Genomic DNA, 57,671 nt, shown 5'->3' with positions numbered 1-57,671 from the left:
GTGCGAGCTAAGGAAAAATTTGCCCCCTTCACGCTATAAATGTTCTCCATGACGTTTCGTCTCTTTTGTTTATCTAAATGAGCAAGAACAAAAGCTGAGGACTCTGTGAAGGATGTTCCGATACCCTCAATCGTCTGCTTCAAAATCTCAGGATATACAAGAACTATCGTCCCTTCTGCCTTTCCTTTTGTGAAAACGACATTTTCCTGTAAAGCAAGTTTCTCTCCGGCAGACGAGGTTAACAAGATTTCGGTAGTGGAATAGATCCCATAATAGGTGTTTGTTGCATCTCCCCATAACGCATAGAGATTAAGGAATAAGATCAGGATTATAATCGGGTATATTTGAGTTAACAACTTTCTTTCAGACATCTGAATATCCTTAAACTGAAAATTTAGGATTCCTTGTTCTCAAGAACTTTTTTATGACGTTCCTCAAGCTCTGCTCGGATCTGATAGACTCTCTCTTCGGTAAGGGGATACTTGGCTATAATCCAGATAGCTATTGCAGAAGTTATGATTGGTATTCCAACGTCGAAAACTCTCAAGAGAAAGAGAGTTCGTTCTTCCTGACCAGCTCCTAAGGCGAGATTAAATCCTGAGACCTTGAGTAGTACTCCCGTAAGAAGTCCAGCCAAAGACATTCCTATCTTCACCATCCACCAATAGATCGCTCCAAATTGACCTTCTCGTCTCTTGTGAGTCTTCAACTCGTCATAATCACAGACATCAGAGATCATTGCCCCCATCAAAGTGAAGAGGGATCCTGAACCAAAAGCTACAAGTGGTGCAGCAAAAAGCAGCCAATAGGGGTAAATCGGATTGTAGCCAAACCACTTAAGAGCATATCCTATAATAGAAATGGATATTGTAATCAAAAATGTTTTTCGCTTTCCTATTCTGGTAGCTATCCAACCGGTAAGTTGGATAACTCCCAAAGTAGCGATGGAAGTAAGCATTCCATACCAGCCAAGCAATTTTCCAGCACTGCCATCATTACCATTGAATAAATAATAGATCATCACATAAATCGCGAACGAAGTACCCAACTGAAAGCCATTAAACACTAAAAATGTAGCAGCACATAGCTTAACAAAGGGTTTACATTTAAAGGTGGTTCCAATCCCCTTGAAAAATTCGCTTAAGTTTTTCCACAATCCTTTGGCAACTTTCTGCACAGGTTCCAGAACCTGTGTTTCTCTTAGGAAAATTGCCGGAATGACCCCAAGACTTGCCACGATTATACCAACAAATATTGCCAGTGTACGCGCTCCATGTACTGTGTCCCGGAATAGTGCACTGGACATAATCGCATAAAACCAGGGAACCCCTAACCAGGCTAACTGACCTGCTGTATTTGCAAAAGTATGTAGTCTTGTTCGCTCATGATAATCGGGAGTCATTTCATAACCGAAAGCGACAAAGGGAGTAGCATAGATTGTATAAGTAAGAAAGAAAAGGATTGACATGACAAGGAAGTAAACAAAATATTTAATAAAGAAGTCTTCACTTTTTCTCATCTTGAAAGAACTTAAGACAGCAGTACCGGTGTCATCCATTCCAGTAAGATTGATTCTGATACTTTCTATCGACTGAATATCAAGAAAACCGTTTCCGTGCTGTTCAAGATTTGGATCAAGCTGTTGAAAGTCCGCAATATTGAATTTATATAAGTTACCTTTACCCTCTTCTGAATCCTCGAGAGAAAGTTCAAGATAATAAGACTCAGGAAACTCCACGACATCTGACTCGGCTTCTTTAATAACGATCTGTAACGATTCATAAGCAGGAAACTTTACATTCATCTCGAACTGGGGAAAACCATCAAGATCTGTAGAAAATCCAATTTCATTTGTTGTCGATAATAGCTCTGGACCATAAAGTACATAGGATACATCTTTTTTTCCTGTGTCGTAGTTGATTGAAAGCCCACCATTATCATCTATAATCGCATCCTGGGTTTCCAAATTTATGGTTTGATGATGCATGATCGGGTTTTTACCTAATATATTAATGTAACCGGAGGGAACCTGCCACATCACAGCAAAGATCAAACCTGCCAATAGAGCACCAATAAAAATGAAAGGTCTTCGCCGACCCCATTTGCTACGAGTGTTGTCTGAAATATATCCCACAAGTGGGTCAGATATAGCGTCAAAAATGCGGGGAATTGAACCAATGAGGCCTACTAACAAAACGTCCATGCCCAGTCCGAGATTGAGAATTACAACCATAGCTGGAAGAGCTGCTGCCTGCAGATTGTTTACGAACATTCCTACAGCATAGGCAGATTTTTGTTTTAGAGAGATCCTATCTTCGGGTCTTGTCTTATAGTGTATATTTTTTTTCATCTTTGATACCTCATTTTGCTAAGTAGATATTATCAAAATATAGGGTTCCGACAATGTAGTCATTATTGCTGGTGTAAGGGTTCCACAAACCGAGATATTTCACAGAGGTCAAATCTACTGTTGAAAAATGACTCATTGGAATTTCGTATCGAGACCAGTTACCAAAAACCACAGGTTTATATAATGCCAGATCAACCTCTTTGCTTCCTCCTGTGTTATCTTCAAACTTAATACCAAAATATGCCAAATTGGGCATATTAGAACTATCAATATTGATCACAAAAGTGGAATATGATGAAATGTCTTGAGCTCCAAAGTCAAATGCAATCCCACCCCAGCCGGCACCAAGATCGGTAAAGTTAACCGAAAGTACATAAATCCCATCTGCTGGTTTTACTGCAGTACTTTGTTCGTTTGGTTCCGCTGAATTTCCACTCCAATCAGCACTATTAATGATCTGGCTATAGACAAGCATAGGATCAGTATGGGTTTCCGAATAAATACCAATAGTTTCCAGGTTACTACCACTAGTAATATTCGCAGTATCAGTTCTTAATAATCCATTGCTATCAATGTAAGATGCAGTTATAAAACCACCCTCAGTAATAGTAATGGTATCCGTATCGTCATCAGTAAGACCAAAATTAAGTGTTCCCTGACCAATACCATTGCTACCAAGATTTATCATAAGACTAATCGTATCAGTTCCATTTGTAATATCTACAGATACATTTTCACCACTAGCTGCAATATCATCCACAATAATTGTGGCATTAGTCGCATCTACAGAATAACTGTTCTGATCAAAATATATACTACTTGCAGAAGTTCCTCCGTCATCCCAATAAATATCATCGATAGCAAACTGGCACTGAACACCATTCTCTTCCAATATGATAAATACATAATCAAGAACTTCTAAATCGGTATTTCCTCTGATCTCTTCAACGGGTATCACAGCTTGTCCCCATTCACCATCTCGTACCAAACCGAATGCTGTTTGATGGGCTGGGAATAATACGTAGCTTTCAACCCCCAGAGCATCATTTAAACCTATCTTGAAACTTACATTAGGCGGCATCTTGATCATAAACTTTATATTACCTTCGGTAAAATTGGAAAGGTCAAGTGGTGAATTTGATTTTATGCCGGCTCCAAACCAGCCTTGTCCGGTAGTAGACCAAGATATAACATACTGCCCTTCATAGGGTGGAATCGATCCAGTAGTAAGAGTATTTTCCCAAACATAAATCTCGGCATTAACGCCAATCTCCAGAGCATCATCTACGGGCGTTTCTTCAGTAAAGATACCAAAAGTTTTAATCGGAATCAGAGATTCTTCACTTTGATAAACTCGGACCCAATCGACATACATTTTCTCTGGCCAATTGGTGGTGAAATCCGGAGCCCCCCCCAAAGTGCCACCAACTGCTACGTTGAAGATTATAAAGAACTCTTTAAGAAATTCATCCATAGTACTCGGTTCTATTACCTTCACAAAATAAACGATATTATCGATCTTACCAACAATTCTCCGATTATCCCATTCAATTTCGTAAATGTGATAGTCGGCTGATAAGGGTTCTTTCAACTGTTTTGTTTGGGTATAGTGTTTATAAGATTCTGTTGATTCGTCCCACCAGTGGATTGCACACATGGTCGTTTTATTATTATGTAGCAATGTACTAATTTCCATGATGTCGATTTCACCACAATGTGGCCAACCAACAAAGTCAAAATTCTTCCCTAACATCCAGAAAGCAGGCCATATACCTGTTCCTGTGGGAACTTTGATTCGAGCTTGAATCTTTCCAAACTTGAAAGAAAATTTGTTCTTGGTGTTGATTCGGGCAGAGGTGATGGAACCATCACGTTTACCGGGAACAGAATAATTTAAAGAATCCCAGACTGCTGAAATCACTAGATTGCCATCTTCTACCCTAACATTTTCCGGAGAATTTGTATATTGCTGCCATTCATCATTACCCCATCCGTTATCTCCGTAACCAAGGTCATAATTCCAATTGTTTTCGTCCGGAATAGACGAAGTCTGATTGAACTCGTCTTGCCAAACCAACACATAATTTACGGGATCAGAAGGATCTGCTACAGGGTCAGGAGCTGCTATCTTGTCACAACCAAAGATGAAAAATACTATTATCGCTCCTAGGAACAAATTAAGTGTTTTAATTGCCATTTAAACCATCCTTTCTATTAACTTGATAATCAAATCAAACAACAACTAAACTATTATTGCTATATAGCATTTTTTTGTATGCTGCTTTTTTATGTCAAGCTTTTTCCTCTTTTTTTGCATATATCATTCAGTAAAAAAACCTATAAGCTCTCGATAAAAGTTTCTTGACGACTATATGCAATTATTTTTTAAGGAATACATTATATTATAGCTATGCGTAATCAAAAGCGCACTCAAGAAATAAAACATAAATTGGATTGCTATATATAACAGAAAGGAGCTATAGAATATTTATGAGCAAGAAATTATATAAATATATCCAGATCAAAGATAAAATCAAGGAGAACATCAGTAACGGTTCAATTGTCAACAAGTTGCCAGGTGAGAGGGTTTTGGCAGAGAGACTCGACGTTTCCTACATGACAGTTCGCAAAGCAGTATCAGAATTAGTAGAGGAAGGGATTCTCTACAAATTGGCCACTAAGGGAACTTTTGTTAGCTACAAGAAGACAAATTCCAAAGTGACCAACAACATTGGCTTTTTTCTTGATAAAGAGATAAAGGATGGTATTTCTAGCCCGTATTATTCTCTAGTCTTCAAATCACTGGAGGAAGAAGTTCGCAAAAATGGTTATAATCTTCTGCTGCTATCTAATTTTGATGATCTGAACCCCATTAAAAAGCTTAAAAAAATTGATGGAGTAATAATTTGTTGTTTTCCTCGGATCGAGGAGAAAATCCAGGAAATAAAGCGATATTTACCTATTGTCTTACTTGATAATATTGCTGCTGACAAGTCTATCCCTTCAGTAACTATAGATAATTTTAACAGCTGCAAAATTTCCACTGAATATCTCCTTGAATTAGGGCACAGGCGTATTGGTTTCATTTCTGGGCTGCTGAATTCTGATGTTTGCAAAGACCGCCTACTTGGCTACAAAAGTGCTCTGAATAAATTTGGACTTAAATTGGATACCTCGCTAATCTTTAAAGGTGATTATTCATACGAATCGGGAGAAAGAGGTGGTAAATATTTTCTACGACTTCCCCAGCACCCTACAGCAATTTTGTGTGCTAATGATTCGATGGCTATTGGTGCGATGAAAGTAGTTCAGGAAAGTGGACTTAACGTACCAAAAAATATCAGTTTCATCGGCTTTGACGATATTCTAGTGGTTTCCAAGGTTTTCCCAGCTCTCACTACTAACGCAGCTCCCATCAAGGAAATGACTAAGAAAGCTTTGGAAATATTACTCTCGGAAATAAGAGGAGAAAACAAGGATTATCTGCATGTGATTATGGAAGCTAAATTAATAAAAAGAGAGTCATGTACTCCCTTGAAGGGTAGTTAATTCTACCACTCACCCAATCAGCAGAACATACTATCTTTAGCTGAAAATCGTAATCATAAACACATATTATACACATTGTTCCGGTTTCTATTCAAGTGAACAGGAGTAAAGAAGATTTGTTTACATCTTTTGAGATCACAAATTTGGCTAACCAAACTAGACTTCTTATTGAACATCGAAAGTGAAAAATCTTGACATGAAATCGACTAATGGCAAATTGCTCTATAGCAGTTACAGATTCATTTAGCTAATATATATAAAAATTAGGAGAATAATATGATTAATTCCCTTGTTGTGAAGAAACCTAATCTATTGATAGGTTTCATAGCATTGATTTTGTTGTTTGGAGCATCCGCGAAGTGCTTGGCTGAAGAACCACAGAAAGTAACCACCCATAGAGACGAGCATGGTTGGAAAATTCAGGTTAATGATGAGGATTTTTTCGTAAAGGGGATAGTTTGGGCATATACCCCAATCGGTGAGAATTATTCCTACAACCTTTGGGGTAATACGGATGAATTCATAATGAAGGTTCTAGATTATGAGTGTAGTCTAATGAAGCAGGCGGGTATCAACACAATCCGTAGTTTTGGGATAATCCCACCACGTTGGATAGAGTATATCTACCACAATTACGGTATAATGACGATCGTAAACCATCTCATGGGCAGATATGGTTATAACGTTGGTGGGATTTGGATTCCCCAGACTAATTATGCTGACCCACTTACGCGGGAAACTTTGAAAAAAGATATTCTTGAACTAATAGACGAGTATAAAGATGTATCAGGCGTACTTATTTTTGCTCTGGGAAATGAAAGCAACTACGGACTCGAATGGTCTAGTTTTGAGATTGAAAATTTACCTGTAGGAGAGCAGCAAAGAGAAAAAGCTAAATATCTTTACAGTCTGTTTGAAGATATTATAAAAGAAGCCAAGAAGATAGCCCCCAATCATCTTTTTACTATTGTCAACGGTGATATTCAGTATCTGGATTTAATAATAGAGAAATGCCAATCAATTGATCTTATAGGTGTAAATGCCTACCGTGGTATAAGCTTTACAGACATGTGGTCGACGGTTGACAGAGAATTAGGGCTACCTATATTGCTTACAGAATTTGGCAGTGATGCCTTTAATGCCTTGGAATACAGAGAGGATCAGGCAGCTCAAGCCCACATCGTAAAAGGCAACTGGCAGGAAATTTACAATAAGAGTTATGGCCATGGTGAAGAAGGAAACGCTGTAGGAGGAACTCTATTTGAGTGGCGTGACGAATGGTGGAAGTACAAACAGGAAGTAAATCTGGATGTACAGGACAAAAATGCTTCCTGGAGTAATGGTGGTTATGCTTTTGATTATGTCGAAGGTTTTAACAATATGAACGAAGAATGGTTTGGTATTTGCCGTCTGGGGTATCCGAATGATGATGGAGTTTCCATAGCTATACCAAGAATGGCTTATGATGTTATGACACATATTTGGAACATTGATCCCTATACCGTTGATACAAATGAGATGAATGCAAAGTTTGCTTCTATTGATATGGATTTCTTACAACTAATGGCAGACATGCGACTCATGCAAACCGATTTTCACGATACCTTTGCATTCCGTATGACTGGAGGAAGCTTGCGGGGTGACCTCGTTTTTAATGGTAGATCAGCAGAATTGGATGCTTACGGCAAAAACGGATTAAACTTCTCTCATGGCGAAATGCTGTTTCTTGATTTTGAATTTAATCCCATTAGAAGTATTGAAGGTAATTTCACACTGAATATACTCGGTAACGTTGTTGATAAACAGCTCGAAGAATATTACGGTAAACGTGGCCAAACCTACGTAACAGTTGTCTCTGAGCTTAATGAGAACGGGTTACTAGTCAACACTACCAGAGAGATCAATGATGTTGAGCGTGTGGAGATATACAATTTTCTGGCTTCTTATAGAACTGAACAGTTTGATCTAACTACTTTCTATCATGTTCCTCGTTATCATTGGGGATATGAAGGTGATTTTTTTGGCTTGTTGTACGAGGCAACCGATATGGAAGGCATGGATATCTGGAATGCTAAAGCTCCATATGGAATTGAATTCCAGGGAAAGAAATTTATGCCGGGATTAACTCTTTTGGTTGGACCCGAACTCTATTGGGGAGCAAACCCCAAGGCCATTCTCAAATATGACTTTGGCAGTCATAAATACAAATACTCCCTGATTCATGCCGAAGACTTTGTCCAAGCTAAAGCTTCAGCAACAGCTACGGAAGCGACTAGTCGAGCAACCCGTCAGACATCCCTGACCATGGAAGCAAATATCTTACCCCTAACCAAACTGGAGATTGGCTATTTATTCTCTGGTAGTGAAAAACTCGATGAAGAATATTTCTATTATGAGAAAGGCGAGATCTATCAGGATAAGATACAATTTTTTGATACTCAAGCTATCAAAGCAAAGTTAACAACTTATGTCTGGAAAGGTACCAAGATTGATGCCTCCGTTCATTATGCTGGACTGGTAGCTGATGGAGGTAATCCCTTACGGGAATTTAATACTACCATGCCATATTCAGCTTTGGGGAATAAACTTGAATTTGAAAGCGGTTTGTTAGTTCCTATCGGCAATATTTGGTTGATGCCACGCCTTCTTTACAGGCAAAACCTAATTGATGCCAATCCCTACATTGAACCCCAAATTGACGGAACATATCTTTTCCCAGGGCTAACTCCACGTAATAGAGACAAAGACCCCTTTGCTGTACTAGATAATCGGGAAGTACTCTCTGGAGAATTCTTCGTGACATATGATCCCACTCCAGCCAGCTTTTTCTACGCCTGGGACAGCGATAGACGGGAAGATGCAAGACTCGCTTTCAGTATTGGAGCAAATATCTCCCGTTACAGCACTGAAACTGATGCCCATCTATTCTACTATCAGGAAGGTGAGACCAACGCTCCCTTTGCCAGCGGTATGCCGGCTGAGGATGTCTGGTTAGTTAGAGGTAGATTTATTTTAAATCCCAATCCCAATCTGAAAATTATCACCAACCTGGAAGGAGGCAAACAGCAAGCTTCAGGCAGTCCGGAAGGAACTTCTCCGAATTATATTTCCTTGGCTACAGATTTTGTTATCTCCCAAAAACACTATCTCTCCACCTATGCTAAAAAAGATGCCTGGGGGCCATTAGATTGGTATCGTCAGTTCAATATTACCTTCCCTTACCAGTTTATGTTTGATTATTCAGTGCTAATCGATAATTTACTCAACAAGGATACTTCCAGTAGAATTGGTTTCAGATCCTTACTGAGAACCCTTGATGAAAACTCACCCGTAAACGCAAACTCTGATGTTATAAATGACTACGAGTTTCAGACGGGCTTCTATTTCAGATATACTTTTTAAAAGGAGATACTCATGAAAACTAGATCCTTACTAATCATCCTAGCTCTCTTACTGATACTGACTACTGCTTGTGAACACAAATCCGGTAACATTGTGAATCTAATTGATCTACCTACAGACTATATTCTGAACCTATACGGGGTTAATGAAGGCATCCATCCGGACAGATCTGTTCTGATGAATCCAGAAAATCCCTTCGCTAATGCTAGTGTCGGCATGGAAAATATCTGGGAACTGAATGATCAGTGTCCTTCTGCCAAAGCAAGATTCTATTTGTGGGCAACCATTCTCGCCAATTCACCTACAGGCGAATATCAGTTTTTCACCGCCAAATCACTTCATGAACTTTACACTGTTGGTGGTAGCGAGAATGCTAAAACTCAAGCCAAAAAGGCCTATCGTGCTACCTTAGATCATTTTTTTGATTCCGTGACTTGGTGGCGGGCTGAATGGATAATTGAAGAAACTTATTACGCCGTTTTGCTCAGAAATATGGTTGGAAAGAACTTATACGACCCCTCTGATATGAATTTACTCCCCCTTTATAGTGATCCGGTACTGGCACTGGCAGACCTAAGTGAATGGGGATACGTCTATAATATTGAAACAGGAACGGTATCAAGGAAAAACTAAATAAAAAACAATTATTATGTAAATTCGAGTTTCGGGATATACTAAAGAGTAAAGGATTTGAATCATAAGTTTGAATTCCCAGTCAAGTCCTAAATGTTGATGTAAATTCCAACACTATATAAATACTTTACTATCTATATATAGACCTTTTTTCATATCTTACTTTGTCTTGTTTATTGGTAAATGAAGAAAACAAAAGCGTATTGAGAAATCATAGCATCTAACTTATTGGATTAGAAAAGTTTTTACAATTAAGATTCAATAACACAAATGTCTAATGCAGCAACTCCTCCAATGGCGTAACCTACTATTAAGGTAAACTTACATAACTATTAATAGCAGATCTATGGTTCATCCGGGAAATAATTTGGCCATAGTTGCTAACATTATAAAAACAATAAGAGTTAATAAAAAATCAAGAAGCTTTAGTGAGTGACCGGTATAAAACATATGATTAGTCAGATATTATAGATAGAACATAAAAAAATTGACACTCCGTTGAAGCATAACAAAGAAGAAATATGTTACGAGTGAACTGTTACGGATGAGGAGCAAACTAAAGATTGGAATAGCTGAAAGAATGAAGGATTGAGAGAGTATGGATTTTCAGAAGTTTTTAGCGGAATTTGATCTGGAGCTGATCCTGAGTAATTATTTCGGAACTTGGCGAAAGTTTCGTGATTTTCAGAGTCGGGCAGGGAGAAGAGAATACTTTACCTTTTTAATCATAAACTTCATTATTCATTATTTGCTCAAATATCTGGGTAATTACACCGAAATTGCTATGATATACGGTGTAACCAAATTTGACCTACTATTTGAAGTCTTCATTCTGCTCCTTTCTCTGGCTGTTACTGTTCGCCGCCTGCATGATACAGGGAATAGCGGATGGTTCATAATAGTTCCTCTATATAATTTTTTGCTGATGTTTAGGGAAGGGGATAAAGGTAAAAACGAATTCGGTGAAGTACCGGAAAATTAAATACTCTTAAGTTATCCCAGAAAGTAAAATAGCTGTATTATGTCAGGAAGTGAGAGAATCATTCAAGCGATCAAACAAATCGGTTATGGGCAGGTTACGAGTTATGGTCAGATCGCAGAAATGGCAGGCATACCAAGAGGAGCTAGATTGGTTGCCCGTATTCTGCATGCCTGTTCAGAGAAGCATGATCTCCCTTGGTGGCGTATTGTCAGCTCTACCGGAGAGATAGCCCTCAAAGATCAAGCGGGAAGAAAATTACAGAGAGAATTGTTGATCAAGGAGGGTGTCAAATTCAAGATGAAGTGGATTGTTGAAGGTTTAGGGAAAAAGTAGAGATAATTTTATATTCCTCCTGTTTAACCTTAAGGAGTACACGAGTCGGATAGGGCCGACTCGTAGAGCACCTAATGTTAAAAAAGAGTTCTTAGCTATTTAATTATTAGTGGCATAAGTAGGAGAAGAAAATCCTTTGGAAGTAAAACAAGAAATTAATCACGGATATACAAAGATGTCCCAGAGGAAGGGGAAAAACCGACAGAGAGAGGAATTGAAAGAAGTAAGTATTAGATAGTATTTAGTAGGTAGAAAAATTCGGAGGAAGGATAGCAAGTAATTAAATCAAATGAAAAACAGTTTCTTTTGAATGCTATTAACACTTTTTATTTTGACAATCGAGCTTCGATTGAGTTTATTTGCCGAAAGGAGAAATATAGAAAATGAAGGAAGATAACCAAACTGATCTGATCTATACTTTGGCTGACAGACCACCCGTTAGTGATTCGATCTTTGCCGCATTTCAGCATCTGCTGGCGATCTTTGTCGGTATAATTACACCGACCTTAGTGATCGGCGGCATTTTGGGTTTGGGTACTGAAATACCTTATCTGATCAGCATGTCGCTCATAGTTTCCGGTGTAGCAACTTTCATACAAATCAAGCGTATCGGTCCTATTGGCTCGGGACTTCTGAGTATTCAAGGCACAAGCTTTGCCTTTCTGGGAGCTATTCTCGGTGCTGGTATGCTGATCAAAAGCAGCGGTGGCAGTTCGCAAGAAATTCTTGGTGTAATTTTTGGGATGTGTTTTCTGGGTGCTTTTATCGAGATGATCTTAAGCAGATTCCTGCATCATCTCAAGAAGATAATCACTCCCACAGTCACAGGAATAGTTGTTTCCTTGATCGGACTGAGTTTGATCAGGGTAGGACTAACCGATATGGCAGGGGGACAGTGGTTGTTGGATAACAAACCGGAACTCTTTGGTAATTTTGCGAACTTAGGATTGGCATTTTTGGTTCTTATAATCATCGTTGTCCTTAATCGAAGCCGTAATCAATTTCTGCGCATGAGTTCTATTGTGATCGGATTGATCGCCGGATATATTGTTTCTCTCTTTCTGGGTATTGTCGATCTGAGCAGCTTAAAAGATCTTCCTGCTGTCAGCATCCCCATACCGTTCAAATACGGTTTTGGATTTCGCTGGGAAGCTTTTATACCCATTGCCTTGGTCTATCTTATTACTACGATAGAATCGATCGGTGACCTGACAGCAACTTCCATGGTCTCCCACGAGCCAATTCAGGGTGAATTGTATATCAAAAGGATCAAGGGTGGAGTATTGGGAGACGGCTTCAATTCTGCACTGGCAGCGATGTTCAATACATTTCCCAATACTACTTTTAGTCAGAATAATGGTGTCATTCAGCTTACGGGTGTTGCCAGTCGCTATGTGGGGATGTATATTGCCGGTATTCTGGTTCTTTTGGGTCTATTTCCTGTGATCGGAGGAGTGTTTCAGCAGATGCCGAAGCCGGTGCTGGGGGGAGCTACGATCATCATGTTTGGAACAGTAGCAGCAGCAGGCATCAAGATCATCGCTTCACAAAAGATCGATCGTCGTGCCATGATGATCATCGCTATTTCATTTGCTCTGGGATTGGGTGTACAGCTTGTGCCGCAGGTTTTGAACCATTTTCCGGAAACTTTGAAGAATATCTTCTCCTCGCCCGTCACTACCGGTGGCTTGACGGCGATCATAACCAATCTTGCTTTGCCTGATGGGGTAAAGAAGTAGTTGGAATAAAGGGGATTCTTTTTTATTCTGAGTCGGTGCTGAGATCTCTCCATTTCGCAAGAGTCACTTGCGTGACTCTTTCTTCAGTCGAGATGACAAGTGAAGGTTGTTCAGTCATGATGACATAAAAGAGTGGATATTAAGTCAAGATGACAAACACGATGGAAAAAAGAGGTATGCCCTGTCTTATGATCCATACTTGACAGGTATTCATTCTTCAAGATAAATCTTGCCAGAAATAGAGGTATCAAATTTAATGAAAAAAAATCTAAGGAAGGAATATAATGTCTAGAATATGCGATGTATGCGGAAAATCGTCACAGGTTGGTAACCACCGCAGCCATGCTTTAAATGCTACAAAGAGACGATTTCACCCGAATTTACAGAAGGTACGCGTTAAAGATGGTGACAAAGTTAAAACCATCAAAGTTTGTACCTCCTGTCTGAAGGCGAATAAAGTCACTAAAGCTGTTTAAGCTTAGTTATCTTGATAAAATCTCTCTGATCTTGAACCAGCTGCTTGAAACCATAACAGATTAGTGATTTAATCTACTAATCAAGGAGATAGTATGGGCAAAATGATGAAAGAATTCAAAGATTTTGCGATGAGAGGCAATGTTATTGACATGGCGGTCGGTATTGTTATCGGTGCTGCTTTCGGTAAAATTGTTGCTTCTTTTGTTAGTGATGTTTTGATGCCGCCAATTGGTGTTCTCATAGGTGGTGTTGACTTTTCTGAACTGTTTATCATTATCAAGCATGCAGTTGGAGACACTCCACCTGTTGTTATCTCCTATGGTGTATTCATTAAAGCAGTCGTTGACTTTGTCATTATTGCTTTCGCGATTTTTATTGTTATAAAAGCAATGAATTCAGCCAAGAAGAAACAAGAAGAAGCTCCTGCACCTCCACCTGAACCGCCGAAAGAAGAAGTCCTTCTGACTGAGATCAGAGACCTGCTTAAAGAAAGAAAATAAAACAACTCTCTTAAAAAGCAAATGCTCATAATTAATCCAGAAATAAAAAAAGAGACTGTCGAGTTAAGCACCCAAGTGCTTAAAATACTGAAATGGCTAACCGGCAACATATAACTAACAATGCTTGTTAAGTTCTTTATTGATCAGTATCGATTTGGTTCTATAGTAATAAATAACATTGAGTATTATGCTGATTTGATCATAACACCACAAAAGATCATTACCGATTGGTGGCGTAAGGAGAGTCATATTCTCTTGTTAGAAGATCTACAGGAAATTGATTGGAACAATATATTGTCTGTTTTCATCGGAACCGGCACTTCAGGATTAATGCAGGTCGATCTTCTACTGCAAGAATTTCTGGAAAAGAAAAACATTCCCTTCATCATTAAACCGACACAGATAGCTGTGAAAGAGTATAATCGTCTTATAAACGGAATGAAAATAGGGATTTTTCACCTAACTTGTTGATGATCATTTAATTGGGGAGGTAGAAAGATGGAACTGGTTATTGAAAAGATCAAAGTTGAGGAAGATCATAACATCATACTCGGACAGTCCCACTTTATCAAGACAGTAGAAGACCTCTACGAAGCAATGACGAATTCGGTGCCGGGTATCAAATTCGGGCTTGCTTTCAGTGAAGCATCCGGTCCCTGTTTGATACGTAAAGATGGTACCGATAGTGAATTGATAGAATTAGCGGTTGAAAATCTTCTCCGTTTGAAAGCCGGACATACTTTTTTGATCATCATCAAGAACGCCTTCCCCATCAATGTTATCCCTGCCATCAAAGATTGCCGGGAAGTGGTCAATATCTTCTGTGCAACGGCTAATCCGGTAGAAGTGATCTTGGCGGAGACCGAACAAGGACGTGGTGTTTTAGGGGTAATAGATGGTTATTCACCCCAAGGTGTAGAGTTAGATTCCGATATCTCAACGCGAAAGAGATTCCTGCTCGATATCGGCTATAAGAGATAATGCGGACTTTTCTGGCTCTGGAACTGCCTGAAGAGTTCAAAAAAGAAATAGCAGAAGTAATACAAAAGCTTCAGGATATCTGCCCACACGGCATTAAGTGGGTCGAAAAGAATAAGTTACATATAACCCTGCAATTTATCGGAGATACAGAACCACGAGCCATCAAAGAACTGTCTGACAGCTTTGCAACTATTCTGGCTGAGCTCAAACCATTTCCTATTTTCAAGCCGCTGATTGAGATAATACCCCCCAAAAATACCCGCTTGGTTTGGATAAAATGTGATTTTAGCAGTTCTCAAATAAATGATGTGGTCGGAAAAATCCGTTTTTATCTAAAAAAGAGAGGGTTTGAGATTGACAAAAAACCGTTCAGATTGCATATTACTCTCGGTAGAGTGAAGAGATTCATTCCTTTGACTATTACTGAAAGTTTGACAAATATAGCAATAAATAACAAGCAATGGACAGTTAGTGAGGCAACTTTTTATGAGAGTCGTTTACATTCTACGGGTCCCGAGTATAAAAAAATAGCAACATATAATCTTATGGAGGAATAATGAGTGATAAACAAAAAGATGCAGCCCTAAAAACTGCTTTAGGACAATTAGAAAAGAAATATGGAGCAGGCACGATCATGCGACTCGGTGATAAGCCGAAACAAAAAGCAGATGTAATACCAACCGGAGCAATAAACTTAGATGCTGCTCTTGGCATAGGGGGCATACCAAAGGGGAGAATTACCGAAATATACGGAGCAGAAGCTTCTGGGAAAACAACTCTAGCCCTCCATATAGCAGCTCAAACTCAGAAACAGAATGGGATCATTGCTTTTATCGATGCCGAGCATGCTCTCGACCCTGTGTATGCAAAAAAGATCGGAGTTAATACCGATGAAATGCTAATCTCTCAACCTGATGGTGGAGAACAGTCATTGGAGATAGTAGAAACTCTGGTTCGCAGCAATGCGGTTGACCTGATCATTCTTGACTCGGTAGCAGCTCTGGTAACTCGTCAGGAGATAGAGGGTGAGATGGGTGACAGTCATGTCGGTTTACAGGCAAGATTGATGTCACAGGCACTGAGAAAACTGACAGCTATTGTCAGTAAGTCCAATACTGCCGTAATCTTCATTAATCAAACAAGAATGAAGATTGGAGTTCCGGCCTATATGAATCCGGAGACTACAACCGGTGGTGTGGCGCTGAAATTCTACTCTTCTGTCCGTCTCGAGGTGAGAAACGCCGGAGCTATCAAAGATGCCTCGGGTGGTACGGTTGATATTATAGGTAACATCATCCGGGTAAAGGTTGTGAAGAACAAATTTGCCCCCCCCTTTAAGACCGTAGAATTCCCCCTTATTTACGGAAAAGGGATTTCTCATGAAGATATTCTGATCAATCTGGCTGTGGATAAGGATATTATTAAAAAGAGCGGCTCTTGGTTCTCTTATGGAGATCAAAAGATCGGTCAGGGAACGGATAGGGTCAAGGCGTTTCTAGCTGAAAATCCCGAAATTCGTGATGCGATCGAAGCAGAGGTCAAGAGTATCTATTTCCCGTCAGAGGTAGAGGAAAAGCCGAAGGAAGAATAGTAAGTCCATTGGAAGCAAAGCAAGGGTAGATTATAAACCACTGAGACACTGAGAACACAGAGGATTAAGAGAAAAATATTGAGACGTCCCAACGGAAGGATAACAAGAAGGAAATAGAACGCGGATTTGATAGAAAAATAAGATTAAACGGATGAAAAAAATATGTAGGGGCGACCACCGGTCGCCCTTTTGTAGCAAAAACTTGAGGTTATAAAGCAATCATGCCAAGATTTAAACAGGTTAACAAACGACAGCAGAAATACCTCAAGATCATCTATCTGTTAACTGAGAATGGAGAAGAGAATAGGAAAGAGAAAGGTAGCTTTGAATCACTCTCCGATAAATATCAGATAGAGACTTTAGATAATCCTTATCATATCCCTGAAAATGCTCAACTCTGGGGCGTTCTCCCCTCTAAGGTTATAACTAATTACAGTTTGGCAAACGAGTTTATCCTCGATAAAGATAGAGCTGCTGAATTAAAAAATGAGATCTCAAATTATGCTTGGGAAAGACTTCTTAAATATCTCAGCTTTAGGGAGAGATCAATTGATGAATGCCGCAACTATCTGAAAAACCTACCAGTTAGCAATGATTTGATAAAATCATTAATTCAGAGAGCTCTTGAAAAGAAATTTTTGAATGAAGAACGATTTGCCGAACTGCTGACTCAATCTTACATCAGCAGACGAAAAAGCAAAACCGAACTAAAGACCTCTCTGATAAGCAAAAGGATTCCTCCGGAAATGATTGAAAAAGTGCTACAAGAAAACTACAATGAGGAAGATAAAAAAGAGATCCTGCAATATCATATCGAGAAAGGGATCAGAAAATATCCTGATAAAAATTCTGCCAAAGATTATCAAAAATGTATTGCTTATTTGATGAGAAAAGGATTTCATTATGGAGATTTTCGGGACGATCTATTGAAATACTACCACAACATAGAAGATGACTAAATAGATAAAAAGGATGGATTATGAAAGTGAAGAAGAGAGTTGCTGATGTTATTGAAGTGCTGGAGGATTTTGCCCCACCAAAATTAGCATATAGCTGGGATAATGTAGGGTTATTGATTGGTGAAAGAGATTCAGAGATATCCAAGGTTCTAGTCTGCCTTGATGTTACACCATCAGTTGTTGAGCATGCTATAAAAAACAATTTCTCTCTCATCATAGCTCATCATCCACTTATTTTTAATCCCCTGAAAAATGTAACTGATCCTTTGATCTTGAAACTGATAAGAAACAATGTTTCTGTTTATGTGATGCATACTAATCTTGATCTGGTTAAAAATGGTGTGAGTAAAGCTCTGGCAGATCGGCTGGGACTCCAAAACCTAAAATTCATCGAACAGGATACAGAAACATATCATATTGCACTCTACGTCCCACCTGAAGATGTTTCTATAGTAGCCGATGCTGTACATCGGGCAGGAGCAGGCATCATTGGAAATTATAGTCATTGTCTGAACAGCTATCAGGTCAAAGGGCAATTCAAGCCGCTGGAGGGTAGTGATCCGGCATTGGGTACTTATAATAAACTGGAGAAACTGGAAGAAACGAAACTGGAATTCTTTGTTGCTAAGCCTTTACTCGACAGAGTATTAAATGCGATTCATACGGCTCATCCCTATGAAACTCCTGCCTATGCTATTTATCCCCAGCAACAGAGCAGTCTCAATTATGGACTTGGTATTATTGGGGAATTAGCAAATCCTCTCTCCCTGAAAGAGTTAGTTATACTGGTAAAAGAGAAATTAGTAGCACCCTTCGTCAAACTCTGGTTAGCTAATGAATCACCAGATAAAGAAGTTAGTAAAATAGCCGTTTGCGGCGGTAGTGGCAGTAGTTTAATTGAAAAAGCAGCAAATATAGCAGATGTCTATATTTCGGCTGATTTTACCTATCATAAGATATTAGAGAGCAAGATCCCTCTCATTGATGCAGGTCATTTTTATACTGAATATCCGATATTGAATGTTCTGAAAGAACTGCTCCAACCGCTCAATCTGGATATCGAAGTATTAGATATCACAAAAGCTGATATAGGAAAGCTTGTCTGTATCTAAAAAAATTGAAATAGCAAGTCCATTGGAAGCGAAGCATGGATTTAACCACGGAACCGAGGAAATTGCTTCTTCGTGGCTGCTTCCAAGCTCAGTGAAGCCATCCACAGAGGACACGAAGAAAAGATTGAGATGCCCCAGCGCAAAAGGGAAGCAAGTCCGCCGGAAGCAAAGCAAGCATCAGCCATTAATACACACTAATGCTACCACTGATGAACACAGATGAAAATGTTTCCTTGATTTAACTAACTTTTAATCCTCATTCACGTTAAGCGAATCAGTGCTTTTTATAAGAAATTGAAAATTTCCGTCTCTGAAATCGACTTCTACATCCGAATTTTCAGCAATTCTATTCTCTAATATCTCCAAAGCAAATTTGTTCTCTAACTCTCTTTGGATCACTCGTTTTAATGGTCTAGCACCAAACTGCGGATCGTAGCCATCTTCAGCTAATTTATCTAATGCTCTATCAGTAAGAGTAAAGCTGATTTTTTTATCCAGTAACCTGCTTTGCAGATAAGATATCTGGATCTTAACAATATCCCGGATCTGTTCTTTGCTGAGTCGATGAAAAACAATAATGTCATCCAATCTGTTTAGAAATTCCGGTTTGAAGTATTGCTGAAGAACTTCCATCAATTTATTGTGCAAACTCTCTTCATCCTCGTCACTCTGTTCGTAGATCATCTGAGAACCGATATTGGAAGTAAGTATGATCACTGTATTCTTGAAATCAACAGTCCTTCCTTTACCGTCGGTTAATCTTCCATCATCAAGGATCTGTAAGAGTACACTAAAGACATCACTGTGTGCCTTCTCTATCTCATCAAAGAGAATGACACTGTAAGGTCTGCGGCGAACAGCTTCTGTGAGATAACCACCCTCTTCATATCCAACATAACCTGGAGGTGCTCCTATCAATCTAGCTACCGAATGTCTCTCCATAAACTCTGACATGTCGATGCGGATCAGTGCCTTTTCCGTGTCGAAGAGAAAGGCAGCTAACGATTTAGCCAGCTCTGTCTTCCCCACACCAGTTGGTCCGAGAAAAAGAAATGATCCGATCGGCTTTTCACTGTCAGCCAATCCACTACGAGATCTACGAATAGCATTGGCTACCGCTTCAAGAGCTTCTCGTTGTCCAACAACTCTTTTAGCAATGACTTCTTCCATAGTGATAAGTTTCTGCATTTCACTTTGCAGGAGCTTAGAGACTGGAATATGCGTCCATTTAGCAACTACCTCTGCAATCATCTCTTCGTCTACTTGCTCCTTTAGTAGCTGCTGTTCAGGCGGTATCTCTTTCATCTTGGCTTTCCAAGAATCCAGATCTTTTTGCTTTTGAGTTAATGTACCATACTTTAACTCGGCTACCTTGCCAAGATTACCCTCTCGTTCTGCTTGTTCTGCCTCTGCTTTTAATCTGTCTATCGCTTCTGAAATTGAGCTGATTTGTTTTAATATTTCCTTTTCTCTTTCCCAAAGTAATGTCAAACGCTTCTCTTCTTCACGAAGTTCTGACATCTCTCGTTTTAGACGTTCTAATCGCTCTTTTGACAAGGAATCTTTTTCTTTTTGTACTGATAATTTCTCTATCTCCAATTGGCGTATCTTGCGTTTGATCTCATCAATCTCAACAGGCATGGAATCAATCTCCATTTTAAGATTAGCACAAGATTCGTCGATCAGATCTATTGCCTTGTCGGGAAGAAATCTGTCAGAGATATAACGATTAGAAAGCACAGCAGCAGCTACTAAAGCTCCGTCTGTTATCTGTACTCCGTGATGAACTTCATATTTCTCTTTTATACCTCTTAAGATGGATATCGTATCTTCTACTGAGGGTTCGGAGATCAATATCGGTTGAAATCTTCGCTCTAAGGCAGCATCTTTCTCGATATATTTACGATACTCATTCATTGTTGTTGCTCCAATACAATGAAGAGTACCACGTGCTAATGCCGGCTTGAGCATATTTGAGGCATCTACTGCACCTTCAGCTGCTCCAGCACCGACAACTGTGTGAATCTCATCGATAAAGAGTATTATCTTGCCACCAGCTGCTTCAACCTCTTTCAATACTGCCTTTAATCGCTCTTCAAATTCACCCCTAAACTTAGCACCGGCTACTAAAGCAGCCATATCGAGCTCTATCAGTTCTTTGCCTTTGAGATTTTCCGGAACATCCTGATCTATGATACGTCTAGCCAGCCCTTCGGCTATGGCTGTTTTACCAACACCAGGATCTCCTATCAAGAGAGGGTTATTTTTCCTGCGTCTGGATAATATCTGAATAGTTCGCCTGATCTCTTCATCTCTACCTATAACCGGGTCCAATTTACCCTGAACTGCCAAACTGGTAAGATTACGGGCATATTTCTGTAATGCCTGATACTTACCTTCAGGATTTTGATCTGTTACCCTTTGAGTACCTCGTATCTCCTTTAAAGACAATAAGATCTTGTCTTTTGTTATGCGATGCTGATTAAGGACCTTATTGCAACTCTTCCCCTTATCTATTATGCCCAATAAGAGATGCTCTAAACTGATATAGTCGTCCTGAAAACCCTTCTGCTCTATCTCTGCTTGCTTTAATACAGAGTTCAATTCGTTGGAAAGATATACCTGACCTACTCCACTAATCGTGGGCAATATACTTAATTCTTCTGATACATCTACCTTCATCTGTTCAACATTGACATCTATCTTCTTGAGTATGGGAACAATAAAACTATCTTCCTGGACCAGTAATGCTGATAACAAATGCAAAGACAACAATTCCTGTTGTTCATGCTCTTCTGCAATAGTACGTGCTACTTCCAGAGCTTCTTGTGATTTTATCGTTAACTTATTGAAGTTCATTTTTACTGCCTCCTGAAAACCATCTAATCTAATGACAATTTACATGAGAAAGCCAAAAAGTCAATAAAAAAATAGCAGTCATTAAAACTGACTGCTAATATCTTGTATTCCGTTTATGGCAAAAAACGATAACCTTATATTGGACAATTAGTTAGACATATATTTTTTCATCGGTATGTAGATATCGAAAAGGACTCCGCCCTCTTTAAGATTTTGGGCATACATATCTCCGTTATGATCTTTTATTACTTTGTGACAGATAGCTAACCCAAGACCAGTGCCAGACTTTTTACCGTAGGTAGCAAAAGGTTCAAATATCTGGTTAAGTACTTGCTGCGGTATTTCCGGTCCATCATTATAAATTGAGATGTGTAGTTGATCTTTAACAATTTCAGCGTTAATATCAATCTTGCCCTTTCTTTCACCGATGGCTTCGATACCGTTTTTGAAGATGTTAAAAATAGTATGATGTATTTTCATTGAATCGAAAAAGACTCTCTGTTTGACATTGTTTACCAAAGTCAGTTTGACTTTGCTGACTTCTGCAAGTGGATTCAACTCATCCAGCATTTCATTAAAAAACTGTTCGAGATCTATTTCTGATATCTTGAGATCTGATTTCTCTCCCCGGGCGAACTCCAGAATCTCTCTCACCATTTCATCTAATATTCTAACTTGTTTGATGATCTTTTTAGTAAAGGGAGCTACTTGTTCAAATAGTTTTTCAATTACTTCAGCAGTTAGTACTATTATAGTAATCGGTGTTTTAATATCGTGGACAATTTTACTGGCTGCAGCACCAATGGCGGCGAGTTTTTTATCCTTTATGACAGTATCCCACATCTTAATGTATCTGTCGTTCGTATCCCTTAATCTTCTGGACATGGTTTTCACTATGCTGAATAGTACTGTTGGATGATCTTTACAAATAGCCAGAAAATCATCTTTATCTATTTTTAGTAACGAGGCATCATCAGTAACGGTAACTGTTCCGGAGCGAGGTTCATCATCAATCAATGCTAATTCACCGAAATATTCATAAGGTTTAAAAAAGATCAATTCTCCTGATGCTTCATCATCGATATTGATTCTTTTTGTTAGGGAGACTCTTCCGGACTTTAGAACGTAGAAACAATCTCCGGGTTCATTCTCTTTGAATATAACAGTCCCTTTAGAAAGATTAATTTCTTTAAATTTATCCGCTATCTCGGAGATAGCTTTTTCATTAAGAGAAGCCAAGAAGTCTATTTGCCTTATTATCTCAAGATTAGTCATATACAATGCTCCTAATGTAATGATTACTTATATAAATTCTATTGAGAAAATGTCAAATAAAACTTGCAGTAATTAGGCAATATCCTTGTCTATGTATAAGGGTAATTGTATGATTAAAAGAGATTTTGAGAATATTGTTGATGAATTTGGTCCTAAGTTGTACGGATATTTAATTCGTTTTCTCAATAATCGGGATGACGCCGAAGATGTCTTACAGAGTGTATTTATTGCTTTTTACAACCATATACACCATATCGATCCACAAAAATACTCTGCATACCTTTTTCGTGCTGCACATAACAGTGCGATCAACTATAAAAGAAAGAGAGATCGTTATATTCGTCTAGATGATACTATCTTAGAAGAACAGGACAGAGAATCTGGACAGAGTTCTACTATCAATGAAGGTAAAAAAAATATACAATCAGCTCTATCAAAACTGAAAGCAAAAGAAATATTAGCAATTGAATTACAGTTCTATCAAGGGAAAGGATATGAAGAGATCGCTAAAATAATGGGGATAACTGTTAAAGCTGTCGATTCTCTTCTTGTAAGAGCAAAAAGAAAATTACGGAAATTTTTGCAGGATTCTCGTTAATTATGTGTCATATTTAGTGAGGTTTATGATGAAAGGTAAAATTAAATGTAAGAAAGTTATTCAAATACTTAATGCTTTCATTGATAATGAGTTATCAAGAGAAGATAAAATGCTGGTGGCGGAACATCTTTTATCTTGTAAGTCGTGTCGGAAAGAATATGATTCATTGAATAGAATTAATGAATTGTTGTTTGATTTTACAACTGAGCCATTACCTTCAACACTGAGACTTAAACTACTTAGTATTCCACAAAAAGAGATTAAAAAAACATTCAGAACCAACTTGCTTCGCAGATATATCTCTATACCGGCAGCTGCTGCAATATTACTAACTCTTGTTTCTGCTATAACTCTCGGTCTGCTTTATCAAAATTCTAACATTGGTACTCAATCACTATATAATGATTATCAGATAGCTCAACAATCTTTTTACACTATATGGGAGGGTATTACTTATGAATAGTAAATGGAAAGATATCATCCTCTTTTGCTCTCTTTTATTTAATGTTATCTTAGCAGGATTTATTCTTTATCATGTTATTGCAAGACCTTTGCCGAGACAGATAACACCAAGAATTCCAATAAATAGAGAACATCTAAGAGAAAAGCATCGAGAAATAAATTTAAGACGCACTGAATTCTTTGAATATAAACAACGCTTTATGGAAGCTTTGGCAGCACCTGATTTTAATGAATCCGAAATGAGTATTTTACTTGATGAATTATTGGAAAAACAGAATGAGATGGAGCATGCCATCTGTACAAATCTGATTGAAATAAGAAAAAATATGAACGCGGAACAAGCAGAGAGATTTTTTAGAGAATTTCCACATCAAAAAATACATAATGAATTTCATAGACCAAAAAGGAGGTAACTAATATGAAAAGAATAGCTGTTATATTCATAATACTTCTTATAGGAGTTTTCTTAATCGCACAGGAAAATCCTACAAGAATGCAGCATATGAGAGAACAAAGAGTAACCGAAGAGCGACAAAAACCCGATGTTGGAAGGATGCAACATGAAATGGGATTAGGTGTATTAAATCGACTTAATTTATCCGAACAACAAAGAGAACAAGTACGGACCTTCCAACATACCCATCAATTAGAAATGATTGATTTACGGGCTGAGATCACAAAACTGCGTTTACAAATTAGACAAGCTATGCAAGATAACGATTTTCGCAATGCTATCAGATTAAATGATCAACTGTATCAAAAAGAGGGTGAAATGGCTCGCAAAGGAATCGAACTACGCGAAAAGATACATCAGGTATTAACCCCTGAGCAAAGAGAACAGATGAAACAAATGCCCCGCACACATGGTGAAGGCGGGAACTGTGAAGACTGTGATTGTCGTGATTAAAGGTTAATTCTCAATAACCATACGAAATATTGTATTAAGAGCCGTATTCATTGGTAAATACGGCTCTGTTTTTTTATCCAAATCCAGCACTACCCATAAGTTAAAAATTTTAAGTAACAAGGAGAAGAAAAAAATATTGACGGTAGAATCTCATTTTTTATCAATATCCTATCAAGAATCTAAAGGACAATTATGAATGGAATAGAAAAAGTTCTATATCTACTAGAAGATACGCTCTTCTCCAGGATTCTCTACTCTGTTATTGTTATACTCATTTTATGGCTATTTAACAGAATAATTGTTAGTATTGTTGATAAGAGAATAACCGATGTTAAAAGCAGATATAGCTGGAAGAAAACTATCTCTTATATCTTTGTTTTTCTTGGTTTTATTCTTGTTGGACGACTTTGGTTTGAAGGGATTCAATCGCTGGCAACATTCTTGGGGTTACTCTCGGCTGGTTTAGCCATTGCCTTGAAAGACTTAGTTGCTAACTTTGCCGGTTGGATCTTTATTGTTTGGAGAAAACCGTTTCAAGTAGGTAATCGAATACAAATAGGTGAAAATGCTGGAGATGTAATTGATCTGCGTCCTTTTCAATTTACTATTTTAGAAATCGGAAACTGGGTGAAGGCTGATCAGAGTACAGGCAGAATGATACACATACCGAATGGTCTTATCTTTGCTCAACCTTTATGTAATTATGATCATGGTTTCAAATATATTTGGCATGAAATCCCGGTGCTGATAACTTTCGAAAGTGCCTGGAAAAAAGCTAAAAATATAATGCAGAAAATTGCTGACGACAATGCCTTACAATTGTCCTCAGAAGCAGAAGAAGAGATAAAGAAGACAGCCCGTAAATTTCTAATCTTTTATAATGTATTAACCCCCAAAGTATATACCTCTGTTGAAGATAGTGGTGTTTTACTCACGATCCGATATCTCACTGAGATAAGAAAAAGAAGAGGAACTTCGGAAGCAATTTGGGAAGACATACTTCAAGAATTCGCTAAACACGATGATATCAATCTTGCTTATCCCACTATAAGAAGGGTTGATAAATAATCCAAAGAATTTAGAAAACAAGAAAGGCTATAATAATAGATTTTAGAGGTATTTATCATGAGAACTATGGTGTTTGTAATACTAATCATTCTTATCCTGTTAATTTTATTCACATTGCTACGGCAAAAAACAATTTCTAATGGAAACGATGAATTAGTCATAGCTACCACTATCTATCCTTATGAAATACTCGTTAGACAGATTGTGGGAGATAAAGCAACTGTTAGTAGCCTAATGCCTCCGGATGCCTCTCCACATGTCTATTCACCTACTCCCAGTGATATGAAGTTTTTGGAAAGAGCAGATTTAGTTGTTTCTAACGGATTAAATTTAGAAGCACATCTCGTTAATTATCTTAAGAGTTTAAGAGAGAGACATATTTCTGTTGACCATTTTTTAACAGATCTTCTCGAAATGAGCCATACAGATCTTTCCGAGGATAATTATTTGCATTCCCATGATCATGAACATCACCATCATAACTACAATCCTCATATCTGGTTAGATCCAATATTTCTGATTAGAATATCAGAAGGTTTAACTGAAATTTTTGCTGAATTAGATCCGGAAAATACAAATTATTACAGAGAGAACTTAAACGAACTTCATATGGAACTCTATCAGTTAGATAACATTATTTCTGAAGATAGTATGAGGTTAGGCAATTTAAACATCATTAATTTTCATGATGCATTTTATTATTTCAATAGGAGATATGGAATAAATACTGTTGGGGTTGTAGTTAGATCTCCCGGACATGAACCAACACCGAGAGAATTGACAACTCTCGGAGAGAAAATTAGAGAACATCAGATAAATTTAATTACATTAGAACCTCAATTAAATCCCAAAGCAGCAGAAATTTTAGCAAAACAGTATGATCTAAAAATTGAAATACTAGACCCCCTCGGTAGCTTTTATGAAGCAAAAAGTATATCAGAATTGCTAATGACAAATTGGAATACTTTGAAACGACATTTTGCCGATTATGATAGAGATTAGAAACCTTAACTATCAAGTCAATAATAAGATCATTCTGAAAGATATCAACCTTTTTCTAAAGAAAGGGGAATTCATAGCAATACTTGGTCCGAACGGAGCCGGGAAATCTACTCTGGTAAAAATCATCATAGCATTAATCAATGATTATCGAGGAACTGTATTAATAGAAGGTTCTCCTAATAGGCAATGGATGAAGAAGAATAGAATAGGGTATTTACCACAGGGAGAAAAACTCGATGCCGACTTCCCAGCTACTGCTTTAGACATTGTCCTTATGGGATATGCAGGGACAAAAGGTCTTTTTCGATCTTTTAGTTCTTCCGACAAGGAGAGAGCTTATCATTATTTAGAGATTGTTGGATTGGTCGGTAAAGAGTTGCAATACATCGGTTCACTATCAGGAGGTGAATTTCAAAGAGTATTACTGGCAAGAGCCCTCATGTCAGAAAGCGAAATCTTCTTTTTAGATGAGCCGGAAGCTAGCTTAGACACTGAATCTGTCAAGGGTTTCTTTCAACTCTTAAATGATATAAATCAACAGGGAAAGACAATCATTGTCGTCTCACATGATTTAAATATCCTGACCCAACATACCAGCTTTCTTATTTGTCTGAATAAAACTCTGCATTTCCATGATAAAACAGAACTTCTTAGTGCAGAAACTATTAAGAAGACTTATGGCGAAGCAGTTAAATTAGTGGATAAAATCTATTAAGTAAAGGAATCGGGTCTGATGGAATTGGCAGATTTTTTTCAGTATCGTTTTCTTTTACATGCTTTGATTGGAGCTATTCTATCTGCAGCAGCTACTTCCCAGTTATCTGTATTCTTAACTCTTAAGAAAGTCTCTTTTTTAGGAGAAGCATTCTCTCACATGGCTTTTGCAGGTATTGCATTAGCTCTGCTTATTGGCACTGATCTAACTATTACTGCTATAGGTTTTGTTATTTTAATAGCTATTCTGATTGGTTTGTTTTCAAAATACTATTACTATCAAGAAACTAACATCATCACGATTTTTCTTTCTGTTTCAATGGCTATTGGCATAATACTCATTAGTTTGAACAAGAACTATACTGTTGATCTAACCAGCTATCTATTTGGAAACATAATACTTATAACAACTAGAGACTTATGTTTTCTTGCTATTCTATTGGGTGTTAATGCCATCTTCATTTATCTCTTCTTCAAAGAACTTTTTTACATGACTTATAATTATTCAGTTGCCCGTATTTATGGCATTTCTGTCGATATTGCCTATTATCTATTTATCATACTATTGGCTGTAAATATTGTGATATCAGTAAAAATCGTCGGTGTAATCTTAATTACAGCTCAACTTATCTTACCGGGAATTACTGCATTAAATTTAGTAAGAAATATGAAATCAGCAATCATTCTCTCTGTTATATTAGCTGAAATAAGTGCTATTGGGGGCATTATCTTATCATATCAACTAAACCTGCCTTCAGGAGCGACAATTGTTATTCTTTCCTTTATTATTTTTATCGGAACATTAATTTATAAAGAGATGGCTTCTAAAACAGCGAACTCATAAAATGATTTGTCGTTAGCTAAAAAACTACTTTAATGTTTGTTCTTGACAAGTAAACACCCCCCTCTTTTTTTGTTCAAATGATATAAGTGATATACTCTAATGAGGAGCAAAAATGAAAAAAGATATACATCCAAAGTATGAAAAGGTAATGGTCACCTGTGCTTGTGGTAATAGTTTTGAGACTAGATCTACTAAGGATAAACTCATAGTAGAGATCTGTTCTGCTTGTCACCCCTTCTACACAGGAAAGCAAAAGATTCTCGATACTGCTGGTAGAGTAGAGAAATTCAACAGACGTTATAAGAAGAAAAAAGAAGATACTGAATAGATCTTTTACTGATATAACTTATAAAAAGCACCACTTATTAATTAGATAAGCTGGTGTTTTTTTATGCAAAAAAAGGATAAAAACTATGAATAATCCCCAAGATTTGTCAATCGGTGGTCAAGCTGTAATAGAAGGGGTTGTAATGCGTGGACCTCAATATTTATCAACAGCAGTTAGACGTAAAGATGCTACAATAGAAGTAAAAAAGGAAGAATTTATCAGCATTACAAAAAAGAGCAAGCTTCTCGGTTTACCTGTTTTACGTGGTTTTGTTTCTCTGATCGAGATACTGATCATCGGATTAAAAACATTGCAATTTTCAGCGGAACGAGCAGAACTTGATGAAAAAGAGGAGAATAAAAAGAACCCGAGTGAAAAGAAGAAGAAGTTTGATATGATCTTGGCATTCCTTTTTGCATTTGCTTTAGCATTTGTAATCTTCACCTATCTTCCATATCAGATTGCTTATCTAATTAATCTTTCCAAAGAGTCGATCTACTTTAATATCTTTACCGGTATCGTAAGAATCATCTTTTTTATTGCTTATGTAAAGCTTATTAGCTTGATGAAAGACATCAAAAGAATCTTTCAATATCATGGTGCAGAACATAAAACTGTCCATGCTTATGAAAATAGAGTACAATTAACTCCTGAAAGTATCGAAAAATATACGACAATTCATCCTCGCTGTGGTACAAGTTACGTATTCTTAGTTCTTTTAGTGTCTATTTTGATCTTCTCAATTCTCGATACCATCTATACTGCTTATTATGGTGTACCGGCACTTTTTGTTAGGATTCTATATCATTTACTCTTCGTCCCGTTAATAGCCGGTCTATCTTACGAAGTACTTAAGTTTTCCGGCAAGAATATCAACAACCCCTTCATGCAGATTTTAACTCTGCCGGGACGACTGTTACAGAAAATAACTACTCAGCCACCCGATCAAGGTCAATTAGAAGTAGCAATTGTAGCTTTAGAGTCTGCATTGGAAATATCAACTCCTCAGAATAGTACAATTTCATACGAAGAAATTTAAGAATGATAATTCCGGAAAAGAAGATTACCGAACTAAGAACAGAGTACGAGTTACTTAAAGAACAGTTGAGTGATCTGTCATTAATAAAAAATCAGAAAAAGTATCGTGAAATCTCGAGACGTTTCAACGATCTAAATGAAATACTTTCTCATTATGATGAAGTAGTGAGATTAAAAAGCAGTATTCAAAAACATCAGAAATTGAGAGAAAAAGAAACAGATCAAGAGTTTGTTGATCTTATAAGAGATGAGATAGAATCAGAGGAAGAGCAGTTAGAGAAAAAAACCGAAGAACTGTTGCAACTTCTGACCCCCAAAGATCCCAATGATACTAAGAACGCTATAGTTGAGATAAGAGCTGGTACAGGTGGTGAAGAAGCTGCTCTCTTCGCAGCAGATCTGTTCAGGATGTACAGCTATTACGCTGAAAAAATGAAATGGAAACTGACTGTTTTAGACGCTAATCTTACAGGTTTGGGAGGATATAAAGAGGTTATCTTTTCTTTGGAAGGGAAAGAAGTTTATGGAAATATCCGCTTTGAGAGTGGAGTACATCGTGTCCAAAGAGTCCCGGATACAGAAGCAAGTGGAAGAATTCATACCTCGGCAATTACTGTTGCTGTTCTACCTGAAGCTGATGAAATCGATCTGGAAATCGAAGAATCAGATCTGAGAATAGATGTTTACCGTGCCTCTGGTCACGGTGGACAGAGTGTTAATACAACAGATTCGGCTGTGAGAATAAGCCATCTTCCTAGTGGTTTGGTGGTAACATGTCAGGATGAGAAATCGCAGTTAAAGAACAAGTTAAAAGCTCTTAAGGTGTTACGGGCTAAGCTGTTAGATTTAGAGATAGCTAAGAAAGAAGCAGAGATTTCTTCTTTCCGCAAGGCACAAGTAGGCACTGGTGATAGAAGCGGTAAGATAAGAACTTATAATTATGCCCAAAACAGAGTTACTGATCATAGAATTAATTTGACATCTTATCGATTGGAAGATATTTTGAAAGGTGAAATAGATGAGTTTGTAGAGGCCTTGAAAATAGCATATAAAAATGAAATGGTTAATAGAAGATAGCTTTATATCTGATATCAGTTTAGCGACTGAACTATGATGAGTAGCTAAGAAACACAATATCATAATGGAAATAATTGCACTTTTCTTTATCATCCTATTTTTTATCTTATCGATGTTCTTTTCGGGTATGGAAACTGGACTTATCTCCATAGACCGTTTGAAATTAGAACAAGATGCAAAAGAAGACAAGTTAAAGAAAAAACTACTTTCTTTTATTGAAGAACCGAATCGTTATTTAGGGGTTACACTCATTGGTAATAACATATCTGTTGTTGTTGTTTCTACTATATTTACAGTATATTTTGCTCAACTCCTGCCATTAGACAAATCCATCTCAATTCTTTTGTTAGCTGCTTTCATGTTGATTTTCGCAGAGATAGTACCAAAATCGATCAGTAGAGAAAATTCTAATATCTATGTAACACGCTTATTTCCGATCTTGTTCTTTTTCTATCTTATTTTAAGACCATTTATTTCTATAATTAACTTGTTTTATGCCTTTTTAACGAAGTATTTTGGATTAGAACGTGATAATCGTTACTCCTTCCTGACACGAGAAGACCTGGCAATTATTTTGTCTGAATCTAATCTGGGTGATAGCATTGAACAGCCACAGAGAGATATGTTAGAAGAGGTACTTGATTTTAATGAACTTATAGCCAAAAATGTCATGACTCCGCGTACTGATATAATGGCTATTAGTAATGATAAATCTGTTCAAGAGATCATCGAATTAGCTAAACAAGAGGGATATACAAGGTATCCCGTCTATGAACAAGATATAGACAATATTATCGGCATTCTGATCATCTATGATTTGTTGAAAAAGAATAGTTCAAACAATTTACGAGCAACTGATTTTGCAAGAGAAGCTCTCTTTGTCCCCGAAACAATAGATTTGAACGCACTCCTCAAAGAGATGCAACAAAAACGTAAAAGTATGGCGGTGGTAGTAGATAATTTCGGTGGTACCGCAGGTTTGGTCACTATTGAAGACATTTTAGAAGAATTAGTTGGCGAAATTGAAGATGAGTATGATTTCGAGGAAGTAGAAGATAAAGACATTCAGAAGATCAATGACAATGAATATGTTGTAAAAGGGTTCGTTGAGATTGATCATCTCAATGATGAATTTGATGCTGAACTGCCTGAAGGTGATTACGAAACCTTAGCCGGATTGATAATCTCTAATTTAATGCGCATTCCAAGCAAAGGCACTAAGATAAATGTTGGAAAATGGCGGTTGGAAGTGCTTCAGGCATCGAGTAGCAAGGTCATAAAAGTAATAATGAAAAAAAACAACTAATGAAATAATGATCCAGATAAAGACTAATATTCTTACCCCATTGATCGATAAATCGATATTGTTCAAGCAGAATCAATATATAAAAATAGAAAATAGCCGAATCATAGATATTTCATCGGAAAAGTTTTCAGATACATATTTAGACTATAGCAATGCTGTTTGTCTGCCCGGTCTCATTGACCTTCACGTACATCTTTCCCAGGTCAATGTTCGGGGTAAGCATGCCGATGGATTACTTCAATGGTTAGATAATTACATCTTTACTGAAGAAGAAAAGGCAAATGATCCAAGATATGCTAAAGATATTGCCGTTCAATTCTTTGCTAATTTGCTATCTTGTGGTACTACTACTGCAGTAGTTTATGTAGCTCCAAACCCTTCAGCTTGTGATATAGCATTTCAGGAAGCTCAAGAAGCCGGAGTTAGAGTTATTATGGGTCAAACCCTGATGGATAGAAACTGTCCGGATTTTCTCTGCCGTGATACAAATCGATCATTAGAAGAAGCTATTACTCTTTACCATAAATGGAACAAGACAACCCCTTTATTAGAGTATATATTTACGCCCAGATTTGCTCCTGTTTGTTCTTCAAAACTAATGAAAGGAATAGGAAAATTTGCTTCTGATAATAAGGCATATATACAAACTCATCTCTCAGAAAACAAACAAGAACTCAAATGGGTACATGAATTATTCCCGGATAGCAATTCTTACACCGAAGTATATGAGAAGCACCAACTATTAGGAGAGAAGACACTATTAGGTCATGCAATACATCTCTCTGATGAAGAAATGAACATCCTAACTCAAACAAAGAGCAAGATCACCCATTGTCCCGATTCAAACTTCTTTCTACATAGTGGAACTTTTCATCTCCAGAAGATTTTAGATCATAATATTGATTTTGCACTCGGTTCTGATGTAGGTGCTGGCACTACTCTGTATATGCCACATATAATGAAGATGTTTATCTATCGTCAGGAAGAATATCATATAACTTTAAAAGAGGCACTTTACTACTCAACTCTCGGAGCAGCAAAAGTTCTTGGAAAAGAAGGTCTGCTCGGTTCTATTGAGAAAGGAAAGGAAGCAGATCTCACCTTTATCGAGTTACCAGAAAACCTCAATAGAATGCCGGAAGAAATATTGTCTTATCTGATCTATCTAAGTGATCCTGCAAATATTTTTGCCACCTATATTGCAGGACAAGAACGATATAAGAAAAAAGGATAGGGTTTTTACAACAAACCAATAAGTAGCTTAACTACCCAAAATAGCCAATAAGACGCCTGCTGCGACTGCTGAACCGATCACTCCAGCTACATTTGGTGCCATGGCATGCATGATCAAGAAGTTATTTTTATCCTCTTTTTGTCCGACAGCATGGACCACTCTAGCACTATTAGGTACTGCCGAAACACCCGATGCCCCGATCATAGGATTGATCTTTTCTTTTAGAAATAAATTGACTATCTTGGCGAAAACAACTCCGGTAGCAGTAGCCATGGCAAAAGCGAAAGCACCGAGCATAAATATTTGTATTGATTCTATACGTAAGAAGAGATTTGCTTGCGTAGCTGCTCCCACAGTTAATCCAAGCACAATAGTAACCGAATCGACAAGAGCATTTCTAGCTGTATTAGCCAATCTGTCAGTTACACCACTCTCTTTAAGAATATTGCCGAGAAAGAGCATTCCAAGAAGTATAGATGCCTGGGGAGCTATTAAGACAGTTACTATAAAACCCACAAATGGGAACAGAATTTTTTCTCTCTTACTGACCAATCTTGGTGCTTTCATTCTGATAAGACGTTCCTCTTTAGAGGTCAGAAGCTTTATTATTGGAGGTTGTATAACAGGGACCAAGGCCATATAGGAGTAAGCGGCAATCGCAATTGGTCCCACAAGGTGTGGTGATAATTGAGATGAAAGAAAGATTGATGTTGGACCATCAGCTCCCCCAATAATACCAATAGAACCTGCTTCTGCAACAGTAAAGCCAAGTAATAAGGAACCAATAAACGTGGCAAATATTCCAAATTGAGCCGCAGCACCAAGAATGATCAACTTAGGATTGGCAATAAGAGTTGAAAAGTCTGTCATAGCTCCAATGCCGAGGAAGATCAAAGGCGGATAGATACCGTAACGCACACCACTATAAAGAATATTAAGTACTGACCCGGGTACATCAATACCCGAGGAACCTGGCATATTCCCCAGAACCATACCAAAACCAATCGGGATTAGTAGCAAGGGTTCAAAATTTTTAGTTATTCCGAGAAACATTAGAATTAAGCCGGCAACTATCATGAAAAGATAGGTCAATTCGATTTGAGCAAATCCGGTTGTCTGGAAAAATTGCCACAACTCTGTCATCTATTTCAGTCTCCTATCATCATCAAGAGATCACCTTCATTTACTGAAGCACCTTTATTAACCTTAATATTACTTACAGTACCATCTTTTTCTGTGTGTATCTCCGATTCCATCTTCATTGCTTCCAAGATTATTACCACATCACCTGTCTTTACTTTATCACCCTCTTTTACCAAAATATCAATGACCGTTCCGGGAATAGGAGCTCGAATCGTTCCATCAATTTTGGTCTGCGGTTTGGATATTTGACTATCTTTTGGTTTACCTGTCTTGGAGATAGTCTGCTTAACTGTTTCTCTTGAAACAGAGGGGGTTATAACAACCAGAAGTTCACCCTCTAAAACGGTATCTCCTTTCACTACATTTATCTCTTTTAACTTACCGGAAACCGGAGCTACTAACTCCGACTCCATCTTCATCGCTTCCAATGTTATTAGTACATCACCCGCCTGAACTGTATCTCCGGCTTTCTTATGGACATCAATAACTATACCGGGGATAGGAGCTATTAGTTGTCCTGATACCCCTTTACTACCGGAAGTACTGATCTTTTCAGGATTTAGATATGATTTGCTGGTCTTGATTACTGGCTGTGTGAGATTTATATTCTCTTGTTCGACTTCAATAACATAATCTATGCCATTGACACTAACCTTGGCTTCATTTCCTTTATAGGAAAGAATTTTTGCCTCATACTTTTCGCCGTTAATGATTAATTTGTATTTTTTCATTTGCTCTTACCTTCTACTCATTTTGCTCTATTGGTTCTCTTCATCAATTACTTCTCTCTCTCAATACACGATTAGGCATATCAAATTTACCTGACGTCTTCCAAACACTTACAGGTTCCCTCTTCCAAGTTAAAGTCATTTTACTTAACTCTTCTGCTTCTTGGAGATGAAAATGTAGCGCAGTTATTGCAGCAATAACTGCATTATAGCCGGCATCTCGAGATTTTAAGTCCGCAATCTTTACTTTTTTTGCAACTTGTTTCTTATCGTTATCAGATTTCTTTCCGTATATTGGCGGCTTTTCGGAATATTTGACCACTCTGCTCAATAAACCGATAAATAAACCGGTAAGTGATAGACTGCAAAATATGACCAACATCCCAACAAGCACAATATTCCAACTAAAACCCCAAATTTTACTCCTAAATTGTTTGTGTGCTTTTTCCACTTTTTCTTGATCAATTTGTAACTCAGCAAGTGTTGTTGTATTATCTAATCCCAGCGGCAAATCCAAATACTTTTTTAACTTATCTGACGGAATGCTAAGCTGTTTAGATAACTCTTCCAGAGTTGTCTCTTCTGAATATTCATAATCAACTTTCTTTTGGTAAACGCAGTAAATAGGTTCAACCAATAAAACACTAAATACTATAACAATAAACAGCAAAAAGTTATGTTTGATCAATTTTTGTGTCATTCCCATTCTTCCTGAGATCAATTATAATGGTATGTTGCCATGTTTTCTTGGCGGTATTGAATCTTTTTTAGCAGCAAAAGTTTCCAATGCTTTGATGATACGAAATCTTGTCATAGCAGGAACTATTACATCATCTATATACCCTTTTTGAGCAGCTTTATATGGATTAGCAAACTTATCAATATACTCTTGTTCTTTTTCAGCAATCACTTTATTAACATCTTCGACGTTCTTCATATCTTTTCTAAAAACAATTTCTACTGCACCTTTGGGACCCATTACTGCGATTTCAGCAGTTGGCCACGCATACACTGCATCTGCCCTCATATGCCTGCTGTTCATCACACAATAAGCACCACCATAAGCTTTTCTTATTATTACTGTTATTTTGGGCACTGTTGCTTCGGCAAAGGCAAACATCAATTTAGCTCCATTACGAATTATCCCATTTGCTTCCTGGTTGAAGCCGGGTAAAAATCCAGGAACATCTTCCAATACTACTAAAGGTATATTAAAAGCATCACAAAAACGAACAAATCTGGCAGCTTTGGTTGAGGCATTAATATCGAGACATCCGGCTAACACCTTCGGCTGATTGGCAACTATCCCTACTGAATAGCCATTCATTCTGGCAAAACCAACGATAACATTTTGAGCATAATACTTGGCTACTTCTAAAAAATCTTCATTATCTACTACCGCATTTATGACATCGAGCATATCATAAGATTTATTAGGGTTATCGGGTACTATCAGGTTCAACTCTTCAACTACACGATCAATAGGATCGGTATTAGCAATACTCGGCGGATCTTGTAAATTGTTCGAAGGCAAGAAACTGATCAATTTCCTTATCATAAGGAGTGTTTCTTCTTCTGTCTCAGTCATAAAATGAGCAACACCACTCTGAGTAGAATGAACGTAAGCACCACCAAGTTCTTCTGTACTGATATCTTCGTTGAGTACGGTTTTAACTACTTTTGGACCGGTAACAAACATATAACTATTTTCTTTATTCATGATAATGAAATCCATTATTGCAGGAGAATATACAGCTCCACCGGCACAAGGACCCATAATGGCTGAAATCTGCGGAATCACACCGGAAGCCATTACATTGCGCCAGAAGATCTCAGCATACCCGGCTAAAGCATCCACTCCCTCCTGTACCCGAGCACCACCCGAATCATTCAAACCAATAACTGGAGCTCCTACTTTCATCGCCATATCCATAATTTTACAGATTTTTTCTGCATGGGTTTTAGATAGAGAACCGCCAAAGACAGTAAAGTCCTGAGCAAAAACAAAGACCTGTCTTCCATTGATAGCGCCACAACCGGTAATTACGCCATCTGAAGGATAGATGGATTGCTGCATATCAAAATCGTGGCATTGATGAGTTACAAACATGTCATATTCTTCAAAACTGTCAGGATCGAGTAGAATCTGTAACCTCTCATGGGCAGTCATCTTACTCTTTTCATGCTGTGCTTGAATACGTTTTTCTCCACCACCAAGACGTGCTTCTTCTCTTTTTTGTAACAATATCTGTACTTTTTCTTCAATGGACATTAGTCACCCCGTCATCTAAAAATATTTCTTAGTTTATTAATGCAGTTTATTATATTTCTACTATGTTATACATATATTGCAATTAACCGATTTCATGATTCTTGGCAAAATTCGAGTAATACTCCACCGGTGTATTTAGGATGTAGAAAAGCTATCAGAGAATTATGAGCTCCTGGTCGTGGTTCTTTATCTATCGGTTCTATTTCATTATCGATAGCATTTTGTATATGGGCTTTAACATCATCCACATCAAGTGCTATATGCTGGATCCCTTCACCTTTTTTCTCGATGAATTTAGCGATCGGGCTATCTTCAGATGTTGCAGCAAGCAGCTCTAATCTCGTATCACCAACCGGTATAAAGGCAATCTTTACTTTCTGTGATTCTACAACTTCCGTACTGGAAACCTCTAAGCCCAGTTTACGATAGAAATCAATAGCTTTATCAAGGTCTTTGACTGCTATACCAATATGATTTATCTTCTTAATCATTCTTCCCTCTATACTAAATCTAATTATCTTTATTTATACTTCTTCGCCAGATCAAAACCCAATTTCATTGCCTTTAGGTTAACATCAACAAATGATCTCTTTACTGTTGTTTCGATAGCTTTTTTCAAGGCCTGCTCTGAGACTATTCCAGAAATCTTTACCAGAAAAGCTAATGATAAAATATTGGTTGGGAGTGGAGAACCGAGTTTGTCTAATGCTATTTCAGTAAAAGGTAGCTCATAAACAGTTGAACTCAAGAGGGCAATATTTTTAACAATTGAATTATCAACTATCAGGAAACCATCATCTTTTAGGTCAAACAGGAATTTATCGCAAGCTTCCTGAGTTAAAGCCATCAAAATATCGAACCTAGTCGCTTCCGGGAAGAAGATCTCTTCGCGGCTGATGATAACATCAGCACGGCTGGCACCTCCGCGTGACTCCGGCCCATAACTCTGAGTTTGTGTGACCCTTCTCTTATCATTTACAGCGGCATTTGCTAAGACAATTCCTGCTAATACTAATCCTTGACCACCACTTCCACTCAAACGTATTTCAACCGTTTTCCGTTCTGATATTTTCATTTTATGCCTCCTTATCCGCTTTTTCTCTTAAACTCTCTACTAATTGGGTATAACGAGCCGTGAATTCGGGCATATTTGTATCCTGTTTCAGAATCCCTCTGATAACTTTATTCTCTACTTTTTCAGCCGGCAATTTATCTACAGCTTTGATACTTATTGAATTATCACGCATATGTTCCATCATTCTGGAAGCATTCCCCTTCTTATTTAATCTTCCATAGATCACAGGACAAGCAGAAAGTACCTCCAAAACAGAATAACCACTATGATTTATAGCATCTTTAACTAAATTTTGCGTCTCTAACGAATGAAATGCTGTTGTACGGGCAACAAATGATGCACCAGCTCCTATGGCAAGTTGACAGATATCAAAGGGAGGATCAATATTACCGTGAGGACAAGTTGTTGCTATATCACCGGAAGGTGTTGTTGGAGAATACTGACCACCTGTCATACCATAGATGTTATTATTAATAACAATTACTGTCATATCTATGTTTCGTCGAGCACCATGAATGAAATGGTTGCCTCCGATAGCAGTAGCATCTCCATCACCAGTTATGACTATTACTTTCATGTGTGGTTTAAAGAGTTTGATCCCTGTTGCAAAGGGTATAGGACGACCGTGAAGAGTATGCAAAGAGTTAAAATCTACATATACAGGCATACGGCTGGAACAGCCAATACCTGAAACCATCATGATATCATCTTTCGGTATCTGAAGTTCTGCAATAGCCCTGATCACAGAACCAAGCACTATTCCTATACTACAACCTGCACACCAGACATTAGGAAATTTTTTATTATGTCTTAGATATTGATGGACGACTTTTTGTGAAACACCACTCATTATAACACCTCCTTAATCTTTTTATAGATCTCATTGGGTGTTATTAATTCTCCATTGGCTTTTTGGATCTTCTTAATATCACTATCCTCTTTATCTTTCGTTAAACGCTCAACTTCATGGACTAATTGTCCTTGATTGAGCTCCGGTACTATAACGGTATCTACATTCTTAAGCATCTTGCGAACAGCATCATCAGGAAATGGCCAAATAGTTAACGGTCTCAATAATCCGACTTGGAATCCCTCTTTGCGGAGAGCTAAAACTGCTGATTTGGCTGATCTGGCTAATATTCCGACTGCAAAGACTGCAACTTTGGCATCTTCCATCATAAATTTCTCTATTTGAACAATATCTCTGATATTTTGGGTAATCTTTTTCTTCAGACGTTTCATCATGGTTGCTATTTCCACAGGTTTATTAGTCGGAAAACCATAAACATCATGTGCCAATCCTGTTACATGGAATCGATAGCCCTCACCATAGCTGGCAAGAGGTGAGAGATACTTCTGGTCTTCATCATAGTGCTTATACCATTCAGGTGGTACTGTCGGTTTCAAGCGGTTAACTATTCTGAACTTAGACATATCGGGGAGACAAACCGCTTCCCGCATGTGACCGAGAACCTCATCCAACAGTAAGACTACACAGGTACGGTATTTTTCAGAGAGATTAAATGCTCGAATTGTTAATTCATAAGTTTCTCTGACAGAATCAGGATAGAGAACAATGGCGGGAGCATCTCCATGAGATCCCCAACGGGATTGCATCATATCACCTTGTGAAGGTTTGGTAGGTAATCCAGTACTGGGACCAGCTCGCTGAACATTAACGACTACGCAGGGAGTCTCGGTCATTTTGGCAAAACCGATCCCCTCCTGCATCAGAGAGAACCCGGGTCCACTAGTTGCAGTCATGGCTTTAGCGCCTGCTAACGAAGCTCCAATAACAGCACATATACTGGCGATTTCATCCTCCATTTGTATATATGCCCCATTTTTCATTGGCATTTCTTGAGCCAAGATCTCAGCAATTTCGGTTGAAGGAGTTATGGGATATCCGGCAAAAAAATTCAGACCTACTTCAAGAGCAGCTTTAGCTACTGCCTCATTCCCCTGCATCAAAACCCACTTTTTAGGAGGTTCTGCTTCTGTTTGAGTAATTACTTTTTTTTCTTTCTTTTCCTTTTTTTCTTCTGTAGACATACTTACCCCTTATCTCTTTGCACCCGTAATAGCAAAGTCGGGACATAAACGGTCACAAGTTTCACAGTGGATACACTTTTCGGGATTCTTTACATAAGGAGTACCATCTGCTTTACGACCCAGAGTCCCTGTTGGACAAAATGATACGCATATACCACATTTTTTACACCAGTTGTAATATATGTAAACCGGTGTCTTTTTAAAGTCTTCGGAAGCATCTACCTCGACATTTTCAACTTCCATCTTTTCCGGTGAATCATCTTCTAAAATGATTACACCGTCTCGGCTCTTTTCGATCTTTTTTGCCATGTTATTTATCTCCTCTAAAAATTACTATAACTGAACGAACATATTAATACCTTCTTTTAATTCAAGCATTTTCTGTAAACAAGAATTTACTGTATTGATCCTAATTTTTTCTGCTTTAGATGATTTAAAAGAGGATTCTGGATATTCAAATTTAAAAACAATTGTACTATTACTTGGTAGCAGCTCTTTTTGCGGTAAACTATCTTCTATCAATATCATTTAATATCAATATGGTGGCAGGACCCAGACTCGAACTGGGGACACAAGGCTTTTCAGGCCTCTGCTCTACCTACTGAGCTATCCCGCCAACCAGCTTTTATTGGAAACAAACTCGAAATTATGGTAAATATGTCAAGGTAAAACGCTAATATTTTTCCACTACTTTTCTTGTTCTGTATTGATCGAGCCATTTTCTGAACTCGAGTTCAGCAATATATTCACGATAGTGGTCTCGAACATGGTGGAAAGAATCCCTATCTACTCGTTGTTTTTTATCTACCCGATAGAAAATATATTCATTATCACTTATTTTTATTACGTGGCTTACTTCACCTACATTTCTCTTGATAGCGTCATCTATGATCAAATAGCTGTATTTAATACGAGGGATCGTGCTATTAATTGATAGATTAGTTGCCATATGCCAACCACCGAAAAAGATAAGCAATGAATCGGGTTCTGTGTCATGGATCACCAATTCTCGTAATTGTGTAATATAGTTTTGGGCATTAGTCGCTCTTTGCTCATCTGAGATCAATCTTGAGATCATTGGTAGTGATTCTTCATAAGAGTAGTATTGGTTGACATCTTTATCTTTAAGAAAGATCACCCCATAGCCATTATCATCTCTATACAGTGTGTTGAGTTTTTCATTACGTCTCAGGTTGATCAGTCTTTGCTGATAGTCGATAATATCAGCTAAAGGTGGAAAACTATCTGTAACTGCTCTTTTCTCTGTCGTGAAAATGAGTAGAGTGTCGGTAACAATAGTCAAATCATCAATACTGTTAGTATCTAAAAAAAGCTGGCGTGCTTTTTCATAAGCTATATGATCGGCAATATTATACAGCAGTTCATCGTACAAATCTTCTCTTACAGTATCGTAAGATTTTCGTCGAGCAGGTATCTCTCCCTTCTTCTCTATTATCAGCCATCCCTGATCATAGTAGATAGGACCTTCCCTTTGTCCGATAGCTAATCCCTGTAGCATTTGATATATAGAAGAGGGCAGCTCACCTGTTGGGAATGGCTCATTTTGCGGAAATAGTAAATTCGCCCCAAAACAAAACTGGATCAATGAGATAGGAATCTGTCTATCTAACCAACCGATTATTTGTTTAACAAAGTCTTTATGCTGAGCTCCGGGATCAAGAACATAAATATATTCAACTATTGTTTGGGGATCAGAATAAAAACTCTCCATCTTAGCTAAATAATACTGCCTGGCTTCGTCCTCCGCTATTTTTAAAGTATCGGTTACGATGGGTACGTATAAACCTGTAAGTTGCAAGCTATCAGGAGCTGCAAATAGATTAAGATGCTGTACATAATACTCTTGATAATCGATCTGTTCGTCTTGCGATACAATACCGAGCTGTTTTATTAGATAATCTTCAACATCCTCAAAACTGGGTATATAAGCAGGAAAATAAGAGTTTATTCGATAGTAAACCATCTCTTGATTAGTTTCATAACTACCCACTTCCGTATTGATATCCCGAATCAGATAACTCTTCACTTGTTCACTTATCTCTTCTTGGTTGGGTATAAGTTCCAAAAAGACTACCTCATTAGTTATGATAACACCACTGGAGAGTATTTTTTTCTCAGATGGCAGCATGTCATAACCGACAAGATAGATATTAACTTCGCACCAGTCCTTTAACGTTTCTAATTCCTTTTGGAGTAATTTTTCGATTATTGTATCCCTTAATTCTCGAAAACTTAAATTCCTCTCTTCTAAAGTAAAGAGTTCCAGATTATTCTCATAAAAAGATCTCAACAAACGGTCTGATGTTCTCAGATTATTACGTAAATCATTTTTATTTATACTAAGACGGGTTATGTGTGCTGCCGGTACAATAAAATCACTCAGATTAGTGTGGTAAAATTGCCTGTATTGTTCTTGATACTCATGACTGACTGACTTTTTAACAAAGTCTTGCCAGACATTGCGTGCAATTGAATAATTGAATTGGTCAGAGATAGTCTCTTTTCCTGTAACACGAAAAACCAGAAAACCGTGATCAGTTTCTATGATTGGGGAATACTCATTCAGGTTAATCGACTCAATTGCTTGGACAAGCTCATACCTTGTAAATACCGACTCGATGTTTAAATTCGAAAACTCACTACCGTACATCTTGGTCTCTAACATCTCCACATCGGCAAAAAGATTGTTAATCAAATTATGTCTCGTCCGAAGCGCTTCATCATACGCTAATCTTTTACTCTTCTCAAACCTTATCTGCTCTCTGATCTCATCCCTTAGGTTGTCCTGTAAAGACTCGATCTCCATGAAATACTCATCTATTTCATTTTCCATTACAGTTACCTGAGAACTATATTTGTCATGAGGAATGATAAAAAACTCTACCTGGTAATACTCCGGATCAGGATATTGCCTGCGATTCTTGTGGTAATATGCATAAGCATCAAGGGGATTGATAAAGAAAGGTATATTAGCATCTTCTTCCTTGATTACTACAAAGGATATATCGATGTTAGTATTTTCATTTATATAGCGTTCCAGCAGAATTTGATCATTGTAATGAAAATTACTCTTCAGGATAGTTTCTGTTTTTGCTATAATTAACTCCCGGCGTAATTCATTCATTATCTTACGTACTTCAGGCGTGTTTTTCAATGTCTGATACTTCTGCATGTCAAAGAATCCATCCGTAGAAAACCTAGGTAAATCACCAAACTGAGCGATAAAATAACCTTCTAATTCTTGGTCAGTTACCTCAATTCTACTCTCGAGAGCATAATGATATATAAGATTTTCATAAATAAGATTTTCCAGTGCTATATCTCTTCTTTCTAAATAGCTTAATTGTTCATACCTATCATCCCTACTTATATACTCTATCTCTTGAGATAATTGCTGCACTGTGATTTCAAAATCACCTACTCTGGCAACTATTTGTGCCGAAAGAGATAAATGAATAGCAAAGAGAATGAATATAGCAAGCAAAACTAATGATCGTTTAATGACTCGCAGGTTGTTATTTCTAAAATCAATCATATTGAACATAATTATTCCCATTCGATAGTTGACGGTGGTTTAGAACTGATATCATACAGCACTCTGTTAACCCCTGTTACTTCGTTAATGATTCTATTGGATACTCTTTTCAGAAAAGTTGCCGGTAATTCTGCCCAGTCTGCTGTCATGCCATCGCTGCTGCATACAGCACGTAATGAGCAAACATATTCATAGGTTCTTTCATCTCCCATCACTCCGACCGACTGAACTGGCAACAACACCGCAAACGCCTGCCATACTTCATGATAGAGCCCGTTTTTTTTCAGTTCTTCAATGAAGATGTAATCAATTTCTTGCAATATGCTGACTTTTTGGGGTGTAATGTCTCCAGGTATTCTGACTGCTAATCCAGGACCGGGAAATGGGTGCCTTTGCAGAATGGAGTCTGGTAATCCTAACTCCTTGCCTACCAATCGAACTTCATCCTTAAACAATTCCCTGAGTGGCTCGACAACACGTAATTTCATCTTTTTGGGAAGTCCACCCACATTATGATGCGATTTAATGGTAGCTGAAGGACCTTTAAAGGAAACACTCTCAATGACATCCGGGTAGAGAGTTCCTTGTGCAAGATACTTTATCTCCTGATGTTTTTCTGCTTCTGTTTCGAAAACCTCAATGAAGGTTTTACCGATAATCTTGCGCTTCTCTTCAGGGTCAGCGACCCCTTTTAATCTTTCATAGAATAACTCTTTAGCATCGATAGTTATTAAGTTCAAATGCCAGTGTTCACTAAATATCTCTTGTACTTCTTCGGCTTCTGCTTTTCGCAATAATCCGGTATCGACAAATACTGCCGTTAAACGATCTCCTATTGCCTTATCGAGCAATGCCGCAGTAACTGAAGAATCTACACCTCCACTTAATGCAAGCAAAACTCTATCGTCTCCTATTAGTTGCTGCAATTCTGCTACACTGTTAGTGATAAAAGATACGGGAGTCCAATCCCCTTTGAAGCCAGAGATTTTTTTCAAGAAATTGTCTAATATCTTTAATCCATTAAAAGTATGAGTAACTTCCGGATGAAACTGGATTGCATAGAACGGTTTAGATGTATGATGGATCGCAGCATAAGGGGAATTTTCACTTTGAGCTATGACTTCAAAATTTATTGGTGGTTCTGTTAAAGAATCTCCATGACTCATCCATACTTTCTCTATTCCATCAAGACCAGTGAAAAGCGGGCTTGAACTGTTGATTTTAATAGTAGCAAAACCATACTCTTTCTTAGTAGATTTGACTACTACGCCACCAAACCATTGAGAAAGTAATTGCATGCCGTAACAGATACCCAAGATAGGGATACCCATATCGAGTATTCCTTTGTCGGGAAAGGGGGCATTGCTTTGATTGACACTATAAGGACTTCCTGAAAGTATAAGTGCTTTAGGTGCAGTTTTTTTGATCTCTTCCAGTGTCGTATTGTAAGGTACTATCTCTGAATAGACACCTAATTTCCTCGTCGATTTCGCTATCAATTGTGTATATTGAGAGCCAAAGTCCAATATTAATACGGTCTCTTTATTCATTACGCACCTTTGAAAGATAAGAGCTTCTTATATTTTTTCTCGTTATAGATGCTGGAAGAATCAAAGTCTCTTTAATCCTCTTCTGCCTCTAGTGGGCACTACTACTTTGATGCGGATTAAAAAAACAGTTCCTTCTACCGATTCTATCTCTTCATTCTGTTCATTACAACCGATACAGAGTGTCTGATCTCCACTTCTGATTATCATAACTCCATAGGGCTCAATCGACTCTATTGTTTTATAGAACTTACTGCGTGGAGTTAGCTTCTTTAGTTCGAATGTGGTTGGGACGGTTATTTTCAAATGTATCACATCACCCAGTTTATGACATCCAAATATTATGCTGTTTTCAATTTCCCTGGCAAAACTTATCGTAGATTCCCAGACATCTTCAATAACCTGCTTTTCCGCATAATAGCGTCTTCGGTCGATAAAATTCTCCATTGCTGTCAGGGTCGTAAATTGAAAGAAAAATGCTTCTTGAATTTTTTCAATCTCTTCCGGTTTAAGGTTCCTTTCACGGTAGATTGACAATGCCGACTCAATGAGTTCTCTGTTGTTCTCCTGTAATAGTGGGCTAAATAATCCAAAGTTTGTCTCTAACTGTTCGATTACTTCCAGATTCTCCTCTCGACTGTGGGTTTCTGCCAATAATCTATCAAAACCGGGTATTTCATAATTACCGGTCAGATATGGTGCAAAGAAAACCGTTAAAATACCGATCATCTTATTACCTTTAACTATAGCCAAACTCCTCAAGCTCTCATAATCTTTGGTAATTTTGGTAAGTAATTTACCGGAAAAGATATTTACTGCTTCTTGAAAGTCCTTATCCTTGATCGTCGTCTTTTTCCCGCCAAACGCCAATATCACACACTCCGGGCACTGTGCCTTGATCATCTTCACCGATTCAAGAATATTTTTCTTTTCACTCGCATTCATCTGACTGGAGATATCAACTAACAGGATATCCGGCTTTTGTTGTGAAAGATATTCCTCTAACTCAATTCTAATTGCCGTCATAAATACTTCATCTTGATAAGTTTCACTTAAGTATTCACCTACCGAAGCTAACTTTTCTGGATCTGTTCCTAAAATGAGAGTCTTAAAATTATACATACCTTCCTCTAAAAAATAACTTAAATTAGCTGTTTCCTCTTACTATAACTCTTATACCATTAATATTATTACTAAATATTCCAGAAAGCTTATTAAGTCAATCAAAACATACTGGAATTGTATGTTATCACTCGATGTTCCTATATTTTAGTCAATGAAAAAATCTCTTTTCGACTCGGGAAAAACTTCTTTAACCTTAGGAGCCCTACGAGTCGGCGCTAGCCGACTCGTGGACTCCCTATTAGAATATGATAGTTAAAAATAAATATGGAATATTTTTCTTTTGTTCAATGTGGGATGACATTGATTGGTCATTACTTCTTATCATATAAGAAGTTATATATATGCAATTATATCAGCACGTGAAAAAGAGTTGCCAGAATGAGGACAGATTCAAAAAAAGATACTTGTCTTAAAAAATTTTAAGGGATCAAAGCAATGAAATCGAGTGTTAAGCAGAATTGGTATGGTAGTATGGTAATCATAACTTCATGGTTGGCAGTATTTTGTTTATTTGGATATCGGGCAACTTTTGCTCTCTTGAAAGATCCGATGAGTTCTCAACTTGGTTGGAGCCAGGCAGAGATCAGTCTTGGTTATTCATTGATGATGCTATTTTATGCAGTAACTGCATTTATTAGTGGTCTATTGCTTGATAAATGGGGAACCAGACCGGCTTACATTGTTGCAGCCATTTTCTCTTTTCTCGGTTTCTTCCTGACCAGTTACATGAGCAATTTTTATCTTTATCTCTTTACATTTGGATTATTAGGCGGAATAGCGACTGGAATGTTATGGGTTACATCTACAGTATCTGTGCGAAAATGGTTTATTGGGAAAACATATGGTACTATGTGGGGTCTTGTCTTTATGGGAGCCCCTCTATCTCAGCTTTTATTAACTAATCTTACCCGTATTCTCATGGATTATTCAGGTACAGAAGACTGGCGTTTAGCGATGCGCTATTTATCATACCTAATGCTTACAGCAATGCTACTGGCTGTTTTATTGGCAAAAAGAAATCCGGAAGATTATGGATACAAACCGGTCGGATATCATGAGCAATCAGAAGAGAAAACAATGACAGCATCTTTTACACTGCGAAAAAGTTATAGTTACTATGCTATCTGGGGTGTTATTCTCACTTTTCTCTTTAGTATGATGGCAGAATTCTTAATATGGACTCAAATCGTCAGCTATTGGACCGGAGATTTACTCTTGCCAAGATCACAGGCAATTAGAACTTATTCACTTATCGGTTTACTTGGGATCTTTACAATGCCAATAATGGGTATTCTGGCAGATCAACTGGTTAAAAAAAGTAAAAGAGAATCGGAAGGAAGAAAGATGATGTTGACGATCGGTACTGTTGTCGGACTTCTTGCCTGTTTGCTCTTACTCTATACCGGAAACTCTCTCTGGTTGATCTATTTTGCATGCTTATTTTTCGCTATCTATTGGGCAGTGATCCCGGGAGGAGTGATCGGGTATACAGGAGCGATCTATGGAACTCGTAATCTCGGGAAAATATGGGGATTAGCAACTTTGATCGTTATGGGTATAGGTCCTTTTACAGGCACTTTTATTGGTGGCTTATTAAAAGATATTTCCGGTGTTTATCGGTATTCGATCTATTTTTCGCTCTTCTCTTTTCTATTAGCAGTAATATTCTCTTGTACACTACCGAAGAGAATTGAAATAAAAAACCTTGAGAATCTTTAGTTAATTCTTACGAATGTGCTTCAAACCAGTTTGAACCAGCACCTGTATCAATAGCTAAGGGAATAATAATGCGGTATTTCTCCGGTAAGGCATTCTTCATTTCTCTGATAACTATCTGCCGTATTTTTCCCAGTTCTTTATTGTGAACCTCAAAGACAAGTTCGTCATGTACCTGAATAATCATTCTAACCAGCGGTTTCTCAACTTCTTTGTTAATTTTTTCGAACTCCTTGGCGAGTTTGATCATAGCCATTTTCATTATATCGGCAGCACTACCCTGTATCGGCATATTAACGGCAATGCGTTCTGCTTCACTCTGTAATCTTTGATTTGAACTATGGATATTGGGAATAGATAACCTTCTTCCCATGATAGTCTCGGCATAGCCATAAGATCGGGCTTTATACTTTTGCTGCTGGATGTATTCTTTAACTCTGGAAAACTTCGTAAAATAGGATTCAATAAACTCTTTGGCATCATTGAGACTAATATTGGTCTCTCTAGACAACTTGTTTGCACCCATACCGTAAATTATTCCGAAGTTAATCGCTTTCGCCATCCGTCTTTCATCTTGGGTTATCATGGTTATCGGTTTGTTTAAGATGAGACCGGCAGTTTGGGCATGAATGTCTTGATCGTGATTAAAGGCAGTTATGAGATTCCTGTCTTTAGAAAGGATACCTAAAATTCGCAATTCTATCTGTGAATAGTCTGCAGAAAGAATCAAATACTCGTCATCATCGACAGTAAAAGCTTTTCTGATCTCTTTACCGGCTTTACTCCTGATTGGAATGTTCTGCAGATTGGGATTCGATGAAGATAATCGTCCGGTAGTTGTGATCGTCTGATTAAATGAAGAATGAATTCTGCCCGTCTTCTTATCAACTAATTGGGGTAATGATTCAACATAGGTTGACCTTAATTTCGTCAATTGTCGAAAATCTATCAGGAACTGGGCAATTTCAAAATCCTCTGCTAATACTTCCAGTACATAGTTATCGGTTGAATAACCTGTTTTTGTTCGCTTAACAGGGGGAATTTGCAGATCATCAAACATAACTTTGCTCAGTTGCTGGGTGGAATTAATATTGAATTCTTTGCCGGCAAGCTTATAGATGGATTCTGTCAGCTTATCGATCTCTTTACTTATCTCCTGATTGATATCCTGTAAGACATCACAATCAATGTAGACTCCGTTTCTTTCCATTGTAGCAAGAACAGTGAGAAGTGGCATTTCGATGTTATTAAATAGGTATTCCAGCTTATTATCTGCTAATCTGTGCTTGTACTTTTCAAAGAGACGAAAGATCGAATTAGCATCTTCATTTGCCAGTTCAGCAACTATCTTAATATCCAGATCTTTGATATCCTGTTTTTTCTTGCCAGTACCCAGTATATCTTCCATCGGTTGCAATTCCAGATGTAACTCTCTTCGGGCACAATCGATGAGATTATGCTTAGCTAAAGCTGAATCTAAGAGATAAGAAGCAATCATCGTATCAAATAACGGTTCTCTTAAGGTAATACCCAAACTCTCTAATATCAGATATTCGTGTTTGATATTATGCCCCACTATGATAGCTTCTTTATTAATATAACTGAATATCTCGGTTAAGAGATTCGGTATGTATTCAAAACTGGATCTATCTTGGGAAGCTGTTGACTTTGAATAAGAGAACATAGATTTTGTTAAATCGATATAATAAGCATGTTCATTCTCTACACAAATGGAGATACCTGCAAGATAATCAGAATCTATATCATTACCATTCGAAGAGTTACTATCAAGTGAAAAAATGTGATTATAGGAACCGCCTCTCCTTGTCGAAGGTACTATTGCAACAGCTATGATCGGTTTTTTCTGTAACTTATCAAGTAGCTCCTTGAGATCATTCTCTTTTTCAATCAGATGAGGTATAAATTCCGGTTTTTTGCTATCACTGTAAAAATCAAAAGATAATTGAACAACATCGTTGCCCTGAACACTCTCATCTGTCTTAACTGACGTTGATAACTTCCGATCCACGGTTACAGATTCTTCTTTTTCCCAGGGAAAGGACAGTTCATCTGAGAGAGTATTATGTTCTAGTTCGGCATTAGTTGTCTCACTCTGTTTCTCAGAAGCTGTTGAATTATCAGTAGTTAGGGATATTGATTGATTAAGCTTATTGAGAATCGAATTCAGTTCATATCTTTGCAAGTAAGGAATTGTTTTTTGTAGGATATCTTCATTAAATTTCGATCCCTCTATGAGCTTTCTCAATTCTAACCCTGTTTCGGCTTCTATTGGTACATCAGTCACTATTCTTGCTAATCTGCGAGAGAGATAAGCTGATTCTTTACCATCCAGTAACTTTTTTCTTAATGATTCGGAAGAGATCTGTTCAATATTAGTATAAATATCATCTAGGGTGTTAAACTGTTGTAATAGCGTTGTAGCACCTTTCGGCCCAATGCCTCTCACACCGGGAATATTATCAGAGCTGTCTCCGATTATCGAAAGGTAATCGGCAAATTGCTCGGGAGTTATCCCATACTTCTTTTTAACTTGTTCAGCATCGACTATCTTCTCGGAAAAAGGATCAAATAGGGCTACTTTATCATCAACAATTTGGGCAAAATCTTTGTCACTGGTAATGATCACGATATCATAACTATCTTTTAAACGCTCTGCTAAAGTTCCTAAGATATCATCCGCTTCAAAACCGGGAATCGATACCTCCGGTATACTTAAAAGTTTGAAAAAATCTTTTACCGGTTCAATCTGAGATATTAGTTCTTCGGGAGCCGGTGGTCGATTAGCTTTATACGTATCAGTAATTTCATGTCTGAATGTCGGTTCTTTCAAATCGAAAGAAACTATAATTCTCTCAGGTTTCTCAGTATTTATCAGTTTTAACAAAGTATTTACTACCCCGAAAATCGCACTCGTATTTTCTCCGCTACTATTCCTTAGGGGATTGTTTATAAAGGCAAAGTAAGCCCGATAAATAAGTGCTGTCCCATCTAAAAGATATATCTTTGACATCTGTTTAACTTATCCGATCACTCTAACTAAGTAAAAAGGAGGCACTTTTATAAGAGCGCCTCCTTTAAATTATATTTCACACTAAATACTTTTTATAATCCTAAATCGTTGATTATCACATTCATCATCGCCTTAGCTTGATCCTGATCCATATGCGATAAAGGAAAACCAAACATATATGTCGTGTTCTGAGAAGTTGATCTTCTGATAGCAACAGGTTGATTAGCAAATGGTAAAGCTGCTTCAACATCTGAGACAACCATTCTATAGATCGTTTTGACATTTGTATCTTCAATTATGTTAAAATCAAAATAAGCTACTGGCCCTAAACCCTCGAAACCAAAACCGACTACAAAGGGATTAAACTCTGGAACGAAATCAAGTGCGGGGAGAGGTAATGATGCATTAGAATCTGGAGTAGCCCCAACAAAATAAGGATTCACATTATACTGGTTACCAAGTCTTCTTATGGCATCCACTTCTTCATAGGGAATACCAAAATATCTCTCGAAGTTAAAGTTGATAAATCCTTGTCCATAAAGAGCTTGCTCATGCATTATTTTTAGATTTTGACCGGCACTGATCAGGATATTACCACCATTTCTCATATAAAGATTGATGGTATCAAAATCATCATGAAAATTGGAGCTGTTGGGACCTATTTCTGTGGGATTATCACAATGCCAGATAATAAATCTATACGGTTCAATGTCTGGTGGTGCTATAATATTTCTTTGCGCCGGGAATAGATTTAAACTTTGAGTAGCTTCCCTGATAACTCGACGATTCATAAAATCAACTGTTCCTGAGTAATCAGATACTAAATGCTGATAAAAGCTGTTAATATTAGCATCAATAATTGGAAAACTTTCGTTATCTATAATCAAGATACCCGATTTTTGATCACGAGGTATTCTCTCCTGAATGACAAAATTTAGCTCTTCAATTTGTGATGTTCTGTTTTGAGAATCAAGTACTCTGACTTCAAAAAGATGATCTCCAGGCGCAACATTTGTTAACAACGCTCTCGTATCTATATCATAAAATCTTGGTACTCTCAGCCATTCAGTTCCATCTTCATCTACATACTTGTATCTTGTCTCAAACTCAGGATGGTCCCATAGGGGTGGGTAATAGTAAGGAGCACCATCTAATCGTATATCAAAAGCTTTTACTGATGCCAGATAATCAGTGTTTGTTCCTTGATGATGAACTTCATTAATAAAACCTTTATCTGGATCATTATCCTCAAACTGACCTCTCCAACCCCAACTCAGATAGATCCTAATATCATCACTATGCAAAGCGGTAAAATTTAAGTCACTGTTAACAAAGAAAGGCATTCCTAATTGTGTCCCTTCGGGTGTTTCTACCTCCGGTAGTGGTCTGAGAATAGAAGCATCCTGAAAAGTTGTAAAATGATTGCTACCCAACACATTGGTTCTTCTGCGATATACTATTGCTTGTGGTCTAAAGTTTTCATATACCCTGAATTTAGCTGTTCTCTCTCTTGAATGTACATTAGACATATTCACGGCTTTCATAATCATCAAGGTTTCGGTTATCGGTGTACTTGTATAATCATTAGGATTCGTAAACTGATCAGGATTCAAGGCAAAAAATACATCGTCCCTGCCAATAAAATCCGCTGGATCATCATCTTCAAGAGCCAACCATATTCTGCTGACATTACGTTGACCTCTTGTGGTAAACCAACCATTGTCCCCTTCTCCCGGTAAAGGTACTTGGGAGATTAGCTCTCCAGTTTGAATGTTCCTCTTTTCAATGCGAAACATGAAATATTGAGGAATGTTCGTTGTATATGGGGTATTCTCAGTAAAATGAAACTCCACATCAAATCCTAGACCAACTGTTCTGTATCTCTCAATTTGAGTATCTGTTTCTTGTTCAGCTAAAGCGATAGGATTAAACCGGTCAGCAAACATAACCTCGATATCGGGAACATCTGAGGTTACGTTAAAAAATCTTCTGTTAATCTGGCTCTCTTGTTCGTAATTGTCTATACACTTTATCTCAAAAATGCTGACTAATGATGGCAGCAATTTGTATTCGTCTTCATCTTCATCATAGTATTCTTCTGGAATATATGTTCCATCTGTTGCCGGGAAATTGATGACATCATAAACCTTTGTTGTCCAAATTGTCCTAACTTCAGGATCTGTTAACGGTATAGATTGATCTGCTCCCGGTTTATAATGGTAGATCCATCCTTCTTCATCAATATATTTCTGTGGTATGTGGACTGGCTGATTGTCTAAGTCTAAAACTCTATAGGCATATCCTTCTACTACTCCACCTTGCGATTCGCCGCGCCAGTATATTCTCCTTTGAAAATAATAGGGATCTGCTATTAGTGTGTCTGATTCTACACCCTCATATGATGTTATGTAAACAGTTGGTGGATTAATAACATTCAATGACCCTCGTTTACCACAACCTGTTAAAAGAGCGATAAGAGTTAAAAGTATAAACGTTGAAACTATAAACCAATGAGTTAACTTGATAACCCTTCGGCGATTTACGGTTTTCATGATCCCGAAACTTAACATCTGTTTCCTCCTAACTATATGACAGTTAATATTATAATTCATAGTGTTTCAAATATAAATGGAGAACGATTTAGTCAATAAAAAATATCCTTTTTTCTTTAACCAAATGTTATGCTAACTATTCGGAAGCTCTTGATACTTAAAACAACCATATATATCTAGTATCAGATTTAATTTCTTGTAATAATGACTTATTTTCTTCTTCTCGTATATAAATATAGAGGCAGTCTTAAGACTGCCTCTTGAAAGATATATTTAATGATTATATTTAGTAGTTTATTTCAGTAGCATCATCTTGTTGACTTTATTGTAGTCATGTGTAGTCATCTTGTAGAAATAAATGCCTGAAGAGACAGTTTTTCCAGAATCGTTACTGCCATCCCAGACTATTTCATGAAATCCCATATCGTAATGGTCATTGATCAAACTCTTAACTCGCTGCCCACGAATATTGAAGATCTCAATACTGATATTACTAGCTTGGGCAAGGGTAAAAACAATCTTTGTCTCTGGATTGAACGGATTGGGATAGTTACCTCGTAGTTCAGTTACGAAAGGAAGTTCTGTTTCATCAAGAGATAAATCTTCTTCTGTCCTAAACTTCCATATTCGACAACCTCCAGTAAGTAGATAATTATCTTCAAGAACTCTTCTGGTCTCACTTACTGATTTTGTGTGAGTCTTGGAAGTAACAATATATCTTTCTCCATTCTCTAAAACAATATATGGGATGACCTGCCAGTTATATTCCTTATCGTATTCCAGCTCTGTAACTTCATAGGTAGTGGCAATTCCAACATCTTCCATATCTACAATTGAAGGTGCATTTTCATCAGATTCCCAGAAAGCAAACAAATAGCCTTCTGGTTCAGGATATTCATATATGGTATTCGGATCAAGTTCCCATTCTAAGACAACAAGATCAACAGGAATCTCGTTTGCCTCATTCTCAGGATAGATTGCTATTGCAGGTAGAGGGGTTTTCATAAATAGTAGATGGGGATAACCATTATTAATAGTATAATCAACATCAGCTCCCCAGATATTTGAAAAATACCAGCCAATATAAGTATTATCAGCATAAGGATAGGTCATCTCCTCAGTTGTTCTTCCTTCTCCTCCGTCACTTGTTGTTTGTCCGGAAGTTACAACATTCCAATAACTATTACCCACAAATCTGCTGCCTGGGTCATCCCAGTTCTGCCCAATTAAACCACCGATAAATTCTCCCGCTCCTACTACTTGACCAATACTATAACTGTAATCAACCAAAGAATCAAAATTGAATCCTACCAATCCACCGACATAATTATTACCATCAACATTCCCTATGCTGTAACAATTGCTTATCGTTGAAGAGTACCAGTTAACACCTGCTAAGCCTCCAATTCTATGACCATCTGACGATACATTGCCTGTACTGTAACTTTTACTTATGATAGAATTACTATTTATACCTACCAAACCACCGACAAAATCTTCCCCACCGGTTACATTTCCTGTACTATAGCAATTATGTATTGACGAGTATGATCTGTTGAAGCCAACAAGACCCCCTAAATGAGAGTACCCGCTTACATCACCATTGCTATTACTATCATCTATTCTGGATGACCAATTATGACCTACAAGACCACCCAAAAACTCATCTCCTACTACATCAGAGGAACTAAAAGATTGACTGATTAATGAATTAGCTTCATTCCAACCAATAAGACCACCAACATACCAACCTCCATCTATACTACCATTACTGTAACAGTCAAAAACTACAGAATCAATTTCATTTCTTCCGATCAGACCACCCACATACCACTCACCTACAACATCGCCGATACTGTATGAATTTATGATAGCTGAATCAATCATGTTATTTCCAATAAGGCCACCAACATAATTACTTCCAAGTATTTCTTCATCTACATCCTCTTTTAGACCGATCACATCTCCCGTGCTATAACAGTCAATTATATTAGAATCTATTTCGTTTTGACCTATTAACCCTCCAATATAATCTCTTTCACCAGATATAATGCCTGTTGCATAACTATTGCTAATATGAGATTCTCTCTCATTCAATCCTATCAGACCTCCCACATAGTTCATCGTTCCTGACACATTACCTGTAGAATAACTATTGTCGATGTTACAATTATCTCTATTCCTGCCGACTAATCCACCAACACGACTTCTACCACTTACATTACTGCTGCTATAACTATTGGTGATATGACTATTTATTTCACTAAATCCTATTAATCCACCAACATTGTCAAGTGTACCTGCTACGCTACCGGTGATGTAACAGTTATCGATCATAGCTGAATTTCTACTATAACCAAAGAAACCTCCAACATTAAATCTACCTGTAATATTGGCATTGGGTAGTCCTAAATTTACTACCTTACCCCCATCAACGTAGCCAAACAATCCTTGTATATTTGCGTCACGATTAATAAACAAACCGTTTATAGTGTTACCGTTTCCATCATAAGTACCTTGAAAACTCTCTGCTTCTGTTCCATAAGGGAGCCAGCCCTGGGAAGTTCTCCATACTCGTAGCCAAAAATTAGTATTTGTCGGAACTTGATGGCTTGTAGGAGGATTTATACACATAAACGTATGGTCTCCCGGAGGGGCAGGGGTTGCCGTAAAATATCTAACAAAATCTCCCTTTTCATATTCGATGTCATTTTGCCATTCTGGTACTTCATCAGGATTAGTTATAGGCAACATGTCGATATCATTGGCTTGCATCCAATAGATTACTTCGACCTCTTCATCATCTTCATCATCTCTACTATCTTCTGCTAAATACAACCTAATATTGTATAAATGCTCGGCTGTTTCAATAATATATGGATGATCTTCTGTTCCAGAACCACTGGCAAAATAGGGAGTAAAAGGTGTTGCTTCAACTATGTTTGATGGTTCTGATTCACCATCTGTATATACAGCCGTAACATAATATTGATAGGTATAATCATTTAATATATCGGTATCTTCATATGTAGTAACAGTAATTAATTCTTCCAGGTCGATCTGTTCTCCGTCTCTATAAACATTATACCCTTCTAAAGATCTATTAAAACGATCTAAATCACCCCTCATGGCAGCTGGAGCACTCCATCCCAATTCTACATACCTGTCTCCTACTTCAACAACTTCCAAATCTGTGGGGGGGGGGAATTCTTCTCTTAATACCTGCGCGGATAAACTCAATGTAAATAAAAATAGTAATATCATTATTACCCAAGTATTTAACTTAATCCCTTTATTGCTAATCATTAATCCTCCTTAACTCTATGTCGATTACATTTATAATTCAACTTTAGTTCCCTAACTCATTAATTGGTTTTTAACACACTTAATAAGCTATCGCATCAAGCTATTTAATGATGTTATCATTATTTACCAAGAAACCATTATATATTCTATATGTCAAGAAATCTTAACCGTTTTTTGTGCTCAGTTAGTGGAGTAGAAATGAATGAAAAAAAAGGTTGCTAAAGAATTGAGAAAAAAACATATCTTTC

48 protein-coding genes and 1 tRNA gene (1 of these 49 only partly in view) are annotated in these 57,671 nt (G+C 37.5%); 28 read left to right on the top strand and 21 right to left on the bottom strand.

Features of this window, described 5'->3' with window-relative positions; genetic code table 11:
* The 3 genes in view from K0B81_02950 to K0B81_02940 are tightly spaced (at most 23 nt apart) and all read right to left on the bottom strand, a layout consistent with a single transcriptional unit that may run on beyond the window.
* Positions 1-371, bottom strand: partial view of a glycosyl hydrolase gene (locus K0B81_02950; protein ID MBW6515559.1) — the start only. 1,336 nt of this gene lie to the left of the window's left edge; 371 of the gene's 1,707 nt are visible here — the first part of the coding sequence; its start codon is at positions 369-371; its stop codon lies off the left edge, out of view.
* A 23-nt stretch (positions 372-394) separates the two neighbouring features.
* Complete coding sequence (locus tag K0B81_02945) at positions 395-2,350, bottom strand: MFS transporter (protein ID MBW6515558.1); 1,956 nt, start codon at positions 2,348-2,350, stop codon at positions 395-397.
* A 10-nt stretch (positions 2,351-2,360) separates the two neighbouring features.
* A complete protein-coding gene (locus K0B81_02940; GenBank protein ID MBW6515557.1) occupies positions 2,361-4,547 on the bottom strand; it encodes a family 16 glycosylhydrolase in 2,187 nt (728 codons plus the stop codon).
* 293 nt (positions 4,548-4,840) lie between these two features.
* Here K0B81_02940 and K0B81_02935 point away from each other — a divergent pair, with 293 nt between their 5' ends.
* The 14 genes from K0B81_02935 to K0B81_02870 all read left to right on the top strand — a co-directional run bounded on the left by K0B81_02935 (position 4,841) and on the right by K0B81_02870 (position 18,608).
* Positions 4,841-5,899 carry a GntR family transcriptional regulator gene (locus K0B81_02935; protein MBW6515556.1) on the top strand — a complete coding sequence of 353 codons (1,059 nt, stop codon included), beginning with the start codon at positions 4,841-4,843 and terminating at the stop codon, positions 5,897-5,899.
* 276 nt (positions 5,900-6,175) lie between these two features.
* Entirely contained in the window at positions 6,176-9,301 is a 3,126-nt protein-coding gene (locus tag K0B81_02930; protein ID MBW6515555.1) for a hypothetical protein, read from the top strand.
* A 12-nt stretch (positions 9,302-9,313) separates the two neighbouring features.
* The gene (locus tag K0B81_02925) at positions 9,314-9,934 is read left to right on the top strand and encodes a hypothetical protein (protein ID MBW6515554.1); all 621 of its coding nucleotides are present in this window, start codon (positions 9,314-9,316) and stop codon (positions 9,932-9,934) included.
* Between the two features lie 598 nt (positions 9,935-10,532).
* Positions 10,533-10,916: a DUF805 domain-containing protein gene (locus tag K0B81_02920; GenBank protein ID MBW6515553.1), complete on the top strand. Its 384-nt coding sequence runs from the start codon at positions 10,533-10,535 to the stop codon at positions 10,914-10,916.
* Positions 10,917-10,952: 36 nt separating this feature from the next.
* Positions 10,953-11,249: an MGMT family protein gene (locus tag K0B81_02915; protein MBW6515552.1), complete on the top strand. Its 297-nt coding sequence runs from the start codon at positions 10,953-10,955 to the stop codon at positions 11,247-11,249.
* A gap of 383 nt (positions 11,250-11,632) precedes the next feature.
* Positions 11,633-12,988 carry a purine permease gene (locus K0B81_02910; GenBank protein MBW6515551.1) on the top strand — a complete coding sequence of 452 codons (1,356 nt, stop codon included), beginning with the start codon at positions 11,633-11,635 and terminating at the stop codon, positions 12,986-12,988.
* A gap of 284 nt (positions 12,989-13,272) precedes the next feature.
* The gene (rpmB, locus tag K0B81_02905) at positions 13,273-13,464 is read left to right on the top strand and encodes a 50S ribosomal protein L28 (GenBank protein MBW6515550.1); all 192 of its coding nucleotides are present in this window, start codon (positions 13,273-13,275) and stop codon (positions 13,462-13,464) included.
* A gap of 102 nt (positions 13,465-13,566) precedes the next feature.
* Entirely contained in the window at positions 13,567-13,965 is a 399-nt protein-coding gene (mscL, locus tag K0B81_02900) for a large-conductance mechanosensitive channel protein MscL (GenBank protein MBW6515549.1), read from the top strand.
* Positions 13,966-14,085: 120 nt separating this feature from the next.
* Positions 14,086-14,436, top strand: coding sequence for a hypothetical protein (locus tag K0B81_02895; protein MBW6515548.1), 351 nt, complete (start codon positions 14,086-14,088; stop codon positions 14,434-14,436).
* Positions 14,437-14,463: 27 nt separating this feature from the next.
* The gene (locus K0B81_02890) at positions 14,464-14,946 is read left to right on the top strand and encodes an adenosine-specific kinase (GenBank protein ID MBW6515547.1); all 483 of its coding nucleotides are present in this window, start codon (positions 14,464-14,466) and stop codon (positions 14,944-14,946) included.
* Positions 14,946-15,503, top strand: a complete 558-nt coding sequence (gene thpR / locus K0B81_02885; GenBank protein MBW6515546.1) for an RNA 2',3'-cyclic phosphodiesterase — start codon at positions 14,946-14,948, stop codon at positions 15,501-15,503. The genes K0B81_02890 and thpR overlap by 1 nt, the downstream gene beginning before the upstream one ends.
* Complete coding sequence (gene recA, locus K0B81_02880; protein ID MBW6515545.1) at positions 15,503-16,537, top strand: recombinase RecA; 1,035 nt, start codon at positions 15,503-15,505, stop codon at positions 16,535-16,537. The genes thpR and recA overlap by 1 nt, the downstream gene beginning before the upstream one ends.
* 221 nt (positions 16,538-16,758) lie before the next feature.
* Positions 16,759-17,496: a RecX family transcriptional regulator gene (locus K0B81_02875; protein MBW6515544.1), complete on the top strand. Its 738-nt coding sequence runs from the start codon at positions 16,759-16,761 to the stop codon at positions 17,494-17,496.
* Positions 17,497-17,516: 20 nt separating this feature from the next.
* Positions 17,517-18,608: a Nif3-like dinuclear metal center hexameric protein gene (locus K0B81_02870; protein MBW6515543.1), complete on the top strand. Its 1,092-nt coding sequence runs from the start codon at positions 17,517-17,519 to the stop codon at positions 18,606-18,608.
* Between the two features lie 249 nt (positions 18,609-18,857).
* On the opposite strand, the gene clpB is transcribed toward K0B81_02870, so the two are convergent.
* Together clpB and K0B81_02860 are read right to left on the bottom strand one after the other, a co-directional pair.
* Entirely contained in the window at positions 18,858-21,467 is a 2,610-nt protein-coding gene (gene clpB, locus K0B81_02865) for an ATP-dependent chaperone ClpB (protein MBW6515542.1), read from the bottom strand.
* A gap of 147 nt (positions 21,468-21,614) precedes the next feature.
* The gene (locus K0B81_02860) at positions 21,615-22,742 is read right to left on the bottom strand and encodes a cyclic nucleotide-binding domain-containing protein (GenBank protein ID MBW6515541.1); all 1,128 of its coding nucleotides are present in this window, start codon (positions 22,740-22,742) and stop codon (positions 21,615-21,617) included.
* A 109-nt stretch (positions 22,743-22,851) separates the two neighbouring features.
* On the opposite strand from K0B81_02860, the gene K0B81_02855 reads away from it, so the two are divergent.
* The 13 genes from K0B81_02855 to K0B81_02795 all read left to right on the top strand — a co-directional run bounded on the left by K0B81_02855 (position 22,852) and on the right by K0B81_02795 (position 33,320).
* On the top strand, positions 22,852-23,340 hold the full coding sequence (locus tag K0B81_02855) for a sigma-70 family RNA polymerase sigma factor (protein MBW6515540.1): 489 nt from the start codon (positions 22,852-22,854) through the stop codon (positions 23,338-23,340).
* A gap of 28 nt (positions 23,341-23,368) precedes the next feature.
* A complete protein-coding gene (locus K0B81_02850; GenBank protein MBW6515539.1) occupies positions 23,369-23,803 on the top strand; it encodes a zf-HC2 domain-containing protein in 435 nt (144 codons plus the stop codon).
* Entirely contained in the window at positions 23,796-24,215 is a 420-nt protein-coding gene (locus tag K0B81_02845) for a hypothetical protein (protein MBW6515538.1), read from the top strand. The genes K0B81_02850 and K0B81_02845 overlap by 8 nt, the downstream gene beginning before the upstream one ends.
* Before the next feature lie 5 nt (positions 24,216-24,220).
* Entirely contained in the window at positions 24,221-24,709 is a 489-nt protein-coding gene (locus K0B81_02840) for a Spy/CpxP family protein refolding chaperone (GenBank protein ID MBW6515537.1), read from the top strand.
* 192 nt (positions 24,710-24,901) lie between these two features.
* Complete coding sequence (locus K0B81_02835; GenBank protein MBW6515536.1) at positions 24,902-25,777, top strand: mechanosensitive ion channel family protein; 876 nt, start codon at positions 24,902-24,904, stop codon at positions 25,775-25,777.
* Positions 25,778-25,834: 57 nt separating this feature from the next.
* Positions 25,835-26,779: a metal ABC transporter substrate-binding protein gene (locus K0B81_02830; protein ID MBW6515535.1), complete on the top strand. Its 945-nt coding sequence runs from the start codon at positions 25,835-25,837 to the stop codon at positions 26,777-26,779.
* Complete coding sequence (locus tag K0B81_02825; protein ID MBW6515534.1) at positions 26,766-27,494, top strand: metal ABC transporter ATP-binding protein; 729 nt, start codon at positions 26,766-26,768, stop codon at positions 27,492-27,494. Before K0B81_02830 ends, K0B81_02825 begins: the two co-directional genes overlap by 14 nt.
* 18 nt (positions 27,495-27,512) lie before the next feature.
* Entirely contained in the window at positions 27,513-28,337 is an 825-nt protein-coding gene (locus tag K0B81_02820) for a metal ABC transporter permease (protein MBW6515533.1), read from the top strand.
* A 112-nt stretch (positions 28,338-28,449) separates the two neighbouring features.
* A complete protein-coding gene (gene rpmE / locus K0B81_02815; GenBank protein MBW6515532.1) occupies positions 28,450-28,665 on the top strand; it encodes a 50S ribosomal protein L31 in 216 nt (71 codons plus the stop codon).
* Between the two features lie 85 nt (positions 28,666-28,750).
* Positions 28,751-29,704, top strand: coding sequence for a DUF1385 domain-containing protein (locus K0B81_02810; GenBank protein ID MBW6515531.1), 954 nt, complete (start codon positions 28,751-28,753; stop codon positions 29,702-29,704).
* 2 nt (positions 29,705-29,706) lie between these two features.
* Entirely contained in the window at positions 29,707-30,780 is a 1,074-nt protein-coding gene (gene prfA, locus K0B81_02805) for a peptide chain release factor 1 (protein ID MBW6515530.1), read from the top strand.
* A gap of 64 nt (positions 30,781-30,844) precedes the next feature.
* Positions 30,845-32,086: a hemolysin family protein gene (locus tag K0B81_02800; GenBank protein MBW6515529.1), complete on the top strand. Its 1,242-nt coding sequence runs from the start codon at positions 30,845-30,847 to the stop codon at positions 32,084-32,086.
* 7 nt (positions 32,087-32,093) lie between these two features.
* Entirely contained in the window at positions 32,094-33,320 is a 1,227-nt protein-coding gene (locus K0B81_02795; protein MBW6515528.1) for a guanine deaminase, read from the top strand.
* Between the two features lie 27 nt (positions 33,321-33,347).
* Here K0B81_02795 and K0B81_02790 read toward each other — a convergent pair whose 3' ends face one another.
* From K0B81_02790 to K0B81_02730, 13 genes are all read right to left on the bottom strand, one after another.
* On the bottom strand, positions 33,348-34,463 hold the full coding sequence (locus tag K0B81_02790; GenBank protein MBW6515527.1) for a sodium ion-translocating decarboxylase subunit beta: 1,116 nt from the start codon (positions 34,461-34,463) through the stop codon (positions 33,348-33,350).
* A gap of 5 nt (positions 34,464-34,468) precedes the next feature.
* The gene (locus K0B81_02785; GenBank protein MBW6515526.1) at positions 34,469-34,831 is read right to left on the bottom strand and encodes a biotin/lipoyl-binding protein; all 363 of its coding nucleotides are present in this window, start codon (positions 34,829-34,831) and stop codon (positions 34,469-34,471) included.
* A 406-nt stretch (positions 34,832-35,237) separates the two neighbouring features.
* Positions 35,238-35,891 (bottom strand): OadG family protein, encoded by a 654-nt coding sequence (locus tag K0B81_02780; protein MBW6515525.1) that lies wholly within the window; start codon positions 35,889-35,891, stop codon positions 35,238-35,240.
* 21 nt (positions 35,892-35,912) lie between these two features.
* Positions 35,913-37,463 (bottom strand): methylmalonyl-CoA carboxyltransferase, encoded by a 1,551-nt coding sequence (locus tag K0B81_02775; protein ID MBW6515524.1) that lies wholly within the window; start codon positions 37,461-37,463, stop codon positions 35,913-35,915.
* Positions 37,464-37,555: 92 nt separating this feature from the next.
* On the bottom strand, positions 37,556-37,954 hold the full coding sequence (mce, locus tag K0B81_02770; GenBank protein MBW6515523.1) for a methylmalonyl-CoA epimerase: 399 nt from the start codon (positions 37,952-37,954) through the stop codon (positions 37,556-37,558).
* Between the two features lie 29 nt (positions 37,955-37,983).
* Positions 37,984-38,538, bottom strand: coding sequence for a 2-oxoacid:acceptor oxidoreductase family protein (locus K0B81_02765; GenBank protein MBW6515522.1), 555 nt, complete (start codon positions 38,536-38,538; stop codon positions 37,984-37,986).
* 1 nt (position 38,539) lies between these two features.
* Complete coding sequence (locus tag K0B81_02760; GenBank protein ID MBW6515521.1) at positions 38,540-39,388, bottom strand: 2-oxoacid:ferredoxin oxidoreductase subunit beta; 849 nt, start codon at positions 39,386-39,388, stop codon at positions 38,540-38,542.
* A complete protein-coding gene (locus tag K0B81_02755; GenBank protein MBW6515520.1) occupies positions 39,388-40,590 on the bottom strand; it encodes a 2-oxoacid:acceptor oxidoreductase subunit alpha in 1,203 nt (400 codons plus the stop codon). Before K0B81_02755 ends, K0B81_02760 begins: the two co-directional genes overlap by 1 nt.
* A gap of 9 nt (positions 40,591-40,599) precedes the next feature.
* Positions 40,600-40,899, bottom strand: a complete 300-nt coding sequence (locus K0B81_02750) for a 4Fe-4S binding protein (GenBank protein ID MBW6515519.1) — start codon at positions 40,897-40,899, stop codon at positions 40,600-40,602.
* Positions 40,900-41,130: 231 nt separating this feature from the next.
* Positions 41,131-41,206: transfer RNA gene (locus tag K0B81_02745), tRNA-Phe, on the bottom strand.
* A 57-nt stretch (positions 41,207-41,263) separates the two neighbouring features.
* Positions 41,264-44,155, bottom strand: a complete 2,892-nt coding sequence (locus tag K0B81_02740) for a peptidylprolyl isomerase (protein MBW6515518.1) — start codon at positions 44,153-44,155, stop codon at positions 41,264-41,266.
* 2 nt (positions 44,156-44,157) lie between these two features.
* Entirely contained in the window at positions 44,158-45,696 is a 1,539-nt protein-coding gene (gene guaA, locus K0B81_02735; GenBank protein ID MBW6515517.1) for a glutamine-hydrolyzing GMP synthase, read from the bottom strand.
* 60 nt (positions 45,697-45,756) lie between these two features.
* Positions 45,757-46,815 (bottom strand): hypothetical protein, encoded by a 1,059-nt coding sequence (locus K0B81_02730; GenBank protein MBW6515516.1) that lies wholly within the window; start codon positions 46,813-46,815, stop codon positions 45,757-45,759.
* A 438-nt stretch (positions 46,816-47,253) separates the two neighbouring features.
* On the opposite strand from K0B81_02730, the gene K0B81_02725 reads away from it, so the two are divergent.
* Complete coding sequence (locus K0B81_02725; protein MBW6515515.1) at positions 47,254-48,537, top strand: MFS transporter; 1,284 nt, start codon at positions 47,254-47,256, stop codon at positions 48,535-48,537.
* 7 nt (positions 48,538-48,544) lie between these two features.
* Here the strand turns inward: K0B81_02725 and polA are convergent, their stop codons facing one another.
* The 3 genes from polA to K0B81_02710 all read right to left on the bottom strand — a co-directional run bounded on the left by polA (position 48,545) and on the right by K0B81_02710 (position 57,423).
* On the bottom strand, positions 48,545-51,565 hold the full coding sequence (polA, locus tag K0B81_02720; GenBank protein MBW6515514.1) for a DNA polymerase I: 3,021 nt from the start codon (positions 51,563-51,565) through the stop codon (positions 48,545-48,547).
* A 92-nt stretch (positions 51,566-51,657) separates the two neighbouring features.
* Positions 51,658-54,135, bottom strand: coding sequence for a hypothetical protein (locus tag K0B81_02715; GenBank protein MBW6515513.1), 2,478 nt, complete (start codon positions 54,133-54,135; stop codon positions 51,658-51,660).
* A 276-nt stretch (positions 54,136-54,411) separates the two neighbouring features.
* A complete protein-coding gene (locus tag K0B81_02710; GenBank protein MBW6515512.1) occupies positions 54,412-57,423 on the bottom strand; it encodes a T9SS type A sorting domain-containing protein in 3,012 nt (1,003 codons plus the stop codon).
* Positions 57,424-57,671: the final 248 nt, after the last annotated feature.

The sequence above is a fragment of the Candidatus Cloacimonadota bacterium genome, from assembly GCA_019429305.1.
GTDB lineage: Bacteria > Cloacimonadota > Cloacimonadia > Cloacimonadales > JAJBBL01 > JAHYIR01.
The sequence above is the reverse complement of the archived record's forward strand: the minus strand, read 5'-3'. Positions and strand labels throughout refer to the sequence as shown.

Bases quoted from the DNA above. Each gene is read 5' to 3' on its own strand.
- K0B81_02910 (MBW6515551.1), top strand. From the start codon at position 11,633: ATGAAGGAAGATAACCAAACTGATCTGATCTATACTTTGGCTGACAGA.
- K0B81_02730 (MBW6515516.1), bottom strand. From the start codon at position 46,815: ATGTATAATTTTAAGACTCTCATTTTAGGAACAGATCCAGAAAAGTTA.
- rpmE (MBW6515532.1), top strand. From the start codon at position 28,450: ATGAAAAAAGATATACATCCAAAGTATGAAAAGGTAATGGTCACCTGT.
- guaA (MBW6515517.1), bottom strand. From the start codon at position 45,696: ATGAATAAAGAGACCGTATTAATATTGGACTTTGGCTCTCAATATACA.
- K0B81_02795 (MBW6515528.1), top strand. From the start codon at position 32,094: ATGATCCAGATAAAGACTAATATTCTTACCCCATTGATCGATAAATCG.
- K0B81_02920 (MBW6515553.1), top strand. From the start codon at position 10,533: ATGGATTTTCAGAAGTTTTTAGCGGAATTTGATCTGGAGCTGATCCTG.
- K0B81_02775 (MBW6515524.1), bottom strand. From the start codon at position 37,463: ATGTCCATTGAAGAAAAAGTACAGATATTGTTACAAAAAAGAGAAGAA.
- K0B81_02755 (MBW6515520.1), bottom strand. From the start codon at position 40,590: ATGTCTACAGAAGAAAAAAAGGAAAAGAAAGAAAAAAAAGTAATTACT.
- K0B81_02930 (MBW6515555.1), top strand. From the start codon at position 6,176: ATGATTAATTCCCTTGTTGTGAAGAAACCTAATCTATTGATAGGTTTC.
- K0B81_02765 (MBW6515522.1), bottom strand. From the start codon at position 38,538: ATGAAAATATCAGAACGGAAAACGGTTGAAATACGTTTGAGTGGAAGT.
- K0B81_02820 (MBW6515533.1), top strand. From the start codon at position 27,513: ATGGAATTGGCAGATTTTTTTCAGTATCGTTTTCTTTTACATGCTTTG.
- K0B81_02850 (MBW6515539.1), top strand. From the start codon at position 23,369: ATGAAAGGTAAAATTAAATGTAAGAAAGTTATTCAAATACTTAATGCT.
- thpR (MBW6515546.1), top strand. From the start codon at position 14,946: ATGCGGACTTTTCTGGCTCTGGAACTGCCTGAAGAGTTCAAAAAAGAA.
- K0B81_02840 (MBW6515537.1), top strand. From the start codon at position 24,221: ATGAAAAGAATAGCTGTTATATTCATAATACTTCTTATAGGAGTTTTC.
- K0B81_02895 (MBW6515548.1), top strand. From the start codon at position 14,086: ATGCTTGTTAAGTTCTTTATTGATCAGTATCGATTTGGTTCTATAGTA.
- mscL (MBW6515549.1), top strand. From the start codon at position 13,567: ATGATGAAAGAATTCAAAGATTTTGCGATGAGAGGCAATGTTATTGAC.
- K0B81_02855 (MBW6515540.1), top strand. From the start codon at position 22,852: ATGATTAAAAGAGATTTTGAGAATATTGTTGATGAATTTGGTCCTAAG.
- K0B81_02710 (MBW6515512.1), bottom strand. From the start codon at position 57,423: ATGATTAGCAATAAAGGGATTAAGTTAAATACTTGGGTAATAATGATA.
- K0B81_02790 (MBW6515527.1), bottom strand. From the start codon at position 34,463: ATGACAGAGTTGTGGCAATTTTTCCAGACAACCGGATTTGCTCAAATC.
- K0B81_02935 (MBW6515556.1), top strand. From the start codon at position 4,841: ATGAGCAAGAAATTATATAAATATATCCAGATCAAAGATAAAATCAAG.
- K0B81_02760 (MBW6515521.1), bottom strand. From the start codon at position 39,388: ATGAGTGGTGTTTCACAAAAAGTCGTCCATCAATATCTAAGACATAAT.
- K0B81_02945 (MBW6515558.1), bottom strand. From the start codon at position 2,350: ATGAAAAAAAATATACACTATAAGACAAGACCCGAAGATAGGATCTCT.
- K0B81_02925 (MBW6515554.1), top strand. From the start codon at position 9,314: ATGAAAACTAGATCCTTACTAATCATCCTAGCTCTCTTACTGATACTG.
- K0B81_02835 (MBW6515536.1), top strand. From the start codon at position 24,902: ATGAATGGAATAGAAAAAGTTCTATATCTACTAGAAGATACGCTCTTC.
- K0B81_02830 (MBW6515535.1), top strand. From the start codon at position 25,835: ATGAGAACTATGGTGTTTGTAATACTAATCATTCTTATCCTGTTAATT.
- rpmB (MBW6515550.1), top strand. From the start codon at position 13,273: ATGTCTAGAATATGCGATGTATGCGGAAAATCGTCACAGGTTGGTAAC.
- K0B81_02875 (MBW6515544.1), top strand. From the start codon at position 16,759: ATGCCAAGATTTAAACAGGTTAACAAACGACAGCAGAAATACCTCAAG.
- prfA (MBW6515530.1), top strand. From the start codon at position 29,707: ATGATAATTCCGGAAAAGAAGATTACCGAACTAAGAACAGAGTACGAG.
- K0B81_02825 (MBW6515534.1), top strand. From the start codon at position 26,766: ATGATAGAGATTAGAAACCTTAACTATCAAGTCAATAATAAGATCATT.
- K0B81_02800 (MBW6515529.1), top strand. From the start codon at position 30,845: ATGGAAATAATTGCACTTTTCTTTATCATCCTATTTTTTATCTTATCG.
- K0B81_02860 (MBW6515541.1), bottom strand. From the start codon at position 22,742: ATGACTAATCTTGAGATAATAAGGCAAATAGACTTCTTGGCTTCTCTT.
- K0B81_02725 (MBW6515515.1), top strand. From the start codon at position 47,254: ATGAAATCGAGTGTTAAGCAGAATTGGTATGGTAGTATGGTAATCATA.
- recA (MBW6515545.1), top strand. From the start codon at position 15,503: ATGAGTGATAAACAAAAAGATGCAGCCCTAAAAACTGCTTTAGGACAA.
- polA (MBW6515514.1), bottom strand. From the start codon at position 51,565: ATGTCAAAGATATATCTTTTAGATGGGACAGCACTTATTTATCGGGCT.
- K0B81_02870 (MBW6515543.1), top strand. From the start codon at position 17,517: ATGAAAGTGAAGAAGAGAGTTGCTGATGTTATTGAAGTGCTGGAGGAT.
- K0B81_02810 (MBW6515531.1), top strand. From the start codon at position 28,751: ATGAATAATCCCCAAGATTTGTCAATCGGTGGTCAAGCTGTAATAGAA.
- K0B81_02740 (MBW6515518.1), bottom strand. From the start codon at position 44,155: ATGTTCAATATGATTGATTTTAGAAATAACAACCTGCGAGTCATTAAA.
- K0B81_02845 (MBW6515538.1), top strand. From the start codon at position 23,796: ATGAATAGTAAATGGAAAGATATCATCCTCTTTTGCTCTCTTTTATTT.
- clpB (MBW6515542.1), bottom strand. From the start codon at position 21,467: ATGAACTTCAATAAGTTAACGATAAAATCACAAGAAGCTCTGGAAGTA.
- K0B81_02750 (MBW6515519.1), bottom strand. From the start codon at position 40,899: ATGGCAAAAAAGATCGAAAAGAGCCGAGACGGTGTAATCATTTTAGAA.
- K0B81_02715 (MBW6515513.1), bottom strand. From the start codon at position 54,135: ATGTTAAGTTTCGGGATCATGAAAACCGTAAATCGCCGAAGGGTTATC.
- K0B81_02780 (MBW6515525.1), bottom strand. From the start codon at position 35,891: ATGACACAAAAATTGATCAAACATAACTTTTTGCTGTTTATTGTTATA.
- mce (MBW6515523.1), bottom strand. From the start codon at position 37,954: ATGATTAAGAAGATAAATCATATTGGTATAGCAGTCAAAGACCTTGAT.
- K0B81_02890 (MBW6515547.1), top strand. From the start codon at position 14,464: ATGGAACTGGTTATTGAAAAGATCAAAGTTGAGGAAGATCATAACATC.
- K0B81_02940 (MBW6515557.1), bottom strand. From the start codon at position 4,547: ATGGCAATTAAAACACTTAATTTGTTCCTAGGAGCGATAATAGTATTT.